50 protein-coding genes and 1 tRNA gene (2 of these 51 running past the window's edge) are annotated in these 57497 nt (G+C 55.0%); 25 read left to right on the plus strand and 26 right to left on the minus strand.

What is annotated here, in order from left to right; translation table 11 throughout:
* Positions 1–1043 carry the 5' portion of a diaminobutyrate--2-oxoglutarate transaminase gene (gene ectB / locus IEX10_RS09905; protein ID WP_188674062.1) on the minus strand. The gene continues 256 nt to the left of window position 1, outside the view, so only the first 1043 of its 1299 coding nucleotides appear in the window; the start codon lies at positions 1041–1043; its stop codon lies beyond the left edge, outside the window.
* A gap of 47 nt (positions 1044–1090) precedes the next feature.
* Positions 1091–1621 (minus strand): diaminobutyrate acetyltransferase, encoded by a 531-nt coding sequence (ectA, locus tag IEX10_RS09910; RefSeq protein WP_373287466.1) that lies wholly within the window; start codon positions 1619–1621, stop codon positions 1091–1093.
* A gap of 263 nt (positions 1622–1884) precedes the next feature.
* Between ectA and IEX10_RS09915 the strand changes: the two genes are divergently transcribed.
* Positions 1885–2385: a MarR family winged helix-turn-helix transcriptional regulator gene (locus IEX10_RS09915; protein ID WP_188674067.1), complete on the plus strand. Its 501-nt coding sequence runs from the start codon at positions 1885–1887 to the stop codon at positions 2383–2385.
* Positions 2386–2405: 20 nt separating this feature from the next.
* Here the strand turns inward: IEX10_RS09915 and IEX10_RS09920 are convergent, their stop codons facing one another.
* Together IEX10_RS09920 and IEX10_RS09925 are read right to left on the minus strand one after the other, a co-directional pair.
* A complete protein-coding gene (locus IEX10_RS09920) occupies positions 2406–2831 on the minus strand; it encodes a phasin family protein (RefSeq protein WP_188674069.1) in 426 nt (141 codons plus the stop codon).
* Positions 2832–2937: 106 nt separating this feature from the next.
* Complete coding sequence (locus tag IEX10_RS09925) at positions 2938–3621, minus strand: arylesterase (RefSeq protein WP_229678499.1); 684 nt, start codon at positions 3619–3621, stop codon at positions 2938–2940.
* On the opposite strand from IEX10_RS09925, the gene IEX10_RS09930 reads away from it, so the two are divergent.
* The 3 genes from IEX10_RS09930 (at position 3620) to IEX10_RS09940 (ending at position 7522) form a co-directional block, all read left to right on the plus strand.
* Positions 3620–4318 (plus strand): ABC transporter ATP-binding protein, encoded by a 699-nt coding sequence (locus IEX10_RS09930; RefSeq protein WP_188674072.1) that lies wholly within the window; start codon positions 3620–3622, stop codon positions 4316–4318. The two genes, IEX10_RS09925 and IEX10_RS09930, sit on opposite strands and share 2 nt — an antisense overlap.
* Complete coding sequence (locus IEX10_RS09935) at positions 4315–6831, plus strand: ABC transporter permease (protein ID WP_188674075.1); 2517 nt, start codon at positions 4315–4317, stop codon at positions 6829–6831. The genes IEX10_RS09930 and IEX10_RS09935 overlap by 4 nt, the downstream gene beginning before the upstream one ends.
* 103 nt (positions 6832–6934) lie before the next feature.
* Positions 6935–7522, plus strand: a complete 588-nt coding sequence (locus IEX10_RS09940; protein WP_229678500.1) for a lytic transglycosylase domain-containing protein — start codon at positions 6935–6937, stop codon at positions 7520–7522.
* Between the two features lie 31 nt (positions 7523–7553).
* Here IEX10_RS09940 and IEX10_RS09945 read toward each other — a convergent pair whose 3' ends face one another.
* Entirely contained in the window at positions 7554–8150 is a 597-nt protein-coding gene (locus IEX10_RS09945) for an Hpt domain-containing protein (RefSeq protein ID WP_188674078.1), read from the minus strand.
* A 433-nt stretch (positions 8151–8583) separates the two neighbouring features.
* Here IEX10_RS09945 and IEX10_RS09950 point away from each other — a divergent pair, with 433 nt between their 5' ends.
* Positions 8584–9195 (plus strand): response regulator, encoded by a 612-nt coding sequence (locus IEX10_RS09950; protein WP_188674080.1) that lies wholly within the window; start codon positions 8584–8586, stop codon positions 9193–9195.
* A gap of 112 nt (positions 9196–9307) precedes the next feature.
* Here IEX10_RS09950 and IEX10_RS09955 read toward each other — a convergent pair whose 3' ends face one another.
* From IEX10_RS09955 to IEX10_RS09965, 3 genes are all read right to left on the minus strand, one after another.
* Positions 9308–15004 carry a DUF11 domain-containing protein gene (locus IEX10_RS09955; RefSeq protein ID WP_188674082.1) on the minus strand — a complete coding sequence of 1899 codons (5697 nt, stop codon included), beginning with the start codon at positions 15002–15004 and terminating at the stop codon, positions 9308–9310.
* 137 nt (positions 15005–15141) lie between these two features.
* Positions 15142–17715, minus strand: a complete 2574-nt coding sequence (locus tag IEX10_RS09960) for a DUF11 domain-containing protein (RefSeq protein ID WP_229678501.1) — start codon at positions 17713–17715, stop codon at positions 15142–15144.
* Positions 17716–17868: 153 nt separating this feature from the next.
* Entirely contained in the window at positions 17869–18381 is a 513-nt protein-coding gene (locus IEX10_RS09965) for a DUF11 domain-containing protein (RefSeq protein ID WP_188674086.1), read from the minus strand.
* Between the two features lie 449 nt (positions 18382–18830).
* Here IEX10_RS09965 and IEX10_RS09970 point away from each other — a divergent pair, with 449 nt between their 5' ends.
* Positions 18831–20669 carry an ATP-binding response regulator gene (locus tag IEX10_RS09970; protein WP_188674088.1) on the plus strand — a complete coding sequence of 613 codons (1839 nt, stop codon included), beginning with the start codon at positions 18831–18833 and terminating at the stop codon, positions 20667–20669.
* A gap of 183 nt (positions 20670–20852) precedes the next feature.
* Here the strand turns inward: IEX10_RS09970 and IEX10_RS09975 are convergent.
* Positions 20853–20939 (minus strand) — tRNA-Leu (locus IEX10_RS09975).
* A gap of 140 nt (positions 20940–21079) precedes the next feature.
* Between IEX10_RS09975 and IEX10_RS09980 the strand changes: the two genes are divergently transcribed.
* Positions 21080–22093: a complex I NDUFA9 subunit family protein gene (locus tag IEX10_RS09980; protein WP_188674091.1), complete on the plus strand. Its 1014-nt coding sequence runs from the start codon at positions 21080–21082 to the stop codon at positions 22091–22093.
* A 66-nt stretch (positions 22094–22159) separates the two neighbouring features.
* Here the strand turns inward: IEX10_RS09980 and IEX10_RS09985 are convergent, their stop codons facing one another.
* Positions 22160–22963 (minus strand): undecaprenyl-diphosphate phosphatase, encoded by an 804-nt coding sequence (locus IEX10_RS09985; RefSeq protein ID WP_188674094.1) that lies wholly within the window; start codon positions 22961–22963, stop codon positions 22160–22162.
* 242 nt (positions 22964–23205) lie between these two features.
* On the opposite strand from IEX10_RS09985, the gene IEX10_RS09990 reads away from it, so the two are divergent.
* The 6 genes from IEX10_RS09990 (at position 23206) to IEX10_RS10015 (ending at position 32777) form a co-directional block, all read left to right on the plus strand.
* Positions 23206–24642: an NAD(P)-dependent oxidoreductase gene (locus tag IEX10_RS09990; RefSeq protein WP_188674097.1), complete on the plus strand. Its 1437-nt coding sequence runs from the start codon at positions 23206–23208 to the stop codon at positions 24640–24642.
* A gap of 94 nt (positions 24643–24736) precedes the next feature.
* Entirely contained in the window at positions 24737–29269 is a 4533-nt protein-coding gene (gene gltB, locus IEX10_RS09995; RefSeq protein WP_188674100.1) for a glutamate synthase large subunit, read from the plus strand.
* 119 nt (positions 29270–29388) lie between these two features.
* Positions 29389–30168: a monofunctional biosynthetic peptidoglycan transglycosylase gene (mtgA, locus tag IEX10_RS10000; RefSeq protein WP_188674103.1), complete on the plus strand. Its 780-nt coding sequence runs from the start codon at positions 29389–29391 to the stop codon at positions 30166–30168.
* Between the two features lie 54 nt (positions 30169–30222).
* Entirely contained in the window at positions 30223–30888 is a 666-nt protein-coding gene (gene fzlA / locus IEX10_RS10005; protein WP_188674106.1) for an FtsZ-binding protein FzlA, read from the plus strand.
* A complete protein-coding gene (gene queG / locus IEX10_RS10010; RefSeq protein ID WP_188674109.1) occupies positions 30888–31922 on the plus strand; it encodes a tRNA epoxyqueuosine(34) reductase QueG in 1035 nt (344 codons plus the stop codon). Before fzlA ends, queG begins: the two co-directional genes overlap by 1 nt.
* Before the next feature lie 18 nt (positions 31923–31940).
* Positions 31941–32777 (plus strand): SDR family oxidoreductase, encoded by an 837-nt coding sequence (locus IEX10_RS10015; RefSeq protein WP_188674112.1) that lies wholly within the window; start codon positions 31941–31943, stop codon positions 32775–32777.
* 156 nt (positions 32778–32933) lie between these two features.
* On the opposite strand, the gene IEX10_RS10020 is transcribed toward IEX10_RS10015, so the two are convergent.
* Positions 32934–33122, minus strand: a complete 189-nt coding sequence (locus IEX10_RS10020) for a hypothetical protein (protein ID WP_069298415.1) — start codon at positions 33120–33122, stop codon at positions 32934–32936.
* Positions 33123–33282: 160 nt separating this feature from the next.
* Positions 33283–33903 (minus strand): L,D-transpeptidase, encoded by a 621-nt coding sequence (locus IEX10_RS10025; protein WP_188674115.1) that lies wholly within the window; start codon positions 33901–33903, stop codon positions 33283–33285.
* A 177-nt stretch (positions 33904–34080) separates the two neighbouring features.
* On the opposite strand from IEX10_RS10025, the gene dalA reads away from it, so the two are divergent.
* A complete protein-coding gene (dalA, locus tag IEX10_RS10030; RefSeq protein WP_188674117.1) occupies positions 34081–34569 on the plus strand; it encodes a divisome-associated lipoprotein DalA in 489 nt (162 codons plus the stop codon).
* 62 nt (positions 34570–34631) lie between these two features.
* Here dalA and IEX10_RS10035 read toward each other — a convergent pair whose 3' ends face one another.
* The 3 genes from IEX10_RS10035 to IEX10_RS10045 all read right to left on the minus strand — a co-directional run bounded on the left by IEX10_RS10035 (position 34632) and on the right by IEX10_RS10045 (position 36966).
* The gene (locus tag IEX10_RS10035; protein WP_188674120.1) at positions 34632–35126 is read right to left on the minus strand and encodes a L,D-transpeptidase family protein; all 495 of its coding nucleotides are present in this window, start codon (positions 35124–35126) and stop codon (positions 34632–34634) included.
* A gap of 2 nt (positions 35127–35128) precedes the next feature.
* On the minus strand, positions 35129–36325 hold the full coding sequence (gene rlmN / locus IEX10_RS10040) for a dual-specificity RNA methyltransferase RlmN (protein ID WP_229678502.1): 1197 nt from the start codon (positions 36323–36325) through the stop codon (positions 35129–35131).
* Positions 36326–36447: 122 nt separating this feature from the next.
* Positions 36448–36966, minus strand: coding sequence for an invasion associated locus B family protein (locus IEX10_RS10045; protein ID WP_229678503.1), 519 nt, complete (start codon positions 36964–36966; stop codon positions 36448–36450).
* A 201-nt stretch (positions 36967–37167) separates the two neighbouring features.
* On the opposite strand from IEX10_RS10045, the gene IEX10_RS10050 reads away from it, so the two are divergent.
* Positions 37168–38181: an asparaginase gene (locus IEX10_RS10050; RefSeq protein ID WP_188674123.1), complete on the plus strand. Its 1014-nt coding sequence runs from the start codon at positions 37168–37170 to the stop codon at positions 38179–38181.
* A gap of 190 nt (positions 38182–38371) precedes the next feature.
* Here IEX10_RS10050 and IEX10_RS10055 read toward each other — a convergent pair whose 3' ends face one another.
* Positions 38372–38776 (minus strand): hypothetical protein, encoded by a 405-nt coding sequence (locus IEX10_RS10055; protein WP_188674126.1) that lies wholly within the window; start codon positions 38774–38776, stop codon positions 38372–38374.
* A gap of 143 nt (positions 38777–38919) precedes the next feature.
* On the opposite strand from IEX10_RS10055, the gene IEX10_RS10060 reads away from it, so the two are divergent.
* Positions 38920–39573, plus strand: coding sequence for a carbonic anhydrase (locus IEX10_RS10060; RefSeq protein WP_188674129.1), 654 nt, complete (start codon positions 38920–38922; stop codon positions 39571–39573).
* Between the two features lie 84 nt (positions 39574–39657).
* Here the strand turns inward: IEX10_RS10060 and IEX10_RS10065 are convergent, their stop codons facing one another.
* The 3 genes from IEX10_RS10065 to IEX10_RS10075 form a co-directional block, all read right to left on the minus strand.
* Complete coding sequence (locus IEX10_RS10065) at positions 39658–41337, minus strand: DUF4139 domain-containing protein (protein ID WP_188674132.1); 1680 nt, start codon at positions 41335–41337, stop codon at positions 39658–39660.
* A 143-nt stretch (positions 41338–41480) separates the two neighbouring features.
* Positions 41481–41693, minus strand: coding sequence for a hypothetical protein (locus tag IEX10_RS10070; protein WP_188674135.1), 213 nt, complete (start codon positions 41691–41693; stop codon positions 41481–41483).
* A 313-nt stretch (positions 41694–42006) separates the two neighbouring features.
* Entirely contained in the window at positions 42007–43029 is a 1023-nt protein-coding gene (locus tag IEX10_RS10075; protein ID WP_188674138.1) for an aspartate-semialdehyde dehydrogenase, read from the minus strand.
* Between the two features lie 300 nt (positions 43030–43329).
* On the opposite strand from IEX10_RS10075, the gene IEX10_RS10080 reads away from it, so the two are divergent.
* On the plus strand, positions 43330–45765 hold the full coding sequence (locus IEX10_RS10080; protein ID WP_188674142.1) for a calcium-binding protein: 2436 nt from the start codon (positions 43330–43332) through the stop codon (positions 45763–45765).
* 72 nt (positions 45766–45837) lie between these two features.
* A complete protein-coding gene (locus IEX10_RS10085; RefSeq protein ID WP_188674145.1) occupies positions 45838–46206 on the plus strand; it encodes a hypothetical protein in 369 nt (122 codons plus the stop codon).
* A 490-nt stretch (positions 46207–46696) separates the two neighbouring features.
* Here IEX10_RS10085 and IEX10_RS10090 read toward each other — a convergent pair whose 3' ends face one another.
* Positions 46697–47515, minus strand: coding sequence for an SDR family NAD(P)-dependent oxidoreductase (locus IEX10_RS10090; protein ID WP_188674148.1), 819 nt, complete (start codon positions 47513–47515; stop codon positions 46697–46699).
* 112 nt (positions 47516–47627) lie between these two features.
* On the opposite strand from IEX10_RS10090, the gene IEX10_RS10095 reads away from it, so the two are divergent.
* Positions 47628–48653 (plus strand): alcohol dehydrogenase catalytic domain-containing protein, encoded by a 1026-nt coding sequence (locus IEX10_RS10095; RefSeq protein ID WP_188674149.1) that lies wholly within the window; start codon positions 47628–47630, stop codon positions 48651–48653.
* A 149-nt stretch (positions 48654–48802) separates the two neighbouring features.
* Here IEX10_RS10095 and IEX10_RS10100 read toward each other — a convergent pair whose 3' ends face one another.
* Positions 48803–49204, minus strand: a complete 402-nt coding sequence (locus tag IEX10_RS10100; RefSeq protein WP_188674152.1) for a DUF2147 domain-containing protein — start codon at positions 49202–49204, stop codon at positions 48803–48805.
* A gap of 199 nt (positions 49205–49403) precedes the next feature.
* Positions 49404–50207, minus strand: coding sequence for a hormone-sensitive lipase (locus tag IEX10_RS10105; protein WP_188674155.1), 804 nt, complete (start codon positions 50205–50207; stop codon positions 49404–49406).
* A gap of 121 nt (positions 50208–50328) precedes the next feature.
* Between IEX10_RS10105 and IEX10_RS10110 the strand changes: the two genes are divergently transcribed.
* A complete protein-coding gene (locus IEX10_RS10110; RefSeq protein WP_069298400.1) occupies positions 50329–50565 on the plus strand; it encodes an Lrp/AsnC ligand binding domain-containing protein in 237 nt (78 codons plus the stop codon).
* A gap of 6 nt (positions 50566–50571) precedes the next feature.
* On the opposite strand, the gene IEX10_RS10115 is transcribed toward IEX10_RS10110, so the two are convergent.
* Complete coding sequence (locus tag IEX10_RS10115; protein ID WP_188674158.1) at positions 50572–51573, minus strand: AraC family transcriptional regulator; 1002 nt, start codon at positions 51571–51573, stop codon at positions 50572–50574.
* A 140-nt stretch (positions 51574–51713) separates the two neighbouring features.
* Between IEX10_RS10115 and IEX10_RS10120 the strand changes: the two genes are divergently transcribed.
* The 3 genes from IEX10_RS10120 to IEX10_RS10130 are packed head-to-tail and all read left to right on the plus strand — an operon-like array spanning position 51714 to position 55014.
* A complete protein-coding gene (locus tag IEX10_RS10120; RefSeq protein WP_188674163.1) occupies positions 51714–52172 on the plus strand; it encodes a (2Fe-2S)-binding protein in 459 nt (152 codons plus the stop codon).
* A 2-nt stretch (positions 52173–52174) separates the two neighbouring features.
* A complete protein-coding gene (locus IEX10_RS10125) occupies positions 52175–54412 on the plus strand; it encodes a xanthine dehydrogenase family protein molybdopterin-binding subunit (RefSeq protein WP_188674166.1) in 2238 nt (745 codons plus the stop codon).
* Positions 54409–55014, plus strand: a complete 606-nt coding sequence (locus IEX10_RS10130; protein ID WP_188674169.1) for a hypothetical protein — start codon at positions 54409–54411, stop codon at positions 55012–55014. The genes IEX10_RS10125 and IEX10_RS10130 overlap by 4 nt, the downstream gene beginning before the upstream one ends.
* A gap of 14 nt (positions 55015–55028) precedes the next feature.
* Here the strand turns inward: IEX10_RS10130 and IEX10_RS10135 are convergent, their stop codons facing one another.
* A complete protein-coding gene (locus tag IEX10_RS10135; RefSeq protein WP_188674172.1) occupies positions 55029–55376 on the minus strand; it encodes a phage holin family protein in 348 nt (115 codons plus the stop codon).
* Position 55377: 1 nt separating this feature from the next.
* The gene (locus IEX10_RS10140) at positions 55378–55707 is read right to left on the minus strand and encodes an ElaB/YgaM/YqjD family protein (protein WP_188674175.1); all 330 of its coding nucleotides are present in this window, start codon (positions 55705–55707) and stop codon (positions 55378–55380) included.
* A gap of 168 nt (positions 55708–55875) precedes the next feature.
* Here IEX10_RS10140 and IEX10_RS10145 point away from each other — a divergent pair, with 168 nt between their 5' ends.
* Positions 55876–56046: a DUF1328 domain-containing protein gene (locus IEX10_RS10145; protein ID WP_101653833.1), complete on the plus strand. Its 171-nt coding sequence runs from the start codon at positions 55876–55878 to the stop codon at positions 56044–56046.
* Positions 56047–56126: 80 nt separating this feature from the next.
* The gene (locus IEX10_RS10150) at positions 56127–56624 is read left to right on the plus strand and encodes a Dps family protein (RefSeq protein ID WP_188674178.1); all 498 of its coding nucleotides are present in this window, start codon (positions 56127–56129) and stop codon (positions 56622–56624) included.
* A 74-nt stretch (positions 56625–56698) separates the two neighbouring features.
* Here the strand turns inward: IEX10_RS10150 and IEX10_RS10155 are convergent, their stop codons facing one another.
* Positions 56699–57497 carry the 3' portion of a response regulator gene (locus IEX10_RS10155; protein ID WP_188674181.1) on the minus strand. 14 nt of this gene lie beyond the right edge of the window, so 799 of the gene's 813 nt are visible here — the last part of the coding sequence; its start codon lies off the right edge, out of view — the gene reads right to left on this strand; the stop codon is at positions 56699–56701.

The following is a 57497-nucleotide window of genomic DNA, read 5'->3' on the forward strand; positions in this document are numbered from 1 at the left end:
GGAACCATTTCAGCGATGATTTGCAGGTGGCCTTCCAGGATTTCAGCTTTCGCCGCAACATCCTTTTTGAACGTGTCATCGGCCCAGAATTTTTCCAGCGCGACCTTGGCCGTGACAAAAGCGTGGGTGTTCCCACGGAAAGTGCCGTTGTGTTCTGCTGGCTTCCAGATATCCAACTCCGGCTTGATCAGGGTCAGCGCGAACGGCAGGCCGAAACCGGAAAGCGATTTGGCCAGTGTGACCATATCCGGCTCGATATCCATTTCATCAAAGCTGAAGAAATCACCCGTGCGGCCAATACCGGCCTGAATGTCATCCACGATCAGCTTGGCACCGACAGTTTTAGCCAGACGTGCGATGCCTTCAACCCAAGTGCGCGATGCGGCGTTCAAACCGCCTTCGCCCTGAACCAGCTCAAGTATAATCGCTGCTGGCGCGTCAATACCGCTGCTGTCGTTGGTCAGCATGTTTTCAACAACGGCCAGCGTGTCTACGTCATCGCCAAGGGAACCTTCAAACGGCAGGTGGGTCACGCCAGTCAGCGGTACGCCCGCGCCGCCCCGTTTGCCGGAATTGCCGGTCAGGGACAAAGCGCCAAGGGTCATGCCATGAAAACCGTTGGTGAACGAAATCACGTTTGTGCGGCCCGTGACCTTGCGGGCCAGCTTGATCGCAGCTTCGACAGCATTGGCACCGGTCGGTCCCGTCATCATCACCTTGTGGTCCATGCCACGGGGCGTCAGGATCACGCGTTCGAATGTTTCCAAAAACGCTGCTTTCGGGCCGGTGTACATATCAAGCGCATGGGCAATCCCGTCGCTGGTGATGTGATCCACAAGCGCTGCCTTCATGTCCGCATCGTTGTGGCCGTAGTTCAAGGAAGAACAGCCCGACAGGAAGTCGGTGTAGATGTTACCCTTGGCATCGGTCAGTGTAGAGCCGGAGGCCGTCGTGAACACAGTATCAAAGGCGCGGCAATAGCTGCGCACTTGGGATTCGCGGCGTTCAAAGATAGTTGTGTCGGCTGAAGTTTCAGTCGTCATAGCAATTTCCTTTTATGTTGAAGTAAATCCGGATCAGGGGCGGCTGATTAAGCCGCAGCACCCATCTCGCCGGATTCGGGCAGTTTGATTGTCACCATGTGTTCGGTGTCATGTTCGCCCTGAAAGTGTGTCTCTTTTTCGAAATGGGCCTCATGGTCCAATTCGGCGTCTTGCGCATCAGCAAAGCTGCGGAACAGCGCCCAGCTTGCGTCATTGTCTTTGGTGATGGTGGTCTGCATCCGGATAACATCCTTGCATTCCTCCCGCGCGAGCAGGCGTTTAAGCATCCGCTTTGCAAGCCCGAGACCACGGGCTTTTTCGGATACAGCAACCTGCCAGACAAAGAAGGATTCAGGATCATTGGGCAAGACATAGCCGGATATCCAGCCCACCGGAGCGCCGTCCAGTTCGGCCAGAATGCACGTATCGCGGAAATGATCGCACTGGATCAGGTTGCAATACATAGAGTTTTCGTCCAGCGGCTTGCATGCCCCGATCAGGTTCCAGATCGCCGCGCCGTCTTCGGCTTCTGGCTTGCGGAACTTAACGTCATTGCGACGCGATTTGAACGGATGAATGTCTACCACGGTATACCTCTGCAACTGCTTCATTTTGATCGTTAGTTATACGAAGCTTATTTTTAAAATCAATTAGGAAAGGTAATTAACTTTGACTCTGTTTATTTCTAGTTATAACAATAGATTATCGCACTTTCTTGTGATTATTGCCTAAAATTTGCACAGTTTTTGAACTTTTTGTTTTGTTAACCTAACTACCTAGCGCGCTTGCAGAAGCGACTCGGACCAGATATTCTGTCGCGACCATTTTGATAGGAATCTTCGTGGACAGAACCGATACCTCCCTGATTGCCCTGCGCCGGATTTTGCGCGCAACGGAGCTTTATGGCCGTGCACTGGCGCAGACCGCAGGACTGACGCCGGTGCAAATCCGCGTGCTTCAGATTGTTCTAGGGGCTGGGAGTATTACGCCAAAACAGATTTCGGTTCAGATGGGGGTCAGTCCGGCGACGATCTCTACACTGCTGGATCGTCTGGTGGCGAAATCCATGATTGAACGGCAACGATCCGATGTGGACCGGCGGCAGACCAATGTGGTGCTGACCGAACAGGGCCGGCAAGCTGTGGAAGGCGCGCCCGATCCGTTGCAGCAGAAATATGTGACAGAGTTCGAGGCGCTGGAAGATTGGGAACAGGCGATGATCGTTGCATCGCTGGAACGTGTGGCCGCGATGTTGAATGCATCGGCCATGGATGCGGCGCCGGTGTTGGACGTGGGGGAAATCCAGCGGTCCCATCCGCCGGTGAAACCCGGCGGAAAGTGACTGTAAGATGATTGGCAGGCTTATTTCTTTTGCGTGCTCGAAAGTTCCTCAACACTTTGCATGACACGCTCTTTCAGCAGATCCATCGCCTCTTCGTTGCCTTGTCGCATAATATCGGCCATCTCCGTCGTTGTGGTGACTGTGGCATCAAATGTGCGCTTGGCCAGATCCATCTGTGTTGACATCATAGCTGATGGATCAGCGTCCTTAGCAGAGTTCTTATAGGTCTGGGAAATATCGGCGAGGGTTTGTTCCAGTGCCTCCCGCTGTTTCAGCGCGGCAGTCTGGGCGCTGCTGGTGCTTTTCTGGGCTGCGGATTGGAGCGCCTGAAAATTCCGGCGGTGGTAATCCATCATCTGGTTCACATCCGGTCCGGGAATCTGCATGGACTTGCCGAAATCCTGAAACATGTCGATGAACGGGTTCTTGTTGTCCTTCTTTGGCATAATATACCTCCTGTTGACGGGGGCCGGAGTGCCAGCCCTCCAATATTTACTCTAGCGCCGGAAGCGCATTTCAAACAAGCAGAGTCTTTTAACTCTGCCGGATTGTTCAGTTTTCGGGCCGCACCAGTCTATAAACCTCCGGTCCGATGGCGGGAATGATCTCTGCGACGCCTTGCCGGTTTGGATGAATGCCATCCGGTTGCATATACTGCGCCATGCCGCTTTGGGTTTTTGCAGCAGCTTTAAGGCCCGTATAGAAATCGGGTATCAGCGGGATTTTGTATTTCGCTGCAAGTTCTTCGTACATATCGTTGAACTCCCGCTTGTATTCTGCCCCGAAGTTGCCCCCGGCAATAATACCAACGAGCAGCATTTGAACGCCCGCCTCTTGGCCTTTGGCAAGAATGCGATCAAGGTTCTCGCGGCTGGACTTGGGATCAATCCCGCGCAGATAATCGTTGCCGCCAAGTGCTACGATCATACCATCCACATCGTCGGATAACGACCAGCCAACGCGGGACAAGCCGCCTGCGGTAGTGCTCCCGGAGACACCGGCGTTGATCAATTTCACGTCAACACCCTGCTGCCCCAGCCAATTGGCCAGTTGCGGCACGAACCCCTGTTCCCGTGGCAATCCATAGCCCGCTGTCAGGCTGTCACCCAGCGCTAGGATGGTCGATTGCTGCGCATGAAGTGCGCCTGTGGAGAGCATCACCGCCAAAGCGGTATTGCGTAGCACCCGTGGAACACCATATCCATAACGAGACCTTTTGCGAAAGACCCGTGCCATGAATGATACTGTCCTCTCCCTTAGCCGTGCCAATCTGTCTCTGGAGGGCAATGCGGGGCCGGTCGACATCCTGCATGACATCTCTCTGGATGTGAGGGCCGGGGAAACATTGGGCCTTATCGGGCCAAGTGGGTCAGGCAAATCATCGCTCCTTATGCTGATGGGCGGGCTGGAACAGGCTACCTCCGGCACGATCACGGCCCTTGGGCAGGATCTGACGGCGATGAACGAAGACCAGCTCGCGCGCTTTCGCAGGGATAATATGGGGGTGGTTTTCCAATCTTTCCACCTGATACCGACAATGACCGCGCTGGAAAATGTCGCAACGCCGCTGGAACTCTCTGGTACAGTGGACGCATTTGAACGTGCAGAGGCCGAATTGAAGGCGGTCGGGCTGGCCGCGCGGGTTGATCATTACCCAAGCCAGATGTCCGGCGGCGAACAGCAGCGCGTGGCGCTCGCGCGGGCCAGTGCAACGCGGCCGCGTATTCTGCTGGCGGATGAGCCGACGGGTAATCTGGATGAAACCAACGGCGCGGCGATTATGGACCTGTTGTTCGGCTTGCGGGACCGGCATGGCGCGACGCTGATTATGGTGACACACGCCAATGAATTGGTCACACGCTGTGATCGGGTCGTGCGTTTGCGCGATGGCCGGATCGACACAACCCGACAAAGTGCCGAGGCCGCACAATGAGTCTGCGGATCGCGTCCCGCTTTGCACGGCGGGAGTTGCGCGGTGGCTTGCGGGGCTTTCGGGTGTTTCTGGCCTGTCTTGCGCTGGGCGTTGCCGCCATCGCCGCCGTGGGCACGGTGCGATCAGGGATCGAGGCTGGATTAAAACGGGACGGCGCAGCCCTTCTGGGTGGTGATGCCGAGGTCCAAGTCACCTACCGTTATGCCAGCGCCGAAGAACGGGCATGGATGGAACGCATATCTGATCGGATGTCCGAAACCCTAGACTTCCGGTCTATGGTCGTGGTGGACGGCCCGAACGGGGCGGAACGCGGCCTGACCCAGATCCGCGCGGTCGACGGGGCTTATCCCCTGATTGGTGACGTGCAACTTTCCCCCGATATACCCTTGGAGCAGGCTTTGGCCGGACAAGGTGCGGTGATGGAGCGGGTGCTCGCGGATCGGCTGGGGCTGTCGGCAGGGGATGATTTCCGGCTTGGGGAAAGGGCGTTCACCCTAAGTGCCCTGCTGCTGCGGTATCCCGACAATGCCTCGGGCGGCTTTGGACTGGGACCCCGCACGATTGTGCGCACAGCTGCGCTTGACGGGTCCGGTTTGCTGGCGGAAGGGTCTTTGTATTCTACGGAATACCGGCTTGATCTGCCGGACGGTGCGGCGCTACAACCTTTGAAAGAAGAGGCAGAAGCGCTGTTTCGGGACAACGGATTGCGCTGGCGGGACAGTCGGCAGGGCGCTGGTGGTGTACAGCGGTTTGTCGAACGGATCGGTGCGTTTTTGGTGCTGGTTGGCCTGTCCGGTCTGGCTGTTGGTGGCGTTGGTATATCTTCGGCTGTGCGGGCGTATCTGGCAGGGAAAACCGGCGTAATCGCCACGCTGAAAACGCTAGGCGCCACACGACGCACTATTTTTCTGACCTATTTTATACAAATTGGCGTGCTCACCCTGTTTGGTGTAGCACTGGGTCTGTTGATCGGAGGCAGCCTGCCGGTATTGCTCGCCCCGCTGATCGAAGCGCAACTGCCGATCCCTGCCGAATTCGCGATTTACCCTGCGCCCCTAATCGAAGCGGCAGTCTACGGGGTTTTGACCGCGCTGATCTTCACGCTTTGGCCATTGGCAAAATCCGGAGAAATCCGTGCAGCCACCCTGTTCCGCGATGCTTTTACCGGCACCAACACCCTGCCTGCGCCCGGTTATTTGGGGATGATGGCGGTGCTGGTTGCACTGCTCCTCGTTCTCGCGGTTTGGTTCTCTGGCACAGTGTTCCTGACGCTTTGGACGGCGGGGGGGATTGCTGCAGCGCTGGTGATGCTTGTGATCGCCGCATGGGGCATCCGCGCGCTGGCCCGCCGGTCCCGTCGTGCTGCGCGGGGTCGCATCGGCTTGCGGCTGGCGCTCGGCGCGATTGGTGCGAAAGGCGGTGAATCCACATCCGTCGTGCTTTCACTCGGGCTCGGCCTTAGCGTTCTAGCGGCTGTCGGGCAGATCGACGGCAACCTGCGCAATGCCTTTTCAAGCGAACTGCCAGAGATCGCCCCGAGCTATTTCTTCGTTGATATCCAACCCGACCAGATTGACGGCTTTCGCACTCGGTTGGCTGACGATGCTAAGGTTAGCAATGTAGAAAGCGCGCCCATGATGCGCGGTGTGATCACCCGTATCAATGGCCAACCCGCCGAAGAGGTCGCAGGCGGTCATTGGGTCATTCGCGGGGATCGCGGGCTGACCTATGCAGATGCGCAGCCAGACGGCACCACCCTGACCGAAGGCGAATGGTGGCCTGCGGGCTATACCGGTCCCCCACAGATGAGCTTTGCCGCAGAGGAAGCGGCTGAAATCGGCCTTGTTCTGGGCGATAAGATTACGGTTAATATATTAGGTCGCGACATCACCGCCGAAATCACCAGCCTGCGCGATGTCAGCTGGGATGATGCGGGCATTGGATTTGTGATGACACTGGACGCCAATACGCTGGCCGGTGCGCCCCACAGCTGGATCTCAACGGTCTATGCAGAAGAAGAAGCCGAAGCCGCGATTTTGCGGGATCTGGCCACCGCCTATCCCAATATCACCGCAATTCGCATTCGTGACGCGGTGGCGCAGGTGGTCGAACTGGTTGGCGGTATTGCCGCCGCCACACGGTATGGTGCGGTAATGACGCTGGTGACAGGGTTTCTGGTGCTGATTGGCGCAGCTGCTGCCGGTGAAAAGGCGCGGGCCTATGAGGCGGCAGTTCTGAAAACGCTGGGGGCGTCCCGCGCGCAGATCATGGGCAGCTTTGCGCTGCGTGCTGCGCTGCTGGGATTGGGGGCGGGGGCGATTGCGCTCATTGCCGGTTTGCTTGGTGGTTGGGCGGTGATGACATTTGTGATGGAGAGTGACTTTAAGGTGATCTGGAGCAATGCGTTCTTAATCATCACCTCTGGCGTAATTGCGTCGCTGCTGGCCGGTCTTGCCTTCGCATTGCGCCCACTTTCGGCGACCCCTTCGCGAATCTTACGCGCACGAGAATAAGGTTAACGGGCTGGTTACGGCTCACTCTGCTGTGTCTATCAGTGCGGTCGCGCAATTACCCTGTTTGTTCGTCTAGAATGGCGATACTTTTGGATAGTTTGCCTTGAAACAAATACAAAAACTTGGAATTTGCCTTGCCCTGATGATGCCAGCACCCGCGATTGCGCAGGATACCTTCGGGCTAAGTAAGACACGATATGCGCTTTATCAAAGCCAGATTAACGTGTTGGAGCGGCGTGGTATCCTCAAACCCGCAGCAGAAGCAAAGAAAGCGCCAGTCGTTCAAGAAGTCATAGTATCTACAAAAGGCAAACTCAGAGGACGCCATATGGCCGTCTATTTGTCCTCTGCGAAAGAGGCTGCCCGTCGGCACAACGTGCCTGAAAGCCTGTTTTTGCGCTTGATCCAACAGGAATCCGCCTGGAATAAAAATGCCAGATCTCCGGTCGGGGCGATCGGGTTGGCACAGCTCATGCCCGGAACTGCGCGTGAATTGGGCGTAAATCCGAACGATCCCCACGCCAATCTTGAAGGCGGTGCCCGCTACCTCAGTGAACAATACAAACGCTTCGGAAGCTGGCGGCTGGCTTTGGCTGCCTATAACGCCGGACCCGGTGCCGTGAAGAAATACAACGGCATTCCACCTTACAAGGAAACTCAGAACTACGTTCGCAAAATCCTTGGTGGATGAACAGTGGATGTGACTGCCGAAGGTAACTTGATCAACGAAAGTAGGGCAATGCCCTCATCGCGACTTTTGTGTGCATCCACCTGCCTTGGGTATGAATTTCGCGCTGAACCAATTTGGCGGTGTCATACCGTGTGCAGGCCAATTCCAATTGACTAAGGGACGCGCGTAAATCCTTTGCGCCAAACAATGCGCAAGAGCCTCCGAATTTATGGGCTGCGGATTGAAGTCTCGGGTATTCGCGCATTGAAATTAAATGAGCGATATTTCCGGTCATCCTGTCGCCCTCCGCCAGAAAACACTCCAGCTTAATCGACAGTTCTTCTGCGCCGAAAACGTGTTTAAGCTCCCCAAGCTGGTTTTGACATAACAAAGGAAGATCCTTCTGTTTCGTCCGCATTGTAGGAGCATCGCGTCCACAAGGGTGCAGTCCGGCTTTCCTTGATACACTGTGCGAGAGACGGTTCACCGCAAGCGCATTTTTATGCCGAAATTCCAAATGCCCGTGGACGAGCATATCATGAGGAACCGGCCCTTGAGTGTTGATTTTCTTGCTCATCAGTTCACTTAAAATCTGCTGAATGAGCCGTTTCCTTCCCGAAACCTGCATAACCTTCCTGTAATTTTCCATTCATACATCCCCATATCTTGTAGGCGCCGCTCAAGAGTATCTCTGCCACAAGGTTATTGCGTCTTGGTTGTGGTATTATCCCCGCGCGAAATACTGGCCTGATGAGCTATACCTTTGGAGTGTTATTCCGCAGAATAATTAAGAAAGTCGTAATTTTTGAAAGGGTGCGGCGGTACAAAAATATGCTTCGGGTCAGTCTGTTTCGCAAAAAAACCGGGTAGATCAAATTAGTTGGGCAATTTGAAAGAAATATTAACCTTTTCACGGGTACAACTTTCTAAGCGAGAAACCGGAAACGCATCGCGGTTGGTTTCCGACATTATACGTACGAGACGCCGTGATACCGGGGAGCCATACGGGACAGGTCTATGGAAAATTGTCACGCCTCTAAAGACAAGGTTACAGGCGGCATATGCAAGGTTGGATGGGATGAATGAAGATATTGATAGCTGATGACCACGATTTGGTTCGTGATACGATTGCTTCGTACATTCAGGCCGAAGCCAACATAGAAGTATCGCGTTCTGCTAATCTTCATGAAGCCCTGAGCGAAATTAGTTCAGAGGGTCCTTTTGATTTGGTGCTTCTGGATTTCGACATGCCGGGCATGAATGGATTGTCCGGCCTGACCAAAGCGTTAGAGGCGAATTGTCAGAAACCGGTGGGAATCATTTCTGGCACGGCTACCGCATCCATCGCGGAAGCGGCTTTGGAAGCGGGTTCTGCTGGATTTCTGCCAAAAACAATGTCGGCGAGATCACTGTTGAATGCTGTGCGATTTATGGCTGAAGGCGAAACCTTTGCGCCGGTCAGCTTTATGGCGAACCGCAATGAATGTGACCACGAATTTGACACCCTTCTTTCGACTCGGGAAAAAGAAGTCCTAACCGGATTGTCCAAAGGACTGGCCAATAAGGAGATCGCCCGCGAGCTTGAATTGCAAGAGGTCACTGTAAAGCTGCACTTGAAAACTCTCAGCATTAAATTGAACGCTCGTAACCGCACGCATGCTGCTATGATTGCAAGGGATGCAGGATTTATCTGAAGAGTTGATGACCTAGGATGCTGTATAAAGAAAAGGCGGCACCGAAGGGTGCCGCCTTTAGAGTGCAGGCCGGAAACTGCGTCATGCTCCCGCATTTCCAGACTGCGCTCGTTCATTGGGACAGGAAATTATCCAACTGATCCCATAGGTTCTCCGTCAGTTTTAAACGCAGTCGCAAATATAAACCTTTCTGAAAATGACGGCTTTGAAACGGAAGTTGTTCAGTCGCGTGGTTGTATCCAATCGAAACCATCGCACCTTCCGCAAAAACATACCCTGCCTCTATTCCGTAAGCCTGTGCCGCAAACCCGTCGTCGTCCCACATGTGGTATACGTTTCCTGACAGCTCCAGCTTTTCGGGCAATGCATCCCAGGTGACACCTGCCTGCAGAAGTTGGGTAAGGCTCGCCGTTTCGATTCCACCGAGCGGGGAGCTGAGGCTGGAATACTGGCCGGCGTATTTGCCGTTAACGCGCAGGTCGGGTTGCAGATCCCACGTTCCGGCAAGGGACCACAGATGTTGCGTTTCTTCGTTTATGTCCCGATCCCGCTGGTATTCATACCATCCCAAAGCATTGAAACGCGCGTCATCCAGCGGGCGGTAAGCTGCGCCAACGCGCAGACGTTCCCGGATACGCGCATTCTGGCCGGATCGTCCATCACGCGCATGGCGTCCCCGTGCAAGCACCGTCACGCCCGGGCTAATTTCACCTGCCATGCCGATATCGGCGTAGAATGTGTTTCCTGTCTTCTCAAACGTTTGGTCCAGATTGGCCTCTGCAACCCAATTGCCATCCCGGGATTCCCACGCACCGCCAAGGGCAATGCTGGTCAGACCGGAGTCAGGTCGTGACAGGTTCAAAGAATGCTCCAGCGTCATATCGAGCGAGGTGCGTTCATTCAGCTCCAGCCGCGTGGAGAAACCCTGCACCAGAAGATCATCTCCCAAATCACCGGGGTTTGTTGTCACTTCGGTGCGCCCGTCGAGCCAGTGATTTACCCGATATTCAACACCGATATGGGCGCGGGTCAGCTTGTCACCAAGATCACCAAAGGACAGTTCGAATTCACCAAAGACACGCAGGTCTTCACGGACATGGTAATCTGCTGCGACGATAAACTTACCCTGACCTTCACCTGAAAGCGGCAGTTCTTTTACGAATTTCATGACCATGCCGGGAGTGGAAACCGGCCGCCAGACTGCCTCGTCCTTGAAGTAGGTGGTGGTTTGTTTGTCCAGTGGCGACTTTTCGACAACCATGCGGAAGCCGGAGGCCCGCGTCAGCGTTTCATTCACCACGCCGCGTACCAGTATTTCAGCGCCGAGTGTTTCCTGTTTCGTTGCGAAATCGGACTGGTAGTCAGCGGATGCAACCAGCGTTCTGCTGTCGCTTAGGCGTCTTTCATAGTCCAGAGAAACCTGTGCCATACCTGCACGAACGCTTGATCCGACAGGGGCGAACTTCAATCCTGTTCGGGCCGCTTCAAACCGGAAACGGGTGTCTTCGGAAACATAATCATAGGCAATGCGCCCCGCATATCCGCGTTGCCCAAACCCGTCTTCGGCTTGCGCGACTTCGGCTTCAAGGGTGGCGTTGTCGTTGATCTTATTTTGTAAAAAAGCGGAGTAAATTTTGTACCGCTCTTCAGTTCCAGCAGCACCATCAGAATGAATTGCACGCGCGCCGATTGTTACCCTATCGTTCAGTTCTGAAATTGCCTCAACACCGTAGAGCCAGTATTTCTCGCCGCTGCTTCCTTCAATATTATAGGTGATCCGGAACGAGACCGGATTGCCCAGAGGATCGGCCTGACGCAGAGGGGTGTCAAAAACGATGGTGTTGAGAAAGAAATCCAACAGATAATCGGACATGCGGCGCAAGCGTGTTTCCGAAAGGATCACACCAGTGTCGCGATCTCGCACAATTACATCGACCTGATCTGAACCTTCCTGATAACCCGCCAGATCGACCTCATAGGGACCGGACACACCGCGACCTGCGATCTCAAGGGTACGAATTTCCTGCGATGTGCGGGCGGCAAAGGCTGTTACCCTTGTACGCTCTCCCTGCCAGTTGGCTTTCACGCCCGTTGTTACAGTGCGCAAGCCACCCAGTTCGAACGCAGAGGAGCCAGGTTCAATGGCAATATCGCCATAAACCAGTGAGGATGCACCACGTTCGAAACTGACATAGAGATCGCTGGACGATTGACCGTCGTAACCGCGTTCGGACTCATCCCCGTAAACTGGGTAGCTTTCATCGGTGTTGATGTCTCGGAACAGGCGATCCTCTTCATCGCTGTCGCTGCTATAGCGTAGCGTCATCAGGGTTTCCCGACCAACACGGCCTTTCATAAAAATTTCGCCACGCAGGCCGGTATTAGTGTCTTCGAAGGCGCTGAATTCACCTTCGTTGAGAAGCTGTCCACCGGACTGTCGTGCAACAGTGCCTTCTAGCACACCAACGAGTATCCGCTCTTCCAGATTGGGAGAAAACAGGATTGAGGCTTCGGCGCGTCCAAGGGTACCGCTTTGCGCGCTCAGCAGGTCTGGCCCGGCCATTTGGGGCGGGATCAACGAAACTTCTGCGATTCCGCTATCCACATAAATCTGCACACCGGGTTGGTTCGCGCGAATATCTTTTACGTCCCAGATACCACGACGCGCGTTCAGCGTTACCACGGTCGCGGCTTTCACAAGCTCACCTTTGGTGTCGAGGATTTGCACCGTAAATTTTACGCGCTCTGTCGGAGAGGCAGAAGCAGCTTTTGGGCCGACCAGTTTGATCTTTTGGGCATCGCCCGGCGCGAAGACACGGATTTCCTGAGATTTGCGGATATTCCCGAAAGGGTCTTTGCCCACCAGTTGCAGCAGGTTTTCACCAGCGACCAGTTTAACGGCAACATATTCGATGGCTTGTACATTGCCACCGGCCCACGTGCTCCGCTCGCCTATGCGACTGCCACCGATTTTCTGACCGTTGACGATCAGGTTGAGACCGAGATCGGCCGGACCTTTCACGCGCAGGGATAGGGTGCGACGTGTCAACCGATCCTGATCTGAAAGACTAATGAAACCGATTTCTGGTGAAAAGGTTTTGATCACCTGTTCCAGCGTTTTCTTTGTTTCGCCGGAGGCTCCATCCGCGCCTTCAGATTGCAGGCTGCCGTTTTCAATCCTGGAACCGCCAACGATTTGTGTGGAGGTTGCAAGACCAGCCTCACTGCGCACGGATTGCGGGGTGTTGCTGCTGATATCGACGGGCAATTCGGTAAAACTGCGTAGGCCTTCGGGGTCAGTGTTGCGCAGTGTATCGCGGCGTGTGCTGACTTCGGCCATTACTGCCGGTGTGCAGCTTTCGAGCGGGAAATCTTCGGCCCGCACTTCGCCCCGCTTTAATGCGACCAGACGAGAACCTGCCTGCTGCATGTCCGACACGCGGGAGACGACAGCTTTGCTATCTTCCGGCAAGGTGCTGTTTTGCAACGCGAGCACGTGAGAGACCGGGCGCAGGCCGAAGAGGCTGTATTTGCCATCGGCGTCCGTCACAACCATCAGGCCTTCCTGTGTGATGATCCGGACGCCTGCTACACCGAGTTCCTCAGCGGAATCGCGCACCCCGTTGCCGTTACAATCCATAAAGACCGATCCGATGATAGCGCCCTTACGAGAGAACACACCGTTGGAAGTATCAAGCGCCACAGTTGCCTGCGCTGTGTTGGACAAGCGGGTTTCACCTGAACCGGCTTGCTGGCCGGTCAGATAGGCGCTGTTCACGCGATCGCCCGAGCGGGCAGATGGGGTGAAACGTAACACGTACGTCAGTTCTACAGTTTCAAGTGGGGGGATAATGCCCAACGCAAAGCGATGCGCGCCCATGGGGTCGACGGACGGTTGGTCAATCGCCACCCCATCAAGCAGAGCTGTGCCCTCGACATAGATTGCGCCACGCGGCAGCGTATCGACAAGAATAGCCTGTGTAAGAGCCTGGTTCATACCGTTTTGCGCTTGCACTGTGTAGGTAACGAAATCGCCGGTTTGGGCTTGTCTTTTATTCGCGGTCTTTTCGATGGACAGTGGAACGCCGTAAAACGGATCGAGGGGAATATCCATTGGATAGACCGGTCCGCCTTCGTGTTTGAAACGATCGCCGTAGGACGCTTCTGCATCTACGTTGCGGGTGAAGCCGCGAAAATCGGTTCTTTCCGAGGCGAAGGTGTAGTCGGCAGGAGGCAGAACATGTGTGGTGTAGCGGCCCTCAGAGATGTCGCCGAGCGCGAAAAACCCAGTGGAGTCGCTGATGACTTCGGCGACGACCACGCCAGCGCGGTTCAGCAGTTGAACCGTCGCATTTGAGACCGTTTCATTGGTCAAGCTGTTGAATACGTAGGATCCAGGACGCACCAGCAGCGTATCGAATACCGTCTGTTCACGGCATTCTGCACGGGCTTGCAGGTTATCACCCGGGGCGGAAGCGATCACGCCATCGCCCGATTTGGGCAAGGACATTTGTGCGATTGGCAACAGGGCGGTTGTGAAAATGCCGGTATTTGCACCAGTCTCGGTGGCGGTGACGGTTTCGGTGTCATTGGTAATGGTGCTTGTGACCTCAATTGTCACAACATCCACGCCTGCAGACGTGTTGCAAGCGCCAGAGGTCAAAACAAGGCGTGTATCACGGTCCAGATCCGAAGTTTCAGCTGCGGTGTCAGTGTCTGGATCAATGAAATCCAAGGAAGAGGTTACATCAGCTATGCGATCGAATGAGACAGTATTTGATGGAATTTCTGACAGCGCACCATCGGCAACCATATAAGTCATGGCAGTGTTTTCAACAGTTACCGGACCCAGGTGATCGGAGACCAGAACGGCGAAGCTTACATCTGTAGATCGACCAATGGCAAAATCACCTTCATGAAGGAAAGCCACGGCATCCACTGTGGACAAATCTTCTGGCATAGTGCTTTGGTAGCTGTGTTTTCTTTGCCCGCGCTGATGATATCCGGCGATCATTTTGCCAGCTGGAGATGTGGATAGAAGAGTTGTGTTCAGGGGGATGGCGTCCCGCAGGACGATGCCGCGAAAGGACACGCCATCTAGAAAAATATTTTGCCCGTCCAGCACAGAGTAAGCAGAAACGATGGTTTCGGCATTGTTTCGCAGGGCCAGCGTGAATGTAGCAATTTCGCCATCCGGTGCATCACGGCGTTCAAGCTTTTTGCGCAGTTGCAGGGCTTGATCCACGATGACAACCATACCGCGGCCTTCACCTTCGGCTTTTACCGATTCACCCGAATTGGCGGAGAAGGCTGTGATCCGCAGATTTGATTCTTCGCTGTCGTCAAGCAAGGCAGTGGCTGAAACGCGGAAACGATAGATCAGTTTTACGGATTCTGACGTGGCGATTGGCAAAGTGTCGCCCTTGAAAATCTCGCGTTCGTCGGCGTCAATGACACCGTTTCCGTTCGCATCGATGAACAGAGCGGTGTCTGTCAGCATCAGTGATTTTTCGGCGTTTTTGATCCAAGCACTGTAGATCAGATCGACGTTGCCGGTGTTTGTAATTTCGTAGGCGTGTTCGGCAAAAGCGCCGCGCGACAACCTGAGATCGGTCCGGCCGGTGATTTCCAGTGCGGGCACTTCGCGGACGAGAGCCTCAACAGGGTTGGACCGGACTGTTTCGCTGATGCCCAGACCACGGTGGAAATAAGTGGCAGAGGCGATATTCCTGATAATGCTTCCGCCAGGTGCAATCTCGGAGACTGCGGGGCTGGAGACGCTTAGACCAAGAGCGGTGCCCAGGATCAATGCGTGACAGGATTTCTTGATTTGATTGAATGCCGAGCAGAGCATTTTATAAACCAGTTCTGACTTGAGGGAATGGATGAGAAGAATGGGGCAGGGATGCTCTCCCCGGGTTAGGGGCCCGGAGAGAGCGGTTTTGCCTATTCAGCGACCTTCACTGTGAATTCCAGTCGGGCGTAATCACCCGGGAGGACAGTGTTGTGGAAGCTTTCAGCGGTCGTGCCGGTGATGGTCACAGAGCTGGAAGGTTCCGCAGGGTAGACACTGTAGGCACAGGCGCCGCCGCAAGATTCGATGGATGTGTATGCTGGAGCTACATCCTGAATTTTTACGTTGCCTGCATTCGTGGTGCCTGTGTTTGCCGCCTCGATTTGGTAGCGGATACACTGACCGGGTTCGACATCCTGACGTTCGGTGGTGAATGTGCCCACTGTGCCATCGCAGCTTGCGTCAATGTACTGCATCTTGGTCAATGTGATGTCGCCAGAGACGATGATTACACGATCTTCAACAGCGTTGTTGGACGTGTCGATGTCCGCGTCTGCATCTGCGTTCAGAAGGTTCTCGATAGAGATTGTTCCGATTTCGGACAGACCAGGAGTTGCCGTGGACGGTGTTTGGACACGATAGATCAGGGAGATGGTTTCACCAGCGGCGATACCGTTAGACCCTACGCCGAGGTTGTCTACCAGATCATCAAAGTTGTCGATGACGATCTCAGTCGGGTCCAGAGCACCGTTGCCATTGGCATCCCAGAAGATCGCACCTGAGAAGTCTGTCAGACCGGTTTGGGTCAGCGCACCTTCGGTGATATCGATGTTCGAGTTGTTGGTGATCTTGTGGATCATATCAACCACACCACCCGGAGATGCCTGTGCTTCTTGATCCGCTTCGATCTGCACGTCGACCACTTTATTCACGGTCACTTGGTTGATGATGCGATCGGACTGGCCGGTTACGGCAGACGCAACTTTGATATCAATCAGCGTATTGCTTGGCGGGTATCCTTCGGTCGGTGTGATGACGACGATAAAGTCTTTATTGCCACCTGCCGGGATTGTACCGGTGTTCGATACCACGGTTCCGTCAGTCAGTTGGAATTCAACGGTCCAACCGGTCGGGATTGGCTGATCCAGCGTGATGTTGAAGCTGTCGGAGGTTGGTCCGCCGTTTTCAACATTCATCGGGAAAGAAACAGGTACACCGGGGTCAGTTGCGGAAGTTACCCAAGGGTTTGCCCCGTTTGTGGGGTTTGCGCCATCGCCTTCAGAACCGGCAACGTCATTTTCAAGATCGATTGCTGCTGCCAAAACCGCGCCTGTGAATTCCGCTGTGGAGCTGTCAAAGCTGCCGCTGTTTTCCGAAGTTGCCACAACATTGGCTGTAAATTCGGACGTTGGGACTGGGGAAACATCAGTTGGCAGGGTGGCCAGCAAGGTTACTTTGCGGGTTTCACCGGAAGCCAATGGTCCGACTGTGCCTACGATTGGTGTTGCACCGTCTTCGGCAACCATGCGGAACGTCGTACCGCTGGGGAAGTCGATGTTGGTGACATCCAGAGTGTAGCTGTCAGTGACGTTAGATGTGTTGGAGATCACAAACTCGAAAGGAATTGTGGCGCCTTGCGATACATCTGCGCTGTCTTCAACAATGTCGTTGGCAGTGGCGTCTGTATCAGTTGCTGATGCAACTGTGCCGTCCCGTGTGCCGTCCAGATTGATTTTCGTGTCATCAATCTCAAGGCTGAACTGCTCGTCCGCTGTGATCTGTGCAGTGTTGGAGTCGGGGAAGGCGGTTCCGTCAACCGATTGTGTCGCAGTGTTGGGGATGATGCCGGCTGGCACATCGTCTGCCACGGTGGCTTTAAAGGTAACTGTGCCGGATCGACCGGAAGGTACGCTGCTCAGGACGAACTGGAGTGTTTGTGCAGAGTCATAGGACCATGCGATAGTTTGTCCGCCGCCGTTGGTTTTGTCAGTTGCAGCTGCGCCATTGCTTTCATCCATAGTGCCGGTGGCATCCGACCATGTTGCCGAGTTTGCAACGTAGTCCAGACGACTATCCAGAATATCCTGCACAATATAGTTGCTGGCATCTGTCAGACCGGTGCTGGAGTAGGTCAGCTTGATGGTCACCTCATCGCCGGAGTCGACAATCGCGTTGTTACCGGTGCCGGAGGCTGGGTCGACTGTCATCGACTTGACCACTTCGACGATTGCGCCGGTTGAGATGGTCAGTGTGTCTGTATTTGTGTCGGTAATCGTGTTGTCCAACACGGATACAGCTTCGACAGTGATGTCATCTGTACCTGTTTCGGCAGCATCGGCAGTTGCTTCGATGACGAAACCGAACTGTTCACCCGGAGCAAGAACCGGAGTTTCTGTGATGGGCGTCGCGCTGTCTGCTACACCGTCCATATCCGCATCAGGATAGAAGACCAGTGTTGTATCCAATGCGCCTGTGTTTTGTTCGGTTGCAGACAACGTGAAGTAATCAGGCCCGTTACCGTCATTGGTGATAACGTGCGGCAGAAACGCTTTACCACCTGGTGCGATTGCTTCGGAGTTGTCCGAAATCATTGTCAAACCGGCCACTTGTTGAACAACTGTTTCAACTTTGTTCGATGTGACGGTGATAGAGTCACCGGAACTGTTTGTATAAGTCGCGACTGCTTGGTTGCCGATCACGGATCCGGCTTCCGGCGGTGCCGCCATTGCTGCGGCCCCTACGACCGACAGAAGTGCGGCTGTAGAACAGCCACGGAGGAAGATTGAACTAGAATTCACTTTACTCACCATTTGTTAAGGTTTGGATTGGTTGGGGTTGAGGGGGGGGGTAATTTCTTCCGAGTGGAGCGCCACTCGGGCCTAATTTACGATCACGCGGTACGAATTCTCTGAGGCGCCACCACCGGGCAGCGGAGAGTCGAGGACCCAGCGAACAGCTTCGATTGCTTCAGCTGGAACTGGCTCAAGCCGTTCCGAACCGTCAGCGTCGACGACTTTGCGCATGGCTGGGAGGGTGGACCATTCAAGTCCGGGTTTGTCCTGATCCAGCTCGGCTTCGATCTCAAAAGTGGCTGGCAACGAGCTTTCGTGCCGGTCCATCACAAAGGTCACGCCTTCGGGGATCGGGCCGGAAACAACCAGACCGGATAGATTGTCTTCGGTCGTGTTTTTGTGGGTGATAATATACTGGATGGTTTCACCGGGGGCGACGCTGTCACGTTCGCTCAGCACCTCGTTCCCGTCGGCGTCCTGTTCCACAATTCGGAAATCGAAGGACGACTTCAACGCATCGGCACTGGCGTGGGGCGCCTGAAATAATACCGCGGCGACAACGACGCCGGCAGCAGATAAGATATTTTTCTTAAACAACATGTGATAGCTCCTTTTGGCCCCATCCCTAAGAGGCCGGTTTGTTTGAAACGCTTTCGAAACACCGAGAGGCATCCGAGAACGATTAAGCTTTCACATTGATTGTGCTGTCCGAGCTATCCCCCCGAACGCATACCGAGAGCCGCATTTGATTAGGAAAATGCGCACAAGTCGTAAGGGACTGGACCGATGCGTAGCGTCAGTATCCAATCGTTTTATGGTCCTATCCTTATGAGCACAGGTTTCCCCCAAGCGCGTGGCTGATCCGCGCGCTGAAAGACTCTCTCGAACAGAGAATCACCTGCCTCGGCCCAATCGATTTGATTAAAAAACGATATAAGTATTAGATACTTACTGGTTCAGGTGCGTTGAAAACCCCAAGCGAACCTGCCATTCTTCAGGCTTAGAACCTCACACGATTTATATTCACGGCACAACCGGAGGAGCGCTTGATGCGGACTGTTCAAATGCAATCCAAGGAAATACCTAAGGCCTCTGAGCAGATTTTTGACCGGTCCGTTTCTTGCAATGGTCCCTTTAATCCGATGATGTGCTACACACTTGATCAGTCGGCGATGGGGGCTGCAACAGGGCTTAGGGAGTTTGATGTCTCTCTTACGGCGCCTCGGATAGCCGGTCGTATCTTGGTAGGGTTGCCACCGCGCACCCCAAGTATTCATCCGCGCGACGGGCTACACCTCCGGCAGGTGCCGGACTCAAAGGAACAAGGTAAAAGCCCGGGGACAGACCGCCCTGCGGATATCCTAAACGATATTCCGGACCTCATTCTTCGGTGTAGTGCTGGGGGTCAAATCCTCTACTCTAACGATGCTTTCAGGGCGTTCTGTGAAGGCATGACGGACAACACATCGCAGATTGCAGTCCAAATGTTTACAGCGGGCCATTCCCGCGAAACTTTTAAGGCCGCTATCGCCGGGCTGACCCGTGACGCACCGCATACGGTATTACAGCAGACTGTTTTCCCGCCCCAAAGTGCCGCGCGCGTGATTGAATGGTCGATTACCAAAAGGTTTGAGGGCAGCGCATTCATTGAACTTCTTTGTGTCGGGCGAGATGTCTCGACCCACGCAGTAGAAAAAAAGGAATTGTTGGCGCGCGCTATAAGATCGGAGACCGAAAGCGACGCGAAATCCGCATTTGTCGCGGACATCGGTCACGAACTGAAAAATCCGCTGAACGGCATCATGGGCATGGCGCACCTACTCCAATGTTCTGTGCACGCGGGCCGCGAGACTGGCTATATAAAAAATATCCTAGCAGCGGGAGATGAACTTCAGACGCTGCTGAAGGACATCGTGGATCTTGGGGTCATGGATGCAGACGCGATGGAAGTGGCCAGGGAACCGTTTCACATGTCCGACATCTTTGAAAAGGTGGGGTCGCTGTACGGCACGGCTGCAATAGACGCGCATAAACCGTTTCAATTTCATCTTGAACGAAGTTGCAGACGTTTGCTTGTCGGTTGTCATGGCCGCATCAAGCAGGTTTTGACGAACCTTCTTATCAACACGATCAAATACGCGAGCGCGGGTACGATTCAAATTACCGCTTCAATCGAATTCCCAACACGTGGCGAGCCAACTCTGTATGTGTTCGTCGATGATCAGGGGCCGGGCATCGCGGATGAAGATAAATCCCGGATTTTTAAACGCTTTGCCCGCCTCGATGGTGGGGCGACCATGCCGGAAGGGCACGGCTTGGGGTTGTCGATATCTAAGCAGATATGCCAGATGCACGGAGGGACCTTAATCGTCGAGGATTCCAATCGAGGGGGTTCTCGGTTCAGGGCGAGCTTTCGCGTCTCCCCGTCGCAAGACAACGTTTTGCCCCCCGCCACTCCACTGGCGAAATTGCAGGGTGCGGCACTTGGCCTGAATATTCTGGTCGTGGAAGACAACGAACTGAACGCGACTTTCATGAAGCAGATTCTCGGCCAGTCAGGGGCCAGTGTCTCCGTCGCGGAAAACGGCGCAGTGGGGCTGGATCGAATACTGAAAGAAGATTTCGACATCGTTTTCACTGACATTCGTATGCCGGTTATGGATGGTATCGAAATGTTGGAGGCGTTTGAAAAATGCCGCGCTAAAAGTCACAAAATACCACAGTTCATCGCCTGTAGCGGGGGGGCCGAAACGGAGGACGGGCCGAGCCTTCGATCCATTGGTTTTAACGCGGCGGTAGAAAAACCCGTTTCCATCGCAAATATCAGCAGGCTTCTTTCAGATTTCGTGGCGGGAGATTCGGCGAATGTAACCAGTGGCAGCCTCTAAAGAATAGCTTTACCGTCATGTTATCGTTGCACTGGCATGCCCAAAAGACCAATTAGGATCTCAGTAGCAATGCAATTTGCCGTAGAGTAAGTAACTATACACCCATCAAGCGTGTTTCGATAGTTTAGGATGTGCTGGTAATGCGTTGATCTTATGTAAAAAACCATCCTTTTGAGATAGTTTTGGTGCCCAGAAGAGGACTCGAACCTCCACGTCCATACGGACACTAGCACCTGAAGCTAGCGCGTCTACCAATTCCGCCATCTGGGCAACAGATCACGTAGGGGGCGATTTACAGATGGTCGGGGGGGGTGTCAACGGGTGATTCACATCTAATTTCAGCAATTGTGCTTGTGAGTGGGGCCACATCGCATTATTTCAGGGCAAACCCCAGTTGTCGGAGCGCAATTATGTTACAATCGCCTAAAGTTGTTACCATTTTCGGTGGGTCCGGATTTGTCGGTCGCTACATCGCGCGGCGGATGGCGAAAGAAGGCTGGCGCGTACAGGTAGCTGTTCGTCGGCCAAATGAAGCCGTATTCGTGCGCCCTTACGGTGTTGTCGGGCAGGTCGAGCCTGTGCTGGCAAATATCCGTAATGATGAATCTGTGGCGCAAATCGTTGCAAACTCCGACGCGGTTGTGAATTGCGTTTCCGTACTTCAGGAACACGGTAAGCAAACCTTCGAGGCGTTGAATGTTGAAGGCGCAGCGCGGATCGCAAAGGCCTGTGCAGCGGCGGGTGTCGCGCGGTTGGTCCATATTTCAGCACTTGGTGCGAACCTTGAGTCCGATAGTGCCTCTGCCCGCTCAAAGGCAGAGGGAGAGCAGGAGATTCTCAAAGCGTTCCCGACAGCGATGATCCTCCGGCCCTCCGTGATTTTCGGGAATGAAGATCAGTTCCTGAACCGGTTTGCGCAGATGTCTTCCTTCACACCGGTTCTGCCGCTGTTTGGTGGTGGGTCAAAATTTCAGCCAGTTTATGTGGATGATGTGGCGCAAGCGGCGTGCAAAGGAATTCTGGGTGAGGCCGAGCCAGGCATTTATGAACTTGGCGGACCCGATGTGGAAAGCCTGAGTGAGATCGTGAAGCGGATGCTGCATATCACGCGCCGCCGTCGCCTTGTGATTAATCAGCCGTTTTTCCTTGGAACGATTTTGGGTAAGACATTGGATATGGTGCAAAAGCTGAGCCTTGGGTTGTTCACCAACACGATACTGACAGCCGATCAGGTGAAACAACTGCGCAACGACAATGTTGTGTCCAACACGGCTAAATCATTTGCGAATTTGGACATTACCCCAACATCTTATGAGACAGTCGCAGAACAATATCTCTACCGTTACCGCCCGTCGGGGCAGTATGCTGAATTGACCGAGAGCGCACGTCATATGCGTGGCACGCCGACGACCAGCGACTTTTAAGGCGCTATTTCAGACGTTAGTGAACTGTGCAAGGCCCCGCAATCGCGGGGCTTTTTGCGTCTGGTATCACCTGTAGGCCACTGCCAGCAGGATCAGCCCGAGGAGTACGCGGTAGATCACGTAGGGCGTGAAACTGACGCTGCGAAGTAGTCGCATCATCAGGGAAAGCGCCAGAAGTGCGGTTAGAAAACTGAAAACTGCGGCGATTGCGCCATCGCGAAGGCCGGCGGCGTTCGCCTCGCTGATTGCCTCAATGCCCAACAGGGCTGCGGAGGACAGGATTACGGGAATCGACATTAGCATGGCGATGCGGGTGCCGTCTTCTCTGGTGTAGCCAAGAAATCGCGCGCCGGTGATCGCAATGCCTGAGCGGGAGGTGCCGGGGATCAAGGCGAGGGCCTGCCACAGGCCAAGCTTAATGGCGTCTGACATGTCCCAGTTTTTTTGGGTTTTGGTCTGCGCGCCCCGTTGATCGGCGATGTAAAGGAGAATGCCAAATGCGAGCATGGTCCAGCCGATCACTGTGATGTTGCGCATGGCGTCCGACAGTCCGGTTAGTTTCAAGATCAGGCCAAATAGAACTGCTGGAATCGTCGCTATGATAAGGAGTAGTGCCAATCGTGCGGAATCTGTACGGGTTTTTCCTGTGGCCAGATGGAAAAGGCCAGTAAATGCGGATCGGGAGTCTTTCCAGAAGAACAAGATCACGGCGCCAAGGGTGCCAATATGGACCGCAACATCTATCAGTTGTCCCTGATCTGCGACACCCATCACATTGGGGAGCAGGATCAAATGCCCCGAGCTTGAAACCGGTAGAAATTCAGTAATGCCCTGCACAATTGCGAGTATCAGAAGGTGGAGCAGGGGCATGGGCGGGCCTTTATGATTCGTTTCAAGGGGAGAATATGCTCTCTGGGATGGGAAGGGAATCTTAGCTTAAGGTAAGCTTTGCTGACCTATTTAATAATGAACGGGCTCAAAAAATGGAAATTCCCGCACCTTATGATTATTTATGTCAGTATGGGTTACCCAATTTGCAGTTTTCCCTTTGACTGCGGGTAAACATTGGTTAGAAGGCAGGCTCTGGAAGTAGTTATTGCGGGTGTATCATCATGGCTGAACAAAAAATGCTGAAATTTGTAAACGTGGACCGCGATATGCCGGAGAAACGTGTGCCAAATCTGCGTACATCTGATTTCGACGAAATTTACCAGCAGTTTGCAGCCGAAAAAGCGGCCGAGCAATCCAGCCGCTGTTCCCAGTGCGGCGTACCGTTCTGTCAGGATCACTGTCCGCTGCACAATAATATCCCCGATTGGTTGAAACTGACAGCTGAAGGCCGCTTGCAAGAAGCTTACGAGGTCAGCCAGGCGACCAACCAGTTCCCCGAGATTTGTGGCCGTATCTGCCCGCAGGACCGTTTGTGTGAAGGCAACTGCGTGATCGAACAATCCGGTCACGGCACGGTTACCATTGGTGCGGTGGAGAAATACATTACCGATACCGCGTGGGAACAAGGGTGGGTTCAGCCTATCAAACCCTACGCGGAGCGTAGCGAGTCCGTTGGAATTATCGGTGCCGGCCCTGCGGGTCTGGCGGCGGCAGATGTTCTGCGCCGTGCCGGTGTTCAGGTCACAATCTATGACCGTTACGACCGTGCTGGCGGCTTGCTGACCTATGGTATTCCAGGTTTCAAACTGGAGAAAGAAGTTGTGGAACGCCGAAATGGTCAGCTGGCTGAGGGCGGTGTGACCTTCAAGCTGGATTGCGACGTTGGCAAGGATGTCAGCTTTGAAGAGCTGCGCAAAACCCATGATGCGATCCTGATCGGTACAGGCGTTTACAAATCCCGTGATCTGGGTGGTCCGGGTGCCGGTCTGAACGGAATTGTTAAGGCAATAGACTATCTTACAGCTTCTAACCGTCACAACTTTGGCGATGCTGTTCCTGAAATCGACAGCGGAGAGCTGTGGGCCGAGGGCAAGAATGTTGTCGTTATCGGCGGCGGCGATACTGCGATGGATTGTGTGCGTACAGCCATCCGTCAGGGCGCAACCTCGGTGAAATGTCTTTACCGTCGCGACCGTCAGAACATGCCGGGATCCCTGCGGGAAACTGCGAACGCGGAAGAAGAAGGCGTGGAATTCGTCTGGTTGTCTGCGCCCAAAGGGTTTGCGGGTGATGATAAGGTCACAGGCGTTTATGTGCAGCAGATGCGTCTGGGTGCGCCGGATGTAACTGGCCGTCAGGCCCCCGAAGAAATACCGGGTGCCGAGTATCTTGAGAAAGCCGATCTGGTGATCAAGGCGCTTGGCTTTGAGCCAGAGGAGCTGCCGACACTTTGGGACACGCCGGAGCTGGAAGTTACCCGTTGGGGCACGGTTAAAGCCGATTTCGTCAGTAAGCGCACGGCAATGGATGGGGTTTATGCAGCAGGGGACATCGTGCGCGGTGCGTCTCTGGTGGTTTGGGCGATTGCAGACGGGCGCGATGCCGCTGGTTCAATCCTCGCAGATCTGAACGCAAAATCCGCCATCGCAGCCGAATAAGGACCGGACCACGCGCCAATACGATCCGGCGCGGTCCGTCACAGTATAAGATCCGGCCCTGACAGAGATCGGGGTTTTGAAAGGGAAAGCCACCATGACACAGTATGATGCAAAATGGGTAGCCGAAGAAGAAGCCAAACGGGCCATGTTGGCCGAGCAGGGGCTTTACCGCGAAGATGATGAGCATTCGTCTTGTGGTGTTGGCCTTGTTGTTTCCGTTGATGGTAAACCGAACCGCCGTGTGGTGGACGCTGGTATCACGGCGCTTCAGGCGATCTGGCACCGTGGTGCGGTGGATGCGGACGGGATGACTGGTGATGGTGCCGGCATCCATTTGCAGATCCCTAAAGAGTTCTTTTACGATCAGATCCGTCGCACAGGGCATGAACCCGACATCGACAAAATGATCGCCGTCGGGCAGGTCTTTCTGCCGCGGACCGACTTTGGGGCGCAGGAAAACTGCCGGACTATCGTGGAAAGCGAAGTGCTCAAGATGGGTTACTACATCTACGGCTGGCGCCATGTGCCGGTGGATGTGTCCTGTCTGGGAGAAAAGGCGAACGCGACCCGCCCCGAGATTGAGCAGATCCTGATTTCCAACAGCAAGGGCGTGGACGAGGAACAGTTCGAGCGTGAGCTGTATGTGATCCGCCGCCGGATCGAAAAAGCCGTGGCCAAAGCTGCGATCCGTGATTTCTACATCTGTAGCCTGTCCTGCCGGTCGGTGATCTACAAAGGCATGATGCTGGCCGAACAGGTGGCCGTGTTCTACCCCGATCTGAAAGACGACCGTTTTGAAAGCGCCTTTGCGATCTATCACCAGCGCTATTCCACTAACACTTTCCCACAGTGGTGGCTGGCCCAGCCATTCCGGATGTTGGCCCACAACGGCGAGATCAATACCCTCAAGGGTAACGTCAATTGGATGAAATCCCACGAAATTCGCATGGCGTCCAAGAACTTTGGCGAACATGCGGAAGACATCAAACCGATCATCGCTGGCGGGTCTTCTGACTCTGCAGCACTTGATTCCGTGTTTGAAGTGATGGTGCGTGCAGGGCGCTCCGCGCCGATGGCAAAAACCATGCTGGTGCCGGAAAGCTGGTCAAACCTGTCCCACGAAATGCCTGATGCGTGGAAGGACATGTACGCCTATTGCAACTCTGTGATGGAGCCTTGGGACGGTCCTGCGGCACTGGCCATGACAGATGGTCGCTGGGTTGTGGCCGGTCTGGACCGTAATGGTCTGCGCCCAATGCGCTATGTCATCACCAACGACGGTCTGGTGATTGCCGGTTCAGAGGCCGGGATGGTGCCGGTTGATGAATCCAGCATTCTGCGTAAGGGCGCGTTGGGCCCGGGTCAGATGCTGGGCGTTGATATGCTGGAAAACAAGGTTTGGCACGATGCAGAGCTGAAAGATTCACTGGCAGAGGCGCAGCCTTTCAGCAAGTGGGTTGGCTCGATCACCAACCTTGAGGACAATACCAAGACCATTCAGGAAAAGGCTTTGTACAGTGGTGCAGAGCTGCGCAAGCGTCAGATTGCTGCTGGTTTCAGTGTTGAGGATCTGGAGGTCATTCTGCACCCGATGGCGGAGGACGCGAAAGAGTCTATTGCCTCTATGGGGGATGACACGCCAAGCGCGGTGCTGTCGGATAAATACCGCCCGCTCAGTCATTTCTTCCGCCAGAATTTTAGTCAGGTGACCAACCCGCCCATCGATTCCTTGCGCGAATTCCGTGTGATGAGCCTGAAAACCCGTTTCGGGAACTTGGGCAATGTGCTGGATGAAAGCAACGCGCAGACCGAGATCCTTGTGGTCGAAAGCCCCTTCATGGCCAACGCCAAGTTTGAGGCCATGGTCGAAGCTTTCGGCGCGAAAGTGACCGCGATTGACTGTTCCTTTGATCGTGAAAACCCCAACGGATTGCGCGATGCTGTTCACCGTATCAGATCCGAGGCGGAAGAGGCCGTGCGCTCCGGTGCGGGGCATTTGGTTCTAACTGACCGGCGTCAGGATGAGGATAAAATTCCCGTTCCGATGATCCTTGCCACTTCGGCAGTTCATTCATGGCTGACAGCCGCTGGTCTGCGGACCTTCTGTTCGATCAACGTACGTTCTGCGGAATGTATGGATCCGCATTATTTTGCGGTGTTGATCGGCTGTGGTGCGACTACTGTGAACGCCTATCTGGCGCAGGATAGTCTGGCGGACCGGATTGATCGGGGCTTGTTGGATTGTACGCTTGATGTGGCGATGGAACGCTACCGCGAGGCGATTAATCAGGGCTTGCTGAAAATCATGGCGAAGATGGGGATTTCTGTGATCTCCAGTTATCGCGGTGGTCTGAACTTTGAAGCTGTGGGGCTGTCCCGTGCGATGGTCGCCGAATTCTTCCCAGGTATGCACAGCCGCATTTCAGGTATCGGCCTGTTCGGTATTCAAAAGAAAATACGCGAAGTGCACGCCCGTGGCTGGCTTGGCCAGCAGAACGTTCTGCCCATTGGCGGCTTTTACAAAGAGCGGCGCACCGGCGAGAAACACGCATGGGAAGCACAATCCATGCATATGCTGCAAGCCGCGTGTGATCGGGCGAGCTTTGATCTGTGGAAGCAGTATTCCCGCAAGATGCAGTCCAATCCGCCGATTCACCTGCGGGATTTGCTGGACTTCAATTCGACCGCCAAACCTATTTCTGTGGACGAAGTGGAAAGCATCACCTCTATCCGTAAGCGGTTTGTGACACCGGGTATGTCCCTTGGCGCATTGTCGCCAGAGGCGCATAAGACACTGAACGTCGCTATGAACCGCATCGGGGCGAAATCCGACAGTGGTGAGGGCGGCGAAGATCCGGCGCATTTTGTGCCGGAACCTAATGGGGATAATCCGTCTGCCAAAATCAAACAGGTGGCTTCGGGCCGGTTTGGGGTGACTGCGGAGTACCTCAACCAGTGTGAAGAGCTGGAAATCAAGGTAGCGCAAGGCGCGAAACCGGGTGAAGGTGGCCAACTTCCGGGGATCAAGGTCACCGACCTGATTGCACGGCTGCGTCATTCGACCAAAGGTGTGACACTGATTTCACCGCCGCCACACCACGATATCTACTCGATCGAGGATCTGGCGCAGCTGATTTATGACCTCAAGCAAATCAACCCGCGCGCTAAAGTGACCGTGAAACTGGTTGCCAGCAGCGGCGTAGGTACAATTGCTGCGGGTGTCGCAAAAGCGAAGGCGGATGTGATCCTGATTTCGGGGCACAACGGCGGGACAGGCGCATCGCCTGCGACCTCGATCAAATATGCGGGTCTGCCGTGGGAAATGGGGCTGAGCGAGGCGCATCAGGTCCTGTCCATGAACAAGCTGCGGGATCGTGTAACCCTGCGCACTGACGGTGGTTTGCGGACAGGGCGTGACATCGTGATTGCCGCAATGCTTGGCGCCGAAGAATACGGCATCGGCACCGCTGCCCTGATCGCGATGGGCTGTATCATGGTGCGCCAGTGCCAGTCCAACACCTGCCCAGTCGGGGTTTGTGTGCAGGATGAAGACCTGCGCAAGAAGTTCACCGGCACAGCGGATAAGGTTGTGAACCTGATCACCTTCTACGCACAGGAAGTGCGCGAGGTTCTAGCCTCCTTGGGGGCGCGTTCGCTTGATGAAGTGATTGGACGCGCGGATATGTTGGCGCAGGTGTCCCGTGGGTCAGCCCATTTGGACGATCTGGACCTCAACCCGCTTCTCGTCAGCATCGATAACGCCAACACTATCGTCTACAACCGTGACAAGCCTCGTCAGGCCGTGCCTGATACGCTGGATGCGTCGATTGTGAAGGATGCGGAGCCGTTCTTTAAGGACGGTGAAAAGATGCAATTGTCTTACGCGGTGCAGAACACTCATCGCACGATCGGCACACGCGTGTCGTCCCATATCGTAAAGCGGTTTGGAATGAACAACACGCTGCAACCTGATCACCTGACAGTGAAACTTACCGGCAGCGCAGGTCAGTCCCTGGGCGCATTTGCGGCACCGGGCCTGAAACTGGAAGTGTCGGGCGATGCGAACGACTATGTTGGTAAGGGTCTGTCCGGTGGCACAATTGTTGTTCGCCCACCGCTGGGGTCCCCGATTACAGCCAGTGAAAATACCATCATCGGCAACACAGTGCTTTACGGTGCGACTGCGGGTCGCCTGTTTGCCAATGGCCGCGCGGGCGAACGGTTCGCTGTGCGCAATTCCGGTGCAAAAGTGGTGATTGAAGGCTGCGGCACCAACGGGTGTGAATATATGACTGGCGGTGTGGCTGTAATCCTTGGCTCTGTCGGAGCGAATTTTGGCGCGGGTATGACCGGCGGCATGGCCTATATCTACGATCCGGACGCGCAGCTCGACAAGCTGATCAACCGTGAAACACTTGTGACTAACGGGGTGACTGTCGATCACTGGAAGGTTGAACTCAAGTCCCTGCTGGAAGACCACCTTGCAGAGACGCGATCGGCCAAAGCAGCGGATATTCTGCGCCGCTGGGATGAGGAGCTTGCCAATTTCGTGCAAATTTGCCCCAAAGAGATGCTGAACCGCCTGCCAGCCCCGCTGAGCATGGAAACCGGCAAAAAGACGGCCTGACATTTTTCAGACCCGTATTAAGTAAGACAAGGAGGCCGGAGTTTTCGGCCTTCTTTGCTTTTGTAGCTGTTGATTTGAAAGACGCCTTGGCTGAGACTGCCGCCAGAGGGAAATTTTAGATGGCCGATGACGACGCAACCCGAGTGCGCAAGAAGGTGAAAGCCCCGCGGAGCAAGGGCAAGGTCGGCCAGGCGGCAGACAGCTTTAGTGGCGCGTGGCGCTACTGGATTCGCTGGGTAATTCGTAAACTGTTTCTGATCCTGTTTGCCGGTGTGGCGGTCAGCTTGTTGCTGGTTGTGTTACTGCGGTTCGCAAATCCCTACCTGACGTATTATTATGTTGCCGAACGGATGCGTTTGGGGGAGGTCGCGCGGGAGTGGACCCCGATTGAACATTTTTCACCCGAAGTCGCGCAGGCTTTCGTGGCCGCCGAAGACGCCAATTTTTGCACCCATTTCGGATTCGATATCGAAGGCATCAAAGCCGCGCTTGCAGACGACGGTCGGCTGCGCGGTGGCAGTACCATCAGCCAACAAGTGGCTAAGAACGTGTTTCTGTGGCATGGGCGGACATGGGTGCGCAAAGGCGTGGAGGCGTGGTTCACTGTGTTAATCGAATTGTTCTGGCCGAAGAAACGGATCGTCGAAGTTTATCTGAACATTGCTGAAACAGATGAAGGTGTCTTTGGCGCCGCCGCCGGAGGACGGCATTATTTCGGCGTCACGCCGGACAAGCTGTCCCTGCTTCAGGCCGCCCGCATCGCGGCGGTGCTTCCGTCCCCCAAGAAACGGTCTGCCAGCCAACCCACTTCCTTTGTGAAAAAACGAACGCGGCAAATAATGGCCGGTGCCCGAACTATTGCGGCAGACGGGCGTGCTGACTGTTTCAACAGCGGTTGAAAATTGTTACGCATGAGTGCAAATAGAACCACCCCCAATTAACGTCTGGCTGAAATGTACAAGCTCTATCACTTCCCGCTCTCCCCGTTCTGCCGCAAAGTCCGTCTGGTTATGGCGGAAAAAAAGATTGAAGTTGAACTGGTTGAAGAACGCTATTGGGAAGAGCGTGCGGATTTTCTGCGGCTCAATCCGGGCGGTCAGGTGCCGGTGCTGCGCAGTGACAAGATCACCCTGTCTGACAGCACCTCTATTTGCGAATACCTTGAAGAAAAACGCCCCGAACCCGCGCTGCTGCCCCAAGGGGCGGAAAGGCGTGCTGAAGTACGTCGTTTAAACGCTTGGTTCGATGACAAATTCTACCGCGAAGTGACGCTGAACCTGTTAGGCGAGCGGGTCAATAAAAAGATCATGGGGCGCGGTTATCCAGACAGTAAAAACGTGAAAGCGGGCTCCTCCAAGATCAAGTTCCACATTGATTATATGGGGTGGCTGCTGGACCGGCGGCGCTGGCTTGCAGGGGATCGTATGTCGCTGGCGGATTTTTCGGCGGCGGCGCAACTGTCCTGTCTCGATTACATTTCTGACGTGGACTGGAACCGGAACGAATTGGTGAAAGAGTGGTACGCCAAGATTAAATCCCGCCCTGCATTCCGTTCGCTTCTTGCGGACCAATTGCCCGGCTTCCCGCAGCCGCCTCATTACTCCGATCTGGATTTTTAGTGTCCGCAGACCTGACCCGTGCGCTGCGTGAAAAGGCGCTGGCCGAAGGATTTTCAGACTTTGGCATCTGCCGCCCTGACGCCGTTCCGGAAACTGCGGCACGGCTCTCCGCGTTTGTAGAAAAAGGGCATCACGGTCAGATGGGCTGGATGGCAGAGCGGATGCACTGGCGCGGTGCGCCGTCAGCCTTGTGGCCCGAGGCGCGATCCGTTGTGATGTTGGCGGAAAACTATGGTCCGGATCATGACCCGCTGGATGTTCTGGCGCAAAAAGACCGCGCCGCGATCAGTGTCTATGCGCAGAATAAAGACTACCACGATGTGCTGAAAAAGCGGCTCAAACGGGTTGGGCGCTGGTTGATCGAACAGGCAGACGGCGCCGAGATTAAAGTCTTCGTGGATACCGCGCCAGTGATGGAAAAGCCGCTGGCGCAGGCGGCCGGATTGGGGTGGCAGGGAAAGCATACCAATGTTGTTTCACGACAACTTGGGAGCTGGTTTTTCCTCGGCTCTATTTTCACCACGCTCGATCTGGAGCTGTCGGGTAGCGAAGTGGATCACTGCGGAAGCTGCCGAAAGTGTCTTGATGTCTGCCCGACGGATGCTTTTCCCGCGCCTTATCAACTGGATGCGCGGCGGTGCATATCCTATCTGACGATTGAACATCACGGGCCGGTCGATGTGACCCTGCGCAAGGGGCTCGGCAACCGGATTTACGGTTGTGACGACTGTCTGGCGGTCTGTCCGTGGAACAAATTCGCCAGCCGCGCGGCGGAGATCAAATACCACGGGCGCGAAGAGTTGCAGGCGCCGCGCCTTGCAGAGCTTGCCGCGCTGGATGATGCAGGGTTTCGGGCGCTGTTTTCCGGCTCTCCAATTAAGCGGATCGGGCGTAACAGGTTCGTGCGCAATGCGCTTTACGCCATTGGTAATTCACAAGATCCGGCGCTTTTGAAGGTGGCGCAGGCGCTGTGTGACGATGAAGACGAAGCAGTAGCAGATGCGGCCCGTTGGGCCTGTGCTGAACTGACTTAGAGGTTAAGGGATTAAGACATGACGGGTGTATTGTTAAGCTTTGGCCACGGCTATTCCGCGCAGGCACTTGCGGCTGAATTATTGCCCTTGGGCTGGCAGATCATCGGAACCAACCGGTCCGGCGAAGTGCCGCAAGAGGGCGTTGAAACAGTCGCTTGGCCCGGAACCAATATGGCCCCTTACCTTGATCGCGCGACCCATTTGTTGATTTCCGCAGGTCCGGATGATGCAGGCGATCCGGTCCTCAACGGGCTGCGCGAGGAGATAAAGGGGCGGTCGTTTGATTGGGTCGGCTATCTGTCCACCACAGGGGTTTACGGCGATCACCAAGGCGGTTGGGTGGACGAAAACACCCCGTTGACCCCATCAACCCGCCGCGGGAAACTGCGTGTTGTAGCAGAGGCAAATTGGCAGGCCATGGGCCTTCCATTGCACATCTTCCGGCTGGCAGGGATCTATGGACCGGGGCGGGGACCGTTTGCCAAGGTGCGTGCAGGCACGGCGCGGCGGATCATCAAAGAAAATCAGGTGTTTTCTCGGATTCATGTGGAAGACATTGCGCAGGTTCTGGCAGCCAGCATTGCGCGCCCCAATCCCGGAACGGTCTATAATCTGTGTGATAACGAAGCTGCCCCGCCCGAGGATGTGATCGGCTTTGCGGCAGAGCTTCTCGGCGTGCCGGTGCCAGCGGCCGTGGATTTTGATAAGGCAGATATGAGCGCGATGGCCCGCAGTTTTTACGCGGAGAGCAAACGGGTAAGCAATGACAGGATAAAGACGGAGTTGTGTGTCGTATTGAAATACGCTGACTACCGTTCGGGATTGCGATCCTTACTGGCCGCAGAAGACGGATAAGACGGTAGGGGCTTTGCCCCTCTTGGCCTTTGGCCAATTCACCCGAGGATATTTTAGGAAAATGGAAGAGTCGTTGTGGCAATAAAAAAGGGATAGGCCGAAACCTATCCCTTTCGAATTCTCACTGGCGGCCTATCGCTGCCAGATTTGAATTGCTTAGTCAGCGGCTGCTACAGCTGCGCCAACGATCAGCAGTGCCAGGATTGGCAGCAGAGCGCCGGAAGAAGAAGAAGAGGAAGTTTCTTCAACAACTTCAACAACAGGTGCTACTACTGGTTCAACGTTACCAGCGAAAGCTGCGGAAGCGGCGACGGACATGGCGGCTGCCAGTGCGATTTTTTTCATAATATTTCTCCAAAGTTCTGCGACCCGATTAAGGGGGACAAGGTAGAATGACCCCACGAGCCGCACCCAAGACTGTACCTCGTGTCGCGTTTTAAGCAGCAAAAAATGCGCTTTGCAACTGGAACATGGCCGTATTTGGGCAGTGTAATACACCTTGTCGTCAAATAAGCAACACTTGCGTCCCAACTCTTGATAGGTTGAATAATTCTTCTATGTGTTCGTTGAAAAGCCCAATGCAGCCGTTGGACGAACGGCGCCCGATTTTGCGCGTATCGTGGGTTCCGTGGATGCGGTAATACTTCCAGCTGAGATACATTGCATGTGTGCCGAGCGGATTATCCGGGCCGGGCGGGATGTATTTTGGCCAATCGGGATTGCGTTTGAGCATGTTCGGGGTTGGGCGCCAGTCCGGCCCGACCCGCTTGCGCGTGATAGAAGTGCGTCCGGTGCGAGTCAGTTCCGGTGTTTCGGGAACAGATGTGGGATAGAGTTTGTAAACCGACAGATCTTCCGACCAGAAATGCAGCGCGCGGCTGAGGGTATCCACCAGAATAATACCGTTTCTGGTATTGGAGAAATAGGGTCGCCAATCCTTATTCGTGAAACCGGAGATGTTACGCTTTACCGCGCCGGTTTCCGGATTAGACAGGTTTTCCTGCTTCAACTGGTTATAAAGTACCGGATCGTTTGTTTGTTGGGCGAAAGCAGAACGCCCGAGAGCGGCTGTGGCAAGCAGGGAGCCAGAGAATGCACGGCGGGTTATTTTAAATGGATCAGACATAAGAAAATTCCGTACTTAAAGGGTTACAAGGTCAAATTAGTGTTTTGAAGGCACAGATTCAATTCAAACAATGCCGATGCGGGGTGAAACAGCCAATGGCCATTTGAATATCCTCGAAAACATCATTAAGGCAGAATGCATCTCAATTCGAGAAGCTTGCATTTGGGGAATACTGCCATGTTTCGTGTTGCTGTTACCATTCTGTCGCTATTGTTTGCTGTGTCGGCCTGTACCGAGGTCGATCCAAACCAGCGTCAGGTGTTCCGGATTTCTTCCGGTGATGTTTCTAAAATCCAGTACCGCCATCTGGATGCGGTCAATGCGGTGCGTCAGGCGCAGGGGTTGAACCCGGTTCAACTGTCTTCGCAATTGAATGCGGCTGCGAAAACCCATGCACGGGATATTTCCAGACAGAACCGCCCGTGGCACTTTGGGTCTGACGGGTCCAACCCGATCCAGCGGGTCGAGCGGGCTGGCTATCAGGGCCGGATGCTGTCAGAGAATATTTCCGAGACCTTCGAAAACGATCTGGAAACTTTGGAAGCCTGGATGCGTGATCCGGTGACACGCGCTGGCATCTTGCACCCGCAAGCCCGTGGGCTTGGCTTTAGCTGGCATCAAGATAACAACGGAAAAATCTGGTGGGTTCAGGTTCTCGGGTCGTAATCCCTGATCTGAATAGCCACCACAAAAAGAACGCGCCCCCGAGGCGCGTTTTTCGTTTGTATTTATTTCCGGATATAAATCGGGGTGCCGTCCTTCACCATTGCGTAAATACGCTCCATCTCTTTGTTCGTCACAGAGATACAGCCCGCCGTCCAGTCTGCCTTGTTCCTGTCTTTGAACAGCACCGGTCCGCCGTGGATGAAAATATCCCCGCCCGGTGATTCACCCATTGCAGCCGCTTTGGCGCGATCCTGCTCGTTCGGGTAGGAAATGCCGATAGAGAGGTGAAAGGCGCTGTTCGGATTGCGCCGGTCAATGAAATAGACTCCTTCCGGTGTCTTTCCGTCGCCTTCAACTTCCTTGTGCCCATCAGGCGCAAAACCCAGATCCACGTCAAATTGGACCAGCGCTTGTGTGCCGTGCAGCAACCACATTTTGCGGTCCGATTTATCCACCAGTATTTGGGTGACTTGCGGCCCGTTATACTTTTTGAATTTCGAAGGCGAGCACGCCGACAGAGCGATGCCGGCTGCCATCAGCAAAGCTACAAAACGCATTCTTACAAACCCTCTATTCCACGTTCCATCTGCGCCCGTGATTTGCGAGCCCGTTCTGTTGCGCTTTTCAATTGTCCGCAGGCGGCCATAATATCTTCGCCGCGCGGTTTTCGAATGGGGCTGGAATAACCTGCTGCATTTACGATGTCAGCAAATTTATGGATCCGGTTGTTGGACGACCGTTCATAAGGCGCACCGGGCCAGGGGTTGAAGGGAATAAGGTTGATCTTGGCAGGGATACCTTCGATCAGTTTGACCAGACGGCGGGCGTCTTCGTCACTGTCGTTCACATCCTTCAGCATCACATATTCGAAGGTGATCCGCTCTGCGTTGGACAGGCGCGGATAGTCGCGACAGGCCTGTAGCAGCTCTTCGATTTTGTGTTTGCGATTGATCGGAACCAGCGTGTCCCGCACATCATCGGTGGTGGCGTGAAAGGAAATAGCCAGCATGCAGCCGATCTCTTCACCGACGCGGTAAATTTCGGGGACGATGCCCGAGGTGGACAGGGTAATGCGGCGACGGGACAGGGCGATGCCGCTGTCGTCCATCGCAATCTTCATCGCGTCCCGCACATTATCCGTATTATAAAGCGGCTCTCCCATGCCCATCAGAACGATATTTGACACCAACCGCTTTTCACCGGGTGCAATATCCCATTCTTCCAGATCGTCACGCGCGATCAAAATCTGACCTACAATTTCGGCAACTGTTAGGTTGCGTACCAGTTTCTGTGTGCCGGTATGGCAAAAAGAACAGGTCAACGTGCACCCCACTTGCGAGGAAATGCACAGCGTCCCGCGATCGGTTTCAGGGATGTAAACAGCCTCTACCTCATGCCCGCCCTGAATGCGCAACAAGTATTTGCGTGTCCCGTCGGTGGAAACCTGCTTGGTCACAATCTCGGGGCGCGCGATTTGAAAATTCTCGGCGAGCGTAGCGCGGATGTCCTTGGACAGGTTTGTCATTTCATCGAATGACTGCACGCCTTTGACGTAAAGCCATTGCCAAATTTGACCGTGGCGCATTTTGACCTGCTTTTCCTTGATGCCAACATTGGTCAGCGCTTCAGTCAGTTGATCACGGGTCATGCCGACCAAGTTAGGCAAGGCGCTGGGGTCCTGCTTGCGCGGGATGGTCATAACGTCTTGGGTAATCGGTGCAGCGGGTTCGGATGGGGACATTTTCGAAACTCTCATTGAAAAAACCCCCAATCGCGGGGATTGAGGGTTGTTATAGCATGTTTCAGGCTTTGGGTAGACCCGCTGCAGTCAAATAACTGTCAGAGCGGGCGCGCCTGTGTGTTGGAGGTTGCTGCGGGTCAGCTGCAGCGCTGTTCGGCTTCTGCCAGTGCGGCGGTAAAGCCGTTCAGGGAGAACGTATCTTTGGTTTGAGTACCACGTTTGGATTTCGCGGTCATGATAGCAGATGCGCCGCGCTTCAGCGCTTCGCGGATTTTCTGATCATCATTGGCGGTAGCAGGCCAAGCGTACTCTCCGTCAACAAACAGATCAAAGCTCGCGTCACCTACCAGCATATTGACTGGCACGTCAGGATCGAACGGATAACCACCGGAGAAAGAGACCTGACCCTTGATGCCGTTTGACGGGCGGTATGTCACCCACAACAGAATATCGCCGCGACGTGCGGAAACCACTTTGCCGCCACGGGTATTCACAACTTTGGTCGGCTTGGAAACAACCCAGCATTCTTTGGTGGGTTGGTCTTCGACAAATACAGACCAGTCGGTTTTGGCGTCCACACGGTTGGTGGAATCTTGCGCATAGGCCACGCTGGCCGCTGCGAGGCAGACCGCCATAAAGCCACATGTATATGCCATTGAACGGAACATTTTTTCTCTCAGCCTCCGCGACTTAGTGTGTGCTGAAACAAGTACAGACTGTTGTCTCATCATTGCGATGGCCCTTTTCTACGAGAATAATGTGGTTTTCTTGTGGCCTTTCTCCTAACCAAATGTCAGGTAATCGGCCAGTAGCATGGCAAAAAAGTCGCAGAAATCGGCGGAAAATGGAGCATTATCATGGGTGACTGGGTGAATATGGCGGAAGTGTGGCGTGGGGACATTCTGGAGTCTGTTCATCGGGGCCGCGCAGTGGTCTGCGACTCACGCGGGGAAGTGATTGCCGCATGGGGGGATATTGACGCGGTGACCTATCCGCGGTCTTCCTGCAAAATGCTTCAAGCCCTGCCTTTGATGGAAAGCGGGGCGGCGGCGCGGTTTGCGTTGACGCCGGAACAACTCGCCCTCGCCTGCGCATCCCATGAGGGTGCGCATATGCACACGGATCGGGTAGTGAAATGGCTTGGGGATCTGGAACTGGGTGAGCGTGACCTGCGCTGCGGGCCACAATTTCCCCGCGCAAAAGAAGAGCAGGAAGAGCTGATCCGGTTTGGTCAGAAACATGACCGCACCCACAACAATTGTTCCGGCAAACACAGTGGATTTCTGACGCTAAACAAGCACTTGGGCGGTGACGCTGAATATGTAGAGCTGGATCATCCGGTTCAACAGGCAATCCTAACCGCCTTTGAAGAAATGACCGGAGAGACATCCCCGGGGTTTGGTATTGATGGTTGTTCCGCGCCCAATCACGCTTGTACGTTGCGGGGGTTGGCGACAGCGATGGCGCGGATGGCAGATCCTTCGGCGCTCGGTGAAATTCGCGGTCAGGCGGCGCAAGATTTGGTCTCAGCAATGAAGGCGCATCCTGAACTGGTGGCAGGTCAGGGACGGGCGTGCACAGAGTTAATGGATTCGATGGACGGGCGCACAGTGGTGAAAACCGGCGCTGAAGGTGTCTTCATCGCGATCCTTCCGGAACGTGGGCTGGGCGTGGCGCTTAAAGTTCAGGACGGAGCGACACGCGCGGCCGAAACCGCCATCGCCGCGCTGTTGGTGCGCCTTGGGGTTGCTGATCCGAACCATCCTGCTGTTATCAAAAGGCTTTGCCCGAAGCAGTATAACTTTGCAGGTTTGGAAACCGGCCGGATTGCACCGGCATCAGCGCTCTATGCAGATGGTGCTGCGATCTGATTTAGAGGCGCTTACCTTTCCTTAACGAATAGGGGGTAGTCCTGAGACTATCGGGACAGTTTGTCTAAACCAGCGCGCACGGTGTTAACCCCCTCACCGGATCGTGTTGCGGATGCGGCTGTTCCCGGCCTTCCTCCGGTTGCCCCCTTCCGGATGGGGGCGTAACTACTCCGACTGCTGTGTTCCCGGCTTAGAAAGGATGTTCGCTCACGTAATCCAGTGCCTGAAACAATGTTGCGTCTGCCTGCCGGATCAGCCGCCGGCTGATAGATGCAATTGCGACTAAATCATTGTTGTGTATCGCACCAACGAGATCACCGGCGACCTTTGCGAAACTGACCAGACCGATCTGTTTGCTGATCGCGATAAGACTGTTCGAGAGTCTGGCAGCCCCTTCAAGATCGCCGTTAGACAGGGCCGCCTCCAGCCCGTTCAAACGGTCCGATACTTCGCAAGCTGCACGCTCCACCACTTCGCGGCCTTGTCCTTGCCCGAGGTTTGTCTGCAATGTCTCAATCGCACCCTTTTCCAACGCTGTTTTTTCGATCAGCGTCAGTCGTTCTACCGTATCTTTTTTTGTTAATGTAAAGGTCATTTTTGGTCCCACTTTCATCTCTTAGTTCCCATGTCGGAAGCTAGGATGGAGATGTTTCCAAAAACTTACCTACTAAAATTGAAATGGTTGTAATTTGGCCTAAAGTTTAGGAGAAGGTTGCCAAGCTACAGGAGTTCTGCGCAATGGAATTTGCAAAACCGTTACCAACTTCCCTCGTCAAACGCTACCAGGGCTGGCGGGCAACAACCTATTCCGAAAATAAATCGTGGTATATGAAACTGGCCGATGAAGGTCAGCATCCCCGTGGGCTGATAATCTCCTGCTGTGACAGCCGCGTGAATGCGACCTCTCTCTTTGGCGCGGATACAGGCGAGTTTTTCATTCACCGGAACATCGCAAATCTTGTCCCCCCATACGAACCGAACCGCGATTATCACGGCACCTCTGCCGCGATCGAATACGCTGTGAACACGTTGCGGGTGGTCAATGTGATTATTATGGGCCACACCCAATGTGGTGGCGTCGCCGGTTGTCATGCGATGTGTTCTGGACAGGCGCCCGAACTGGAGGAAGACACCAGCTTTGTCGGACGCTGGATGGATATTCTGCGGCCCGGTTTTGATCGGGCAGTTAAATCCTCGGACAAGGAAGAAGAGCAGGTCAAAGAACTGGAGCGGCAAAGCGTTTTGGTTTCGCTGGAAAATCTGATGACCTTCCCATTTGTGCGCGATCGGGTGGAAGCAGAGGATCTGACGCTCCACGGTATTTCGGTCAACATCAAAACCGGAGAGCTATCCCACTACGATCCGGCACAGGGCCAGTTTATCGAAATTTGATCCCGAAACTGACGAGATCTATTTGCAAAAAAAAAAGCGACCTTTCAGTGGAAAAGTCGCTTTTTTTAACAGAGTTAACCGAAGTTAACGCGGGACAGGCATCTTACCCACCGGCCATTTCATCTGGTATCCGAACAGGACGTCCTGACTTGTGCCGGCTTCCAGTTCCAGATCCCAAACCAGAACTCCGCGTTTGCCATTGCGGTTCAGTTCGTCCGGTGCGGGCGTGGCTTGTAGGCGGATGTTCAGATCGTCATCTTCAGATGTGGGCACTACGTCGAGTAGTTTAACCGGCATGTTGTAATCCAGCGCAGAAAACAGCGTGGTTTTGTAGGACTGGTTGATCTCGGACCGGGAGGTTATGAACCCGCTATCCCCTTCAGCAACACCCAGAACATCCCGTTGCAGGCGGATGCCATAGAGCGGCCCCAGACCGATCGGCTCTGTCTGGTTCGGGCTGAGCCTTGGCAGGTAGGTGGTGCCAATCGGCGTGCCGTCACGGGACAGGTCGACTTGCCCAGCCAGAAGAATGCCGCCGGTGTCGTTTTCAAGGTCAGTATAAAGAAATGCGTTCTCGTCCCGCGCTGCATTTGCCATCCCATACAAGTCAGCAGAAAAGACCAGCGTGTCTATATTGAAGGTGCTAGTGGCAGCGCTCCAATCCATGCTGTGCCCGTCGCCCAGATCAAACAAAAGGGTTTGGCCAGCAAAATTTGCACCTGCGGGTTGTTCTGCGGCCTCGACCATCGGGGCAGGCGCTGGTGCATCCAACCGCATGACGTTGGTTTCATAATCGGCGCCGACGGACCCAGATTTGCGGGCCTTCACCTCATCTACCAGGCGCTTAAGATCGGGGTATGGAATGACCGTTCCGGTGCTGTCGCGCAGGTTGGCCGTGGACAATGTAATCTTCACATCATCCCAACTGTGAAACGGCTTTTCGCCTTCACGGGACACTGAAACTTTCGCTGAGCGCCGCAACTCCAGCGTGCCTTTGGCGCCGGCTTGGGTCAGGTCGGCCGCATAGGTCGGCTGCCAATAAGCGGGCTGGAGATTGTCATATTCCACGGTCACAGCCTGCGCAGCGGTGACTTCGATACGTGTTGTAATCTGGCGGATTTGTTCGTGGCTGCGGGGTTGCAAGCGCTCTACGATCTCTTGCGCATGAGCGAGATCTTCTTGCAAGACTGTACGCTCCGGCTCCATAGATGCCAGTTCCGTTTTGATCGCGGCAATGCGCTGTTGCGCCGCGCGGGCGGTTTCTCCTATTGCATCGGCCACTGCGGTCAGCTGATCTGCCTGTATTGCATCACGCTGTCCGGCCAATCCGGTTTCTGCGGTGCTGCGCACTAGTGTCAGTTTCAACTCCGCTGCGAGCAGGGATGCTTGATTTTCCTCATACCGTTCTTCAAACGCACGCAGTGCCGCCTGGGCCTGATTTCGCGCATCAATAGCGACTTGCAAGCCTGCAGATGGCGTGCGCCGGATTGGTGGCGCGTGAAAATTCGCGGCAGATTGAGAGATGACACGTATGCCATCAGCCCCCCCAAACTGCACCTCCGGCACTGCATTTTCATAACCGCTAACGGGCAAGTAGGCGATCAAACTGTGGGTGCCAGGTGTTAAGGTCACAGGCGCCGAATAGGTGATAATACCGCCCTGACCCGTTATCAACGCCTCCGTCACCTCTGTCTTAAGAACTATGGTATCAGCGAAGGCAGGCAAAGCTGTTGTTGCGAACAATGCGGCTAAAATCGGTTTCATTTTTAATCCCGTTTCGTTGAAGTGACTGAATTTCAATCTAAGCCGGTGCTGGGGAATCTCAACCCGCAGCACCTAAATGGGACATGGTGGCTGGTTCTAAAAAATGAAAAACCCAGCCTGTACGAACAGACGGGGCAAGGTTGTCAGGGCCAGTGGCGGACACGCGGTGCTGCATAGACGGTGAATGCCGGTTTCGTGACGGATTGCGCTGCTAGTTCTGTAACCTCTTTCGCGCAAAGCCCTTTGGGCACGGTTAGGGTTAGTTTGTCGCGCGAAGCGGCAAATGCGCCAGAAGCTGGCATCGCGAGAACGGACGCAGCCACGGCTGCGAAAGCTGTGAAACGAGAGACGTTCATATTCGGTTTTTCCTGAGATAAGTCGGAGAGCAGTCCGTTAATTCTTGTCGCTTCCGATTTCGTTGAAATAGGGCCAAACAGTGGTTAAGACAACAAAATTTTAAGGGTGGTTCCTGAAATTTAGAAGCCAATGATTTTGTTGCTATATTGTCGTGACCCCTATGAAACAAAGGAGTTTCGCGTGGTTTTAGTGTTCCGTTAGTGACTTTTTAGCACGCCCCTGAATGCCGTCGCGGGCTGGAGTGCGATAAAAACCCCTCGTACCAGACAGATACGAGGGGTCATTTTTCGTTTGCAGCAGGTGTGGGAGGCGTTAGCCTTTTTTCAGAACCCGACGTCCCAGCAGTTCGGCGATTTGCACCGCGTTCAACGCTGCACCTTTGCGCAGGTTGTCAGAGACACACCAAAGGTTGATACCATTGTCGATTGTGCTGTCCTGACGGATGCGCGAAATATAGGTCGCGAATTCACCCACGCATTCCTTCGGAGTGATGTAACCGCCGTCTTCGCGCTTATCCACAACCATGATGCCTGGCGCCTCGCGAAGGATTTCGCGGGCTTCGTCTTCATCGAGATGGTCTTCAAATTCGATGTTGATCGATTCCGCATGGCCTACAAAAACGGGTACGCGGACACAGGTCGCTGTCACTTTAATCGCCGGATCGACGATCTTTTTGGTTTCGGCAACCATCTTCCATTCTTCTTTGGTGTCGCCGGAATCCATGAACACGTCGATGTGCGGGATCACGTTAAAAGCAATTTCCTTCGGATAAACAGAAGGTTCGACCTCTTGTCCTGGAACATACATGCCCTTGGTTTGGTTCCACAACTCATCCATCGCGTCCTTGCCTGAGCCGGAAACCGATTGATATGTGGACACAACAACCCGTTTGATCTTGGCGCGGTCGTGCAACGGCTTCAGCGCCACTACCATCTGCGCGGTTGAACAGTTCGGGTTAGCGATGATGTTCTTTTTGGAATACTGCTCGATGTCGTCGGGGTTACATTCCGGCACGATCAGCGGCACGTCGGGATCGTAGCGGTACAGCGACGAGTTATCGATCACCACACAACCGGCTTTGGCGGCGATTGGTGCATATTGTTGCGTCGCTTCAGAGCCTACCGCGAACAGTGCAATGTCCCAGCCGGTGAAGTCGAAAGTGTCCAGATCTTCCGTCTTAACCGTCTTGTCGCCAAAGCTGCACTCCGTTCCCTTGCTTTTGCGCGATGCGAGCACTGCAAGTTCGTCTACGGGGAACTGGCGCTCGGCCAGAATATTCAGCATTTCGCGGCCCACATTGCCAGTGGCGCCTACGACAACAACACGGTAGCCCATGTATATTTCTCCTAGGTTTTGACGTTGTGCCGCTGAACTGACGTTTGCTGCCGCACATCGTGCTTGATTGGACAAACCCCCGAAGGGACGCGGCCTCATAACTGGAAAACAGCTTAAGGGAAAGGGGCGCGGTGCTCTCTGACCGTTTTACCGGCCGTATTATGTCGAAAAGGTGAACTTCTCAGAGAAAAATCCATAAAAAGCGCTTCAAATCCTCCGTATTTGGAGTCCCGCGATTAGCAGTTCGTTCAGATTTGCAGCTTATTTCTTTCTTCGAACCAGCGGTTAGGAGATTTTTCAATGTTAGGCGAAAGTCGGGTTTGGCAAGGAAACCCGGTAGATGGCGTCTTGATTTCGGGCACACGGAAGGATGAAGCCTTTCAGGGGGGCAATCCGGTTAATACGTATTCGGATGGGCCAACGGGAACGGGCGCAATAACAGAAGACACTACGGGCAATAAGGTTTTCGATCTGCTCGCCGATGGCTGGTCTTACGATGGTCGTACGTGGATTTATACGCCGCAGGTTTCAGAACGAACTGCTTTCGTCTGGCCGCCCATCAACGATGTAATTCAGGCGGGGGGTGGTAATGATGTTTTGCAGGGCAAAGGCGGGACTGATTTACTGTTCGGAAATGCCGGTCAAGATCAATTAAACGCTGGCTCGGGTGATGATTTCGTTTTTGGCGGCTTGGGACGCGATCATCTGAAACTGGGTAAAGGGGCGGATTTCGCAGAAGGGGGTGCCGGTGATGACAGGGTCACCGGTGGCGCTGGCGATGATCTGGTCTACGGGGACGGATCGGGGCGAAACCTGCTGGCAGCTTCCATGCAGGATGCCGATGCAACCGACCTTGCGGCATTTGCAGGCTGGGGCAATTGGGACGGTTCGGATGATGGCAGCGGCGCGCGCATGTCCCAAACGCTTGATACCGAAAATGGCGTGTCTTACCGGATATCTTTCGACCTCGCCGCTAATCTGGCTGAGGCTTCCGGCGCAGGGGGCGTGGCAGTTTATTGGAATAATCAACGGGTTGGACGGTTTGAAGCGGATCGCGGCGGTTATTCGACCCACACCATAGACGTCGTTGGAGAAGGAAAAACGGGTACACTTTTATTTAAAGATTTTGCGTTTAGCGGGTCAGAAAGACCGGAGATTAATGCGGACACACCAGTGCTGCACTATGATTCAGCGGTAAGGATCAACGGGCGTTTAATAGACGTTTCGGCATTCGCATCAGGTCAACAAGGCATGTTCCACGTTCTGGACGGCCAATTGACCCGTTTCGAAGGCAGCAGCGCCACTACCCTTGCGCTTGGGGGCGGGGCTGATTTTGGTGTGGGAGCGTTAGGTTATAACTCTCAAGATGATCTGATTTATGGGGTGGCAACAAGCGCAGGTTTGGACGACCGAGGAAAAGCGGTCAGCACCGGCGACCTCGTTCTATTTGACGCGAAGGGGACGGTCTACGGAGCGGGTGCTACCGGTGCTTCGGGGATGGCTGGTGATTTCGACAGCTACGGCAATCTTTGGATATTTGATGCGAATTTTAGCGGTATCACCAAAATAGACGTGGATAATTTCAACGCTTTTAGCGATCCCGTAGTGCAGCGTTACTCTCTCCCAGCAGGTCTATTTTCCCAAGATTTGAAGGATGTGGCGTACAGTCCTTTGGAAAACCTGTGGTACGGCGTGGTCGCACCTTCCAAGGCCGGGGACAATGGTCAATTGATACGTATCGATCTGAACGATCTTGCGATTGGTGGATATCCGGTCATAACCTCCATCAAAATAAACCGGATCGTAACCTTCGAGGGTTTCCATGACGGGATGCCAGCGGGGGATGTGTCCACGGTGTTCGTGGACGGAGATGGAGAGCTTTATTTCGGACTAGGGGCATCAGGCCGTGATGCGGAGGGTGACACGGCTGAACCGGGTGCGATCTATCAGCTTTATGCCGACTGGGACGGTGGGGCTGCTTTTGCCCGCTTTCGGGGTGTCACCGAAAGCGCCGGTTACGATGACGGCGCGGTTGATCCAAACTCCGTCGACTTATTCGCGTTGCGGGACGCCGATGCGCCGTTCTATCTGCGAAACCCTCAGGTGCAGATGCAGGGCGGAGGCGACGATATTCTTTACGGCGGCGCTGGACAGGATGAAATCTACGGCGGTGCGGGTGGTGACAAAGCACTCGGGGGCGCGGGCGCAGACACTCTATTTGGCGGAGAAGGCGATGATCGGCTCTTTGGAGGGCGCGGACAGGACAGGATTTCCGGTGAAAGCGGAGAGGATAAAATTAGAGGTGGTTCCGGTGACGATCAAATCTTCGGAGGGTCCGATAAGGATGAACTGGACGGGAGCAGTGGCGATGATCTGATGGTGGGTGGCGCTGGCGCAGATAAACTCTTTGGTGGCGCTGGGGCCGACAGAATTGAGGGTGGCGCAGGGAATGACAACCTTTGGGGCGGTGGTTATACCGGCGACAGCGATAGGGATGTGTTCGTATTTTCCGCAGGATCCGGACGGGATTATATCCACGATTTTGACGTTTCGATTGATCAGATTGATCTGTCTACCTTCTGGATCGACTGGTCCGAAGTGCGGGAACACCTGATTGATGAAGGCTGGGCAACCGTTATAGATCTCTACGCCTTTGCGGGAGGCAGTAGCGGTGAAAGGATTATCTTGCCTGACGTGGCGCGCGCCAGCCTCAACGCAGAGAACTTCGTCTTATGATTGGGCTTCGCATTCGCGTGAACGGGGCGTCTATTTCTTTGCGCCTTAGGCGTGGCGGGTTAAACATACTTCATGAAACACACAAAAAACTTCATTTGGGCCGCCATCGCTACTTTGGTTCTACTAACCTCGGCGGCAGTGGCCGGTACGGCAGTTGTCGAAAAAGCAGAGCTGCAACGCTCCGGCAAGACATGGACCGTTACCGTGACGCTCCGCCATGAAGATACCGGCTGGGACCACTATGCCGATGGCTGGGGCGTTTATCTTCCAGATGGAACCGAGCTTGGCTACCGCGAGCTTGCCCATCCTCATGTGGAGGAGCAACCCTTCACCCGAACCTTACGCGGAGTCACGATACCGGAGGACGCGACCAAGGTGGTTATCATTGCGAAGGATTCCGTTCACGGGACCGGCGAAGCATACGAGATCACGCTCGACTAAGTTAAATTTCGCGAGGTGATTCGCTATACGGCCGAGCAGTCGCCACAGAGCATGCCAATCGCTGGTAGAAGCCTGTTCGGGAAAGCACACCCCTTCGGTGTGACGCGGTTGGGGCGCGATGTTTTGATAACGGTTTAGCGCCTTGAAACACGCTATTTCCGGATTATTTCTTGCAGTCCGTCGTCACTCTCCCCACAATGGACGAGAGGATGGGCGTCATCGCTGAACAGTGTGGGAACAACCGGCAGCGGGATTGCAATCTTTTGGTGGGGAAATAAATGACACTTCTATTTGCTGCAGCTTTTGCAATGGGGCTGATTGCCGGCTTTGTGCTGCTTGCTTTGATGCTTGCGTTCTACGGTTGATGCCGTTGGTCTGTGCCTGACACTAACGCAAGCATTGATTAGCGGGACGCGGTAACTTCAAGAAAAAATTAAGATTTTCAAGATATACGAGCCGCTGAGGAACTTCCACAGCGGCCCGATTTGTTTCAGCTCATCGCGGAGCCAAACAAATTTGGTCCAGTGATCAGGTGGATACCCCCATCCAACGGCAGGATGGCGCCCGTCACATAGGCGCCAGCTTTGGAGCAGAGAAACAGCGATGCGCCCTGTACATCAGACGGCGCGCCGATGCGCCCGATGGGTACATCGCCGCCCACGGCTTTGGCCTGCTCTTCCTTCGCGGTCGCAAAGGCGGTCATCTTTGACTGGAAAGGTCCAGGTGCCAAAGCGTTTACTGTGATGCGCTGGCCTGCCAGCTCCTTGCCCAGAATTGCGGTCATGTGGTGCACTGCTGACTTGGACGCGGAATAGCTGTAAGCGCCATCGCCGAGCGGGTGTTTCCCCATAACAGACCCGAGGTTCAGAACCCGCGCCGGATCTGCGTCGCTGGACGCTTCGATCAGAAGGGGCAGTAGTTGTTGGGTCAGGTGGAACAGACCGGCAACGTTAACATTCATCACCTTTTCCCATGCGGAATGGGGGAACTGCCCCAGTGGCGCGCCCCAGCTGATACCGGCGTTATTCACCAGGATGTTCAGCTTGTCAGTGCGCGACGTGACCTCTGCCACGATCGCGTCGATGCCTTCTTCGCTCGATACATCTCCGGAAAACGCTTCAACACTGCCTGCAGGATTGTTTGCGTTGATAGCGGCGGCGGTTTCTTCAACCTGATGCAGCTTGCGCGAGCAGATGATCACCCTTGCGCCAGCTTGGGCAAATCCTTCGGCCATCATGGCGCCAATGCCAGAGCCGCCTCCGGTGATCAGTGCGGTCTTTCCCGAAAGGCCGAAAAGTTCGTTAAGCATGTTTGTCTCTTCCCTAGTTGCCGTAGCGTGTATGTTGACAGCTTAGGCGCTGGGCTATTGTGATGCCAAGCAAATTGCCGCCTCGACGCGGCGTCACAGTTAGGAGCCCGCCATGAGCGATCTGCCAGAACAGACGTTTTCGATTATCCAGAAGCTGGAGGGCTATTCGGGCAAATCCGAAGGGCCAGCCATTTCCGATGCCTCCCTCTACCTTGAAGACGCGACGTTGCCGATGCCAGAACCGGCTGCCGGGCAAGTGCTGATCAAACTGCGGATGGCTTCGGTCAATCCATCGGATCTGCACTTTATCAAAGGCGAATACGGCCAGCCTTGTGTCAAAGGAGCGCCTGCCGGATTTGAGGGTTGCGGTGATGCTGTCGCTGCGGGTGCAGGTGCGGAAGGGTTGGTCGGTAAACGGGTCGCTTTTGTGGCGGCAGGTTCTGGTGCATGGTCCGAATATTGTGTGACACAAGCGGCGATGTGCATTCCACTGCATCCTGCGGTGAAAGATGAAGACGGCGCGGCGCAGATTGTGAACCCGCTGACGGCCATCGCGATGGTGGATATTGCGGAAAAGAATGGCGATTGTTTCGTGATCTCTGCGGCGGCGAGCCAGCTTGGTAAATTGATGATCGGTCTGGCGCGGGACAAGGGGCTGAAGACAATTTGTCTGGTGCGCCGGATGGACAGTGCGGATGCCCTGCGTGCGCTGGGCGCGACCGAGGTTCTGGACGTTACCGCAGACGATTTCGAAGCACAGTTTGCTTCTGCCAGCCGTGCACTAAAACCCCGCGTCTTTCTTGATGCGGTTACGGATGCGATTTCCGAAAAGGTTTTTGTTGCCATGCCGAACAATGCGCGCTGGGTCACTTATGGCAAGCTGAACCCCGAACTGTTCCCGATGACGCAGATGGGCCAGTTGATCTTCCAGTCCAAAGTGATCGAAGGCTTCTGGCTGACCCGTTGGATGCAGGACAACGGTGCATTGATGGCGGATCTGGCGAAAGAAGTGCAAACCCGTTTTGCCGACGGGCGCTGGTCCACGGATGTGGCGACTTATCTGCCGTTGCGTGACGTTGTGTCAGGACTGGCTGCGGCGACCCAGATCAAAGACGGTAAGATCATGATCAAGCCGTAAAGCGGTGAGACAAAATTTTGGCGGGACGATGCTGAGATCGTCCCGCCAAACCCCTTTCGGGGTGGCCTTGCAGGCCTTCCGCCGAGGTTCACAGCCCAAAACCATTTCCTCCCAGAACGGTTGGCGGAACGCTGCAGCGAAACTGAATTTTAAAACCGGCTCCAAACCTGCCCGTCACAGACACCGCCTTTGCAGCCTGTCACGTGAAGGTTTCGGCCTCTGAGTTGCATGGATGCCTTGGCTTTGACGTTAAGAAGCGGCACGTAAACCGTCCCGTTTTTGTAATCGCCGTTGCCCAAAGGCTCTATCCCCCAGAAAAGTTCTTTTCCTACATGCTTTGTATTAGCCTGTTTTCCGTTCGAATCAAATGCTCGGATCACGGTTCCGCAAAGTTTAGAGCCACACTGGTGAATCCGAATGTGGGAAATCAGCTTTTTTCGATCAGGCTCAGTCTTCCAGATCCCCACTGCTGGATCGTTAGCAGCAGCAATTGTGGAGGTAGCTAGGACAGTTAACAGGGCCGCAAATACGGTATGAACGGGTAGGTTCATGGCAAACTCTCAGGCAGAAAGATCGCTTGCGCAGGTCAAATTGTGATCTGCGAGCAGCTTTAGAGTATCGTGATTCCCCGTTTCAGGACAAATCACTTATTATTACACCGGGGGGCGTTCGGGTATGAGGAAAACCATTTGAAAGCAGGGGCTTGCCGCCCCCGCACCCCCGCGGATATTTTAAGAAAATGGAAGAGGGTTAGCTTAGAAGCGCGCGTGTGAGGGGGGAGTCTGGTTCTCTGAGCGGAGCGATGACAGAAAAGTGGTGTTGGTCCGCAGCGTAAACATCCGTCGCCTTTATTCCCGCGCGAGACCATTTCTCGGCGATCAACCGGTTCTGTCGCAAAAACTCGGGTCTTTCAGCGGCTCCGACCCAGAAGGTGATAGAGCAGTCGGGGTGGGCGTCCAGCAGGGCCGGGCTCTCGGCTTCGGCCTCGGAAGTGTCCAGTTTAAGCGTGTCGTTCATATCGGTCTCAACCAATGGGCGTAAATCGTGCAGGCCGGAGATCGAAATCGTATGAGCGATTCGGCCCTGTACGGCAGGGGCCAACCTGCTGTTCGTGCAATTCATCCGCGACACAAGATGCCCGCCTGCGGAATGCCCTGTCAGGCGCAAAGGGCCGGTGGTGATGGCCGCGATGGCTGTCACGGCGGCGGCGATTTCCTGTGTGATCTCGCTGATGCGGGCTTCAGGGGCGAGCGTGTAACCCGGAAAGGCAACGGACCAGCCCTGCACCAGCGGACCGGCAGCAAGGTGTGACCAATAGCTTTTATCAAGCTGGTGCCAGTAGCCACCGTGTACGAAAATCACCGTACCCTTGGAGGGGCCTTCGGGGTGAAACAGATCAAACAGATTGCGCGGTTTTGACCCGTAGGCGCGATCCAGTGTTGCGTTCGTTTGGGTGGCGCGAAAGGCCGCGGCGCTTTTGGGCCACTCTTCCAGATAATCGGCGGCCCCATTGATATAGGCGCCATTGGCAAAGGCATCGTTCCAGTCAATCATGCGTATTCTCCCATTGCGCAACTTTGATCATGGTTCGCTTGAAATGGAAACCGTGTCATTGACGCCGCGCCCGTTTCGGGTGAGTTTCCGGTGAAGTTCAAGTCAGCGAAAGGCCCATGTCGTGAACACTGTTTTTATTCAGATCCGTTGCAAACCCGGTTCGACCTATCAGGTTGCAGATGAAATCGCCTTGCGGGAAAATTACGCCGAGCTGCATTCCACCAGCGGTGATTGGGATTTGCTGTTAAAGCTTTATATCCCCGAGGGCGAAGATACGGGCCGGTTCATCAATGACTATATTCTTGACATTGAAGGGATAGAGCGCACCCACACCATCCTGACTTTCAAGGCCTTTTAAAGCGTCTTATTCAGCGAATGTTCGCGCTTGCGCAGGGGTCATTCCGGTCCAGCTGTGAAACGCGCGGTAAAAGCTGTTGGGATCGCGAAAGGCCAACAGGTATGAGATTTCCTCGATGCTGATATTGTCCATGCGCAGGTAGTGGAGCGAAAGCTCTGAGCGCGTTGCGTCCAAAACTTTTTGAAAACTGCTGCCTTCCCGTTGCAGGTGACGTTGGAGCGAGCGTTTGGACAGATGCAGTTTCTGGCAGGCCGACTCGACCGAGGATTGGCCGCTTGGCAGCATCTCATAAAGGGCATCGCGCAGCCGGTCCGCCGTGGGTGTGTTTCCGGTCTGCGCTTCGAGTTTGCGTTTCAGATCGGTTTCAAACACCGCCCACAAGTTCGGGTTCTCTGTCACCAACCGCCGTTCGGCATCGTCCCGCGAAATGGTCAGTGTGACGTTTTCCCCACGGGTGATCCGGATGCCGAGGTGCTCCTCTATATCTTTCGTTTCGGGGGGCAAATGGGGCAAGCTGGCCGACAGGGGCACCACATGTTCCGCAGTGGTCGTGCGGATCAGTTCAACGAAGAACACCAGATCCATCGCGCCAAGCACTGCGGGCAGGTCAAGGTCCGGCTCGGTTGATGTGATGGTCAGCGTGAGGCGGGTTTCATCGGTGTGAATGTCCAGCTGGATCGGCCCGATCAGCGGTTTGAAGATCGCAATGCGGTTCAACCCCGCTTGCACCGTATGGGAACAGGTAAAGGCCAGCACCACAGATCCGAAAATCCCGTGGGCCAGCGATTTGCCAAGGAACACGGGAAGATCCGGCTTCCGGTACTCTGCCGCGGCAGCATCCCAGAGGGCGAAAATCTGATGGGGCAGAAGGCCGCGATCATCATGGTCAAAGTAATCCGGCGGCAGCCCGGCGCGGCGCAAAACCGACTTGGGATCGATCTTGAGCAGGGCGCACATAGTCTGCATATCCTGTGCAACATGATAGCGGGTGCGTTTGTTCATAGACATAATTGTATAGCGTCCGGCGCGGTGTGAAACGGTTTCCCGTCATTTTGGCACTCTTTGTTAGTAAACTGGCGCAATATGCAAGTAACATTTCCCCGCGCGAGGGTTATATCTGTTAAATCGCAGACCGGAGGGATTCCAACTTGAAATTAACCGTTAATGGTGCCGAGCATTCGGTGGATGTAGAACCGGAGATGCCGCTTTTGTGGGTCTTGCGGGATGAACTTGGGATCACCGGACCGAAATACGGCTGCGGGATTGCACAGTGCGGGGCGTGTACCGTGCATATTGACGGCATGGCTGTGCGGTCCTGCTCTGTCGAGGTGGGGGCGGTTGATGGTGAGGTGACAACCATCGAAGGGCTCGGCACGCCAGAAAGCTTACATGCCGTACAGGCGGCCTGGATCGAACATCAGGTGGCGCAATGCGGGTATTGCCAATCCGGCCAGATCATGGCTGCGGCATCCTTTCTTGAAATGAACAGCGAACCAACCGACGAAGATATAGACGCGGCCATGTCCGCCAATCTGTGCCGCTGTGGGACCTACCCGCGCATCCGCGCGGCGGTGAAAACGGCTGCGGCCAAATTGAACGGAGCCTGATCATGGGATGCTTAAAAACCATCGGACGGCGGGCGTTTCTGGTCGGCTCTGCTGCGGTTGTCGGGGGCGTTGCCTTCGGATTTTACCTTTACAAAAAGCCGGTCGAAAACCCGCTTCTGGCCGATCTTGATGCGGGAGAGGCGGCGTTGACCCCCTATGTGAAGATCGACGCAGAGGGCGTTACCCTGATTACGCCGCGCGCTGACAAAGGGCAGGGTGCCTATTCCGTGCAGGCGGCGATGATTGCCGAAGAACTGGACGTTGAGCTGGACCAGATCAGGGTTGATCCGGGTGTTCCGAGCCCGGCCTATTGGAACCGCGCACTTGCGGATGAAGCGGTGCCATTTGCGGCGACCGATCAGGGGGCCATTGCCACGGCGGCGCGGGGCACGGTTGGTGCTGTGATGAAGGTCATGGGGATGCAGGTCACGGGCGGCTCCAGCACAGTGGCTGACGGCTACGAAAAACTGCGGATCGCAGGGGCGGTGGCGCGGGAAACGCTGAAAGCGGCGGCGGCGCAGAAAACCGGCGTGGATGTCGCGCGGTTGCGCACACAGGGCGGGGCGGTGATCCTGCCCGATGATACGGAAATTCCTTATCAGGATCTGGCAACCGAGGCGTCACAGATCAAACCGGTAGCAGAGGTTTCCTTGCGCCAGCCGGAACAATGGCGACTTATCGGAAAACCGATGTTGCGGGTGGATACGGTGGCGAAATCTACCGGCACGCTGGACTACGGAATTGATGCGAAACTGGACGGTATGGTCCACGCTGCAGTGGTTCTAAATCCCCGTCAGGGTGGGGCGCTGGACAGCTTTGATGCCAGCGCTGCGCAAGACATGCGCGGTGTGAAAAAGATCGTACCGGTGACGGGCGGTGTCGGGGTGATTGCCGACAACACGTGGCGGGCATTTCAGGCTGCGGCTGCGGTGGAGTGTGATTGGGGGCCAGCGGTGTTCGCGCCGGAAATGGCAGATCACTGGGCCGCGCTGGAACAGGCGTTTGAGACCGATCCGGACAGTCAGGGCCGTGACGACGGGGATGTGTCGAATGCGCTGGGCGATGCGCCTTTGACAGCGGAATACCGTGCGCCTTATCTGGCCCATGCGCCGCTGGAACCGATCAACGCGGTTGTGTTGGTTTCTGAGGGTCGGGTGGACGTTTGGACCGGTACGCAGGTGCCTCGTTTTACCCAAAACAATGTCGCCGCGATTGCAGGGGTTGAGCCGGATCAGGTGCATGTCCACGGGCAGATGATGGGGGGCAGTTTCGGCCACCGTCTGGAAGATGAGGTCGCCCGCCGCTGTACCGAGTTGGCGATGGAGATGAAGGGCATTCCAGTAAAATTAACGTTTTCCCGCGAGCAGGATTTCGGCCACGACTACCTGCGCCCCGCCGCGATTGCGCGGATGCGAGGAGCTGTGTCAGAGGGCAGGGTTAAAACGCTCGATCTGGCAGTAAGTGCGCCGTCTGTCCTCGCCTCGCAAATGGCGGAGCGTCAGGGTTTGGCGATGCCCGGTCCGGACAGCTCTATTTCTCAGGCGTTATGGGATCAGCCTTACGGGATTGAAAACTACCGCATCACCGCGCATCGTGCGCAAAATATGGCGCCTGTCAGTTCGTGGCGTTCCGTCGGGGCGTCCCAAAACGCATTCTTTCACGAAGGTTTCCTAAGCGAACTGATCACGGCAGCGGGCGGTGACCAGTTGGAACAACGGATCGCGCTGTGCACGGATGACGTGTCACGCAGGGTTCTGCAAACGGTCGGCGAAATGTCGGAATGGGGTCGCGATCTTGGCCCTGATCGCGGACGCGGGGTGGCGTTTTGTATGTCATTCGGCACGCCGGTAGCCGAAGTGGTTGAGGTCACGAACACGCCGGATGGCATCCGGATCGACAATGTGTTCGTCGCCACAGATGTGGGCCGCGTGATCGATCCAGTGAACTTTGAAAATCTGGTGCAGGGCGGTGTTGTCTTCGGGCTGGGACACGCAATGAACTGCGAGATAACCATCGCAGATGGCGGGATAGAGCAGACTAACTTTCACGAATACGAAGGGTTGCGGATGTACCAATGCCCACGGATCACAGTCCAATCGCTGGAGCATAACAGCCACATTCGCGGAATAGGGGAGCCTCCGGTGCCGCCGGCGGCCCCTGCTCTGGCCTCGGCTATTTTTGATGCGACGGGTGTGCGTCTGCGTGAAATGCCGTTCAACAAGTTTGTGGATTTCGTATGAAACGGTTCTTGAGCAAAGCGCTGCTGGCTGTTGGGCTGTGTCTCCCGCTGCCTGTCTCGGCCGAGGTTGCGGTTCCCGCAGGTCCGGCCATCGGTACTGTGTCCCGAGAGCAGGGACTGGAGGCTTGGGAACGCATGTTCGCTGTGGTCTCTCATCCGCGCTGCGCCAATTGCCACGTTGGGCCGAGCGACCGGCCGATGTGGTCCGGTGAAAGTTACGGGCGGACGCGGCCCCATGGGATGAACATTCGTGCGGGGGACAGCCGGATCGGGGCGGAAACCCTGCCCTGTGCGACGTGTCATCTTGGGGAAAATTCAAATGTGCCCCACAGCCCGCCTGCGGTGCCCGATGACTGGCGGCTTGCCCCGGTTGAGGCGCATTGGTTCGGCCAATCCGCGCAAACGATCTGCAACCAGTTGCGTGATCCCGAACTGAACGGAGATCGTGACTACACCGAAATCGCAGAGCATTTGGGCCATGATGTGATCCTGCACTGGGCGTGGGAACCAGGTGGAAACCGTGAACCGGCACCCGGAACGCTTGCGGCGCACATCGAGGATATCCTTCATTGGGGAGCAGCGGGAATGCCCTGTCCCGAGTAGGGCGGGTCTAGGGTTCAGGACTTTTTGGCACTGGTGCCCGCTTGCAGCCCGTACAAAAACGCCTCAACGATTGCAGGGCCATCTGCTGGCGGGGGGCGTTTGTGGACATGAACCGGCGGGTGCTCTTCCACTGGCATCCGTTTCTCGCCCGCGGCGGCGATCCCGACAATCAAAAGGCCAATGCCGAAATAGGCAGTGCCGATGACGGTTGCCGCAAAGACTGCGCCATAGACCAGTGACAGGTGCAGCCAAAGGCTTGCGGTTAGAAAGGCCAGTCCTACGAGCATCAGAACCGCGCCGCCGCACAGCAATCCCGCCCGTCGGGCGGTGCGTGCAGCGGCGTGTTTGAACTGGGACAGCATATTAGCGGCGCGCGTTCAGCATACCCACCAGAAACCCGAGACCGGCAGCAATGCCAAGGGCTGTAGCGGGTTGGGATTTCACAAAATCGTTGGCCTGTTCGTGAACTTCCTTGGCACGGTTTGTAACGGCCTCAGCGGCCTCGGCGCCCTTTTCACGGGCAGCATCGACACGGTCCGTCGCGGCCTCTTTCAGTTCGGCTTTTTTGGCTTTGCCGAGATCGTTGATTGTACCGCTCAACGCGCTTAGGTCTTTGCGCAGGGTTTCGATTTGTGCGCTCAGATCGGCCACTGTTGCGTCTTTGCCTGAACCATTTGCAGATGTACGTGCCATATCTGAACTCCTTTATTTAAACAGCATTCACCCGCAAAACGCACAACCCCAGCCGATGGTTCCACCATTTGAAAAATAAATTTTCGGGAACTTCTCTCACTGCGACGTGTTGACTCAGCATGAAAGCGTCAATGACGGCGCAGTGATTGAAACTGGAAGGACTAAAATATGTTATATTGGGCTGTAATCTTCTTCGTTGTCGCGATCGTTGCGGCGTTGTTTGGCTTTGGCGGGATCGCTTCGGCATCGGCTGGTATCGCGCAGTTGCTGTTCTTTGTATTCGTAGCGCTGTTCGTCCTGATGCTTGTGGTGCGCGCCATGCGCGGCGCATCGAGATAACGCATACGCGCCTGACCTGAATTGAACCACGGCCTCTGTTTCCTGCAGAGGCCGTTTCTACTGAAGAAAGGATTTTAACCATGACTTCCCCCCTTAATGTTGTCCCCTCCGAGCACGATGTAAATTCTGGCGTGCGCAATGCAGGTGCTATTGCCAAGGGACTGGGCGATGTTCTTGCAGATACTTATCGCCTGATGTTCAAGACACATGCTTATCACTGGAATGTAGAGGGGCCGCTGTTCTTCTCGTTGCACAAACTGACCGAGGAGCAATACCAGAACCTGTTCGAGGCAGCTGATGTACTCGCCGAACGCATTCGCGCGTTGGGCCAGCTTGCCCCGTCGAACCTGTCCGCAATCGTAGAGGATTCCCGCATCAAAGACCTCGACGGTCAGCCTTCTGCCGGTGAAATGGTCGCTGATCTGGCCAAGGATCACGAGACCGTCGCCCATCGCCTGCACGCGCTGACCAAGCTGGCTGGGGATCACGGCGATCCGGTGACAGAGGACCTTGCGACAGCACGCGCCGCGTTCCACGAACAAGCGGTCTGGATGTTAAAGGCGATCACGGCGAAATAGTTTGCACGCGATAACCAAAACCGCCCGCTGTTGGATACAGCGGGCGGTTCAGTTTTCAAAAATTGGCGAAAGGATCAGACTTTCAAAGTCTCGGTAGAGGCAAAGAACATGGCTTGGCTTACCGCGGATTGCACCTGCTCTTCCTTGTAAGGTTTGGCGATCAGGAAGGCCGGTTCGGGACGATCCCCAGTCAACAAGCGTTCAGGGAATGCTGTGATGAAGATAACTGGCGTATCGCCGAGGTCTTTCATCAGATCATTCACCGCATCAATGCCCGAAGAATTGTCGGCCAGTTGGATGTCCGCAAGGATCAGATCCGGTTTCTTCTTGTTGCCCAGTTCAACTGCCGCAGCGCGTGTGCGGGCAATGCCGGTTACTTTATGACCAAGATCGGTGACAATCGCGCTGATGTCGGCGGCGATGATCGGTTCGTCTTCGATGATCATGATACTGCCGGAGATGCTGTCTTCCATGTCCTTGCGGGCGGTGCTGATCAGATGGCGCACATCATCGCGGGAAGCTTCCATGATGAGAGCGATCTCTTGGATGGAGAATTCTTCTACCGTGGACAATAGCAATGCTTCGCGGGTGTTGGCCCCAAGTGCGGCAAGATGTTTAAAGGCGGCGCCAAGTTCGCCTGCTTCATCCCGATTAACCGGCGCCCCGGTGCTGGCCCAGATCGCATGAAAGCATTTGAACAGTCCCCCCTTTACGGACAGCGTATTGTCGAAGATCGACCGGTCCTGCAAAATCGCCTCAAGCGTGGCAACTGCATATTGGTCGCCACTGCTCTGCGTGCCCGTCAATGCGCGGGCATACCGGCGCAAAAACGGAAGCTCGCGGGCTACCTGATCGGAAAAATCTTCATTGGAG

The sequence above is a fragment of the Neptunicoccus cionae genome (assembly GCF_014643735.1).
GTDB lineage: Bacteria > Pseudomonadota > Alphaproteobacteria > Rhodobacterales > Rhodobacteraceae > Amylibacter > Amylibacter cionae.

Excerpts from the sequence above, each read along its gene's own strand:
- IEX10_RS10135 (WP_188674172.1), bottom strand. The coding sequence starts at position 55,376 with ATGCTGTCCCAGTTCAAACACGCCGCTGCACGCACCGCCCGACGGGCG.
- IEX10_RS10145 (WP_101653833.1), top strand. The coding sequence starts at position 55,876 with ATGTTATATTGGGCTGTAATCTTCTTCGTTGTCGCGATCGTTGCGGCG.
- IEX10_RS09920 (WP_188674069.1), bottom strand. The coding sequence starts at position 2,831 with ATGCCAAAGAAGGACAACAAGAACCCGTTCATCGACATGTTTCAGGAT.
- IEX10_RS10085 (WP_188674145.1), top strand. The coding sequence starts at position 45,838 with ATGAAACACACAAAAAACTTCATTTGGGCCGCCATCGCTACTTTGGTT.
- IEX10_RS10140 (WP_188674175.1), bottom strand. The coding sequence starts at position 55,707 with ATGGCACGTACATCTGCAAATGGTTCAGGCAAAGACGCAACAGTGGCC.
- IEX10_RS10150 (WP_188674178.1), top strand. The coding sequence starts at position 56,127 with ATGACTTCCCCCCTTAATGTTGTCCCCTCCGAGCACGATGTAAATTCT.
- IEX10_RS10130 (WP_188674169.1), top strand. The coding sequence starts at position 54,409 with ATGAAACGGTTCTTGAGCAAAGCGCTGCTGGCTGTTGGGCTGTGTCTC.
- gltB (WP_188674100.1), top strand. The coding sequence starts at position 24,737 with ATGACACAGTATGATGCAAAATGGGTAGCCGAAGAAGAAGCCAAACGG.
- IEX10_RS09935 (WP_188674075.1), top strand. The coding sequence starts at position 4,315 with ATGAGTCTGCGGATCGCGTCCCGCTTTGCACGGCGGGAGTTGCGCGGT.
- IEX10_RS09970 (WP_188674088.1), top strand. The coding sequence starts at position 18,831 with ATGCGGACTGTTCAAATGCAATCCAAGGAAATACCTAAGGCCTCTGAG.
- IEX10_RS09925 (WP_229678499.1), bottom strand. The coding sequence starts at position 3,621 with ATGGCACGGGTCTTTCGCAAAAGGTCTCGTTATGGATATGGTGTTCCA.
- mtgA (WP_188674103.1), top strand. The coding sequence starts at position 29,389 with ATGGCCGATGACGACGCAACCCGAGTGCGCAAGAAGGTGAAAGCCCCG.
- IEX10_RS10065 (WP_188674132.1), bottom strand. The coding sequence starts at position 41,337 with ATGAAACCGATTTTAGCCGCATTGTTCGCAACAACAGCTTTGCCTGCC.
- IEX10_RS09945 (WP_188674078.1), bottom strand. The coding sequence starts at position 8,150 with ATGGAAAATTACAGGAAGGTTATGCAGGTTTCGGGAAGGAAACGGCTC.
- IEX10_RS10035 (WP_188674120.1), bottom strand. The coding sequence starts at position 35,126 with ATGCGTTTTGTAGCTTTGCTGATGGCAGCCGGCATCGCTCTGTCGGCG.
- IEX10_RS09950 (WP_188674080.1), top strand. The coding sequence starts at position 8,584 with ATGAAGATATTGATAGCTGATGACCACGATTTGGTTCGTGATACGATT.
- IEX10_RS09930 (WP_188674072.1), top strand. The coding sequence starts at position 3,620 with ATGAATGATACTGTCCTCTCCCTTAGCCGTGCCAATCTGTCTCTGGAG.
- IEX10_RS10025 (WP_188674115.1), bottom strand. The coding sequence starts at position 33,903 with ATGTCTGATCCATTTAAAATAACCCGCCGTGCATTCTCTGGCTCCCTG.
- IEX10_RS10060 (WP_188674129.1), top strand. The coding sequence starts at position 38,920 with ATGGAATTTGCAAAACCGTTACCAACTTCCCTCGTCAAACGCTACCAG.
- IEX10_RS10055 (WP_188674126.1), bottom strand. The coding sequence starts at position 38,776 with ATGACCTTTACATTAACAAAAAAAGATACGGTAGAACGACTGACGCTG.
- IEX10_RS09980 (WP_188674091.1), top strand. The coding sequence starts at position 21,080 with ATGTTACAATCGCCTAAAGTTGTTACCATTTTCGGTGGGTCCGGATTT.
- IEX10_RS10015 (WP_188674112.1), top strand. The coding sequence starts at position 31,941 with ATGACGGGTGTATTGTTAAGCTTTGGCCACGGCTATTCCGCGCAGGCA.
- IEX10_RS10050 (WP_188674123.1), top strand. The coding sequence starts at position 37,168 with ATGGGTGACTGGGTGAATATGGCGGAAGTGTGGCGTGGGGACATTCTG.
- IEX10_RS09985 (WP_188674094.1), bottom strand. The coding sequence starts at position 22,963 with ATGCCCCTGCTCCACCTTCTGATACTCGCAATTGTGCAGGGCATTACT.
- IEX10_RS09960 (WP_229678501.1), bottom strand. The coding sequence starts at position 17,715 with ATGGCGGCACCGCCGGAAGCCGGATCCGTGATCGGCAACCAAGCAGTC.
- IEX10_RS10080 (WP_188674142.1), top strand. The coding sequence starts at position 43,330 with ATGTTAGGCGAAAGTCGGGTTTGGCAAGGAAACCCGGTAGATGGCGTC.
- IEX10_RS09990 (WP_188674097.1), top strand. The coding sequence starts at position 23,206 with ATGGCTGAACAAAAAATGCTGAAATTTGTAAACGTGGACCGCGATATG.
- IEX10_RS10105 (WP_188674155.1), bottom strand. The coding sequence starts at position 50,207 with ATGATTGACTGGAACGATGCCTTTGCCAATGGCGCCTATATCAATGGG.
- IEX10_RS10115 (WP_188674158.1), bottom strand. The coding sequence starts at position 51,573 with ATGTCTATGAACAAACGCACCCGCTATCATGTTGCACAGGATATGCAG.
- IEX10_RS10075 (WP_188674138.1), bottom strand. The coding sequence starts at position 43,029 with ATGGGCTACCGTGTTGTTGTCGTAGGCGCCACTGGCAATGTGGGCCGC.
- IEX10_RS09965 (WP_188674086.1), bottom strand. The coding sequence starts at position 18,381 with ATGTTGTTTAAGAAAAATATCTTATCTGCTGCCGGCGTCGTTGTCGCC.
- IEX10_RS10070 (WP_188674135.1), bottom strand. The coding sequence starts at position 41,693 with ATGAACGTCTCTCGTTTCACAGCTTTCGCAGCCGTGGCTGCGTCCGTT.
- fzlA (WP_188674106.1), top strand. The coding sequence starts at position 30,223 with ATGTACAAGCTCTATCACTTCCCGCTCTCCCCGTTCTGCCGCAAAGTC.
- dalA (WP_188674117.1), top strand. The coding sequence starts at position 34,081 with ATGTTTCGTGTTGCTGTTACCATTCTGTCGCTATTGTTTGCTGTGTCG.
- IEX10_RS10045 (WP_229678503.1), bottom strand. The coding sequence starts at position 36,966 with ATGGCATATACATGTGGCTTTATGGCGGTCTGCCTCGCAGCGGCCAGC.
- rlmN (WP_229678502.1), bottom strand. The coding sequence starts at position 36,325 with ATGAGAGTTTCGAAAATGTCCCCATCCGAACCCGCTGCACCGATTACC.
- IEX10_RS10125 (WP_188674166.1), top strand. The coding sequence starts at position 52,175 with ATGGGATGCTTAAAAACCATCGGACGGCGGGCGTTTCTGGTCGGCTCT.
- IEX10_RS10095 (WP_188674149.1), top strand. The coding sequence starts at position 47,628 with ATGAGCGATCTGCCAGAACAGACGTTTTCGATTATCCAGAAGCTGGAG.
- IEX10_RS10020 (WP_069298415.1), bottom strand. The coding sequence starts at position 33,122 with ATGAAAAAAATCGCACTGGCAGCCGCCATGTCCGTCGCCGCTTCCGCA.
- IEX10_RS10100 (WP_188674152.1), bottom strand. The coding sequence starts at position 49,204 with ATGAACCTACCCGTTCATACCGTATTTGCGGCCCTGTTAACTGTCCTA.
- IEX10_RS10090 (WP_188674148.1), bottom strand. The coding sequence starts at position 47,515 with ATGCTTAACGAACTTTTCGGCCTTTCGGGAAAGACCGCACTGATCACC.